Genomic DNA, 49,287 nt, shown 5'->3' on the forward strand with positions numbered 1-49,287 from the left:
CACCCCGGAATTGTCCAAAAGGCTTGAAGAATTGCGGGCATTGAAACTATTCAAGCCGATCTGGCAGATAGTCATTCAATCATGCAGTTTGCCGAGGCTTTGAAATCTCGTTGCCACACGGTTCGCGCGATTATTCACAATGCTTCCAGTTTTACCCCGACCTCGGATGATCTGGTTGAGGCTGCTCAGCAATATCACCAGTTTTTCTATGTGCACATGATGGCGCCGTTTATTGTCAATGAGGCGTTACGGGACCGCATGCGCGGAGAAAACGGTGCCCCGGCCGATATTGTGCACATCACCGATATCAACGTAGAAAATCCGACGCCACGATTTGATATTTACGGCACTACCAAAGCCGGTTTGCACAATCTGACGCTGGCGCAGGCGAAGAAATTTGCGCCGGATATTAAGGTGAATGCGGTGGCCCCAGGGCCGGTGTTGTTTACAGAAAGCCATTCACAAGAGGTTCGGCAACAGATGATGTCCGAAACGCCGCTGGCAGTTGAAGGTGGTGCTGAGCCGGTTTTTCTGGCGGTAAAGAGTTTGCTAACCAACCCGTTTCTGACCGGTGTTTCCATTGCGGTAGATGGTGGTCGGCGACTCTCCAAAAGATAGATCGTCTATCGTCAACTGACGGCTGAGAGGATGGCGATCTGAGGTGGCTGGATTGTCTGTTGAGAGATAGTTGATCAGCTGTTCAATCAACGGATAGAGAAAATATTCATCGGTAATGCTGGTGGGAGCCAGGCTGAGGTCTTCCGGCAAATTCATGGCCGCCAGAATATCGATATCCGCAGGACGATCCTTGATTTTGCTGTCGGGGTCATGACGTTGCCGGCCTAATTCAATTTCAATCTGGTTGGTCAGACTTTTAAGGCTGCCTGCATCCATTTCGGTTTCCAGAAAAGCGACGGCATTGAGAAAGTCCCGATGACTATTCATGCCTACCGGTGGAATCAGCACTACACTGCTCAGCGATAGCTGGTCAAAATGCTGTAACAGCGCCTTGACCATGTGGGCCATATTGGACTCTGGCGCGATATTACAACCGAGCCCCAATAGAAAGCCCTTTCTGGATTTACTCATCTGGCATGCCGGGTGATTTGAATTCTGGCAAAGTTTTGACCGTGCAGTTTGACCGGTTTGGTCAAAGACAGCGTGATAACGCCGATAGGAAAGCGCTCCAGCAACAAACGGCATACGGATCGGCGAGTGTCTCTATCAACTGATAACGACTCTCTTGAACAAAATTGACCAGCACTTCGGCAACCGCGCCGTAATCAAGTGTGTCTTTGATATCGTCGCTGGCAGCGGCCGTTTGAATATCCCAATCAAATTCCAGATCAAATTGCAGCGTCTGCAGGGTGTTTCGTTCCCATTCGTAAATGCCGATGATGGTGTCGACTTTTAAATCTGTGAGAAAAATTTTGTCCATAACCGCCTTTGGAACTGTTGGTCCTTCTGGGGCAGCGCTGTTGTGACAACTCAACGGTGACCAGAAAGATGGCAAGAGGCTGTTGGCCCCTTATAATGTCGCAAAAACAAAAGGTCATCATACCATGCCTGAAACTGCCGTTTTACCCTTGCTGCTAATGTTGGCGGCTTATCTGATTGGTTCATTATCCAGTGCGGTTGTACTGTGTAAGCTCGCCGGTTTACCGGATCCGCGCACACAAGGCTCCGGCAATCCCGGTGCGACCAATGTGCTGCGCATGGGCAGTCGCAAGTTGGCTGCCTTGGTACTAGTCATAGATGTGCTGAAAGGGGTGATCCCGGTTCTGATAGGGAGAGTTTTTGGGCTCGAGTTCAATGAGCTTGCCATCATTGCCTTGCTGGCATTTACCGGACATCTTTACCCGGTGTTTTTTCAGTTCAAGGGCGGCAAGGGGGTGGCTACGGCGCTGGGAGCGTTCTTGGCGCTTGCACCGATGCTGGCGCTATTGGCATTGCTGACCTGGGTCATCGTGTTTGCAATCAGCCGAATCTCTTCTTTGTCGGCGATCAGCGCTGCGATCATGGCACCGGTTTACAGTCTGTGGTTGTTGCCAGAAGCCTTGGCCCGATATGTGGTATTACTGATTGCCGTGATGTTGCTCTGGCGGCATAAAGCCAATATTCAGCGTCTGCTGGCCGGACAGGAGAAAAAAGCCGGTTAAGTCAGGCTTGCCGGTGTGTTGAGTTCATCCAGCGGCCAGCGCGAGCGCACATCAAATCCTGGAGCGGTTTTGAGTTTGAATTCCGCCTGACGCATCGCTCCGGCAAAGGCAATCATGGCGCCGTTATCGCTACAAAATGCCAGGCGTGGGTAATAAACCGTGATACCGGGCAAGTTATCCAGAGCTGCTCGCAGAGCGGTGTTGGCGCTGACACCACCGGCCACGACCAGTCGCTTATGCCCGGTTTGCTTCATGGCTCGCCGACATTTGATAAGCAGTGTATCAACCGCCGCTGTTTCAAAGGCAAGCGCAATATCTGCTCTGGCTTGGTCGCTTCGATCACTGTCATGCCAGGAATTTAAGGCAAAGGTTTTTAAACCACTGAAACTGAAATCAAGTCCGGGTCGGTTAGTCATCGGCCGTGGAAATACATACTGGTTGGCTCTACCCTGCTCGGCCAGCTTGGCAAGCGCAGGGCCGCCCGGATAGCCAAGACCAAGCATTTTGGCGGTTTTGTCAAAAGCTTCGCCAACCGCATCATCGATTGATTCACCCAATAATTGGTACTGCCCAACAGCCTGAACATCAACCAACAGCGTGTGCCCCCCCGAGACCAGCAGCGAAACAAATGGAAAATCAGGCGCATTGTCCTCAAGCAGAGGTGAAAGCAAATGGCCTTCCATGTGATTTATCGGAATCGCCGGAATATTAAGTGCCCATGCCAGACTTTGACCAATCGCCGCGCCAACCAGTAGCGCGCCAACCAAGCCGGGTCCTGCGGTGTAGGCTACGGCATCAAGGTCAGATTTTTGTAATCCGGCTTGTTGGAGCACGTCTTCAATCAGTGGCAGTGCTTTTCGGATGTGATCTCTGGAGGCCAGCTCCGGCACAACACCGCCGTACTCAGCATGCATTTCAATCTGACTGAATAAGGCATGTGCTAACAGTCCTTTGTCAGTGTCGTAGATGGCAATTCCGGTTTCGTCACAGGATGATTCGATGCCTAAAACACGCATTGATGAGCTTTTCTCCAGATTTTTGACTGATTATTATGCCTTTATCGCAACATAATGTAATTCTACTATTTGCTTTATCGTGGATATTTCGTACAATTAAGGGCTTTTCATTCACTTCTGAATTTAGGAAAACTTTAATGCCTGCTGTACGAGTAAAAGAAAACGAACCATTTGACGTGGCGCTGCGCCGCTTTAAACGTGCCTGTGAGAAAGCTGGAACCGTTGCTGAAGCACGTGCCCGTGAAGCTTACGAAAAACCAACTACTGTGCGCAAACGCGCTGCTGCAGCTGCAGTAAAACGTCATCAGAAGAAACTGGCTCGCGAAAACGCTAGCCGCGTTCGCCTCTACTAAGACACTAGCACTCCCCGCCTTCTCATGCCTCAAGAAGCTAGCCCGCTCAAAACTCGCATTCAGGACGATGTCAAGGATGCCATGCGCGCCAAAGCCAAGGACCGACTGGGTGCCTTGCGACAGATTACGGCCGCGATCAAGCAGGCAGAAGTGGATAATCGAGCTGATCTGTCCGATGACGACGTTATCGCCATCTTGACCAAGATGGGCAAACAGCGCAAAGAAGCGCTTGAGCAATATGAGAAGGCCGGCCGTGAAGACCTTGCGTCTATTGAACGTGCCGAGCTTGTTATTATTGAAGAATTTCTGCCTGCCCAGATGGACGAGGCAGAAATTCAGCAAGCGGTTCAAAATGCCATTGAGCAAGTCGGTGCCAGCAGCGTTCGTGATATGGGGGCTGTGATGAATATCCTTCGCCCGCAAATGCAAGGGCGAGCTGATATGAGCCTTGTCAGTAATCAGGTCAAGTCAGCGCTCAACGGTTGAAAACTGAATGCCTGCTTGGTTTGGCAACATTCAGTAGTTTCCTGCATCATTCATAGGCCATAATTGCGCTATGGCCGGTCATATTCCTCCACAGTTTATTGACGAGCTCCTGGCTCGAGTTGACATCGTTGATGTCATCGACGCGCGGGTACCGCTCAAAAAGGCCGGCAAAAACCTGCATGCCTGCTGCCCTTTTCACAACGAAAAAACCCCCTCCTTTACGGTAAGCCCTGACAAACAGTTTTATCACTGCTTTGGTTGTGGCGCCCACGGAACAGCGGTCGGCTTTCTAATGGAGTATGACCACCTGAGCTTTCCTGAAGCCGTTCAGGAACTTGCAGATATGGTCGGCATGCAAGTGCCCGCGAGTCAGCAGGTGAAACAGAATCCGGCGACTCAGAGTCTTTACGACCTGATGGAAAAAGTCAGTCAGTATTACAAGCATCAATTGCTTAATCACCCACAACGACAGGTTTTTGTTGATTACCTGAAGCAGCGTGGTCTCAGTTCACAGACTATCGATCAATTTGATATCGGTATGGCCCCTGACGGCTGGGATAATGTGTTGCGCACCTTTGGCGGCAATCAGCAGATGCAACAGCAGCTATTGCAGGGCGGGCTGCTGATTGATAATGAAAAAGGCCGTGTTTACGACCGTTTTCGTAAACGACTGATGTTTCCGATTCGCGATCATCGTGGCCGGGTGATTGGCTTTGGTGGCCGTGTCATTGATCCGGAAGATACACCCAAATACCTCAACTCGCCGGAAACACCGATATTTCACAAAGGCACCGAGCTTTACGGCTTGTTTCGTGCACGCAAAAGCAATCGTCGTTTGCAACGCGTGGTTATCGTTGAGGGCTATATGGATGTGGTTGCACTGGCCCAGCACGGCGTTAATAACGCGGTTGCCACATTGGGGACTGCGACTACCGCAGACCATCTCAGAAAATTGCTGAGAGCTGCACCTGAGGTTGTCTTTTGTTTTGATGGTGATCGCGCCGGTCGAGATGCCGCATGGCGGGCAGCCGAAAATGCCCTGCCTTTGCTGGGTGGAAACCATGAACTCAAGTTCTGTTTTTTGCCAGATGGCGAGGACCCGGATAGTCTCGTCAATTCGCAGGGGGCGGATGCTTTCAACCAACTGATTGAAAATGCACAGAGTTTTTCTGACTTTTTCTTTAATCAATTGCTGGCGCAGGTGGATGCCAACTCAATTGATGGTCGGGCCCGCATGATTGAGCTGGCAAAACCACACCTGAAACAAATTCCCGGCGGCGTCTACCGCGATATGATTGAGCAGCGCCTGGCTGAGCTGGCAAAAACAACGGTTGCCACCCTGAATAAGCACATAGATCCCGCCAGTCAGCCGCCTTCAGGCAGAAAAACAGTCTCAGCCAGCAAGAAAACCACAAGCTACTCACCGGTGCGAATGGCTGTGACGATTCTTTTGCAGTATCCCAAGCTGGCAGAACAAGCGAAAGACTTGTCTTCACTGAAGAATCTCGACATAGCGGGCGTCAATGTGCTGATAGCACTGCTTGAAACTTTACACGAGCACCCCCATCTAACAACTGCAGCGTTGATGGAACGCTGGCGAGATACCGAGCATGCCGCTCATCTGAGGCGATTGGCTGTAGAGCCATTGGCGTTGTCTGAGGATGCATTGCAACATGAGTTGAAAGGTATCCTTGAACGGCTGTCCAAGCAGGCCGCAGCAGAACGATTGAAATACCTGACCAGCAAACCTTTCAGTGAGTTAACAGACGCTGAAAAACAGGAAGTGAGGTCATTCAAGTAAATGTTTTACAGATAAAAATGATGCATTCAGACTAGTGCTTGGTTATAATACAATGTTACCGTCTGTTAGTCGTCATGACGTTTTAAAGGGCTCGAATGAAAGATCAACAATCACGCGTTAAAGAGCTAATTGCCTTAGGTAAAGAACGTGGTTACCTCACTTACGGCGAGATCAATGACCATCTTCCAGAAGATTTGGTGGATGCCGATCAGGTTGAAGATATCGTCAGTATGTTCAGCGATCTGGGCATCATGGTCCACGAAGATGGCATGGATACCGACGAAATGGAGCGACTGGCAGAAGCTGCCGCCTCCAATGACGAAGTTTCAGACGAAGAAGCCGCCGCTGTTCTGGCAAGTTCCGACGGTGAGTTCGGTCGTACCACTGACCCAGTGCGTATGTACATGCGCGAAATGGGCTCTGTCGAGCTATTGACTCGCGAAGGCGAGATTGTCATTGCAAAACGGATTGAAGCCGGTCTGCGCGAAAGCCTGCAGATGCTGTCTACCTATCCGCCTTGTATTAAAACCTTCCTGGAAATGTTTGATGCTGTTGAAGCCGAAGAGCTTCGCATCAATGAAGTTGTTCGTGGTTTTGTCATGCCCGAAGAACTGATCGCGGAATCTGACGACGATGAGCCTCAGGATGATAATGACGATGATGTCAGCGACGACGAAGATGATGACGATGATGACGTTGGCGGTGTCAGTGATGATGATGACTCAGGTGAAATCGATATCGAAGAGGCGCGAGTCCGCTTTGCAGCCCTGAATGAAGCATACAAAAACATCTTAAACAGCGATGGCGATGCCATGGTTGAAGCGCGTGAGCTGGCCAGTAACCTGTTCATGGAGTTCAAGCTGGCACCCAAAGCGCTGGCAACACTTAACGACCTGATGACAGATACAATCATGGATATCCGTCAGCAGGAAAAAATTATCATGGACATCGTGGTCGAACAGGCGGGTATGAACCGCCGCGATTTCATCGACTCATTCCAAGGTAATGAAAGCAATCTCGACTGGACCGACAAGCACGTTCGAGCCAAAAAGCACTATTCATCGACCATCAAAAAGCACCTTGATACCATCATCAATGCACAAACTCGTCTGGCAGAAATTGCTGATGAGCGCGGGCTGAGCATTGCTGAGATCAAGGAAATCAGCCGTCAGATGTCGATTGCCGAAGCCAAAGCTCGTCGCGCCAAAAAAGAAATGGTCGAGGCCAACTTGCGTCTGGTTATCTCGATTGCCAAAAAATACACCAACCGTGGTCTGCAATTCCTCGACCTGATTCAGGAAGGCAATATTGGCCTGATGAAAGCGGTTGATAAATTCGAATATCAGCGTGGTTACAAGTTCTCAACCTATGCGACATGGTGGATCCGACAAGCGATTACCCGTTCTATCGCTGACCAGGCGCGGACTATCCGTATTCCTGTCCACATGATTGAAACCATCAACAAACTCAATCGTGTCGCCAGACAAATGTTGCAGGAAATGGGTCGTGAACCGACACCAGAAGAACTGGCAGAACGTGTTGAAATGCCAGAAGACAAAGTTCGCAAAGTGCTGAAAATTTCCAAAGAGCCTATCTCAATGGAAACGCCTATCGGTGATGACGAAGATTCACATCTGGGCGACTTTGTTGAAGACGTCAACGTGATGTCGCCAGCAGATTCAGCCATCATCGAAGGGCTGCGTGAGGCAACACAAGGCGTACTGAATGGCCTGACCGAGCGTGAAGCCAAGGTGCTGCGTATGCGTTTTGGTATCGATATGAATACCGACCACACCCTTGAAGAAGTCGGTAAACAATTCGACGTCACCCGTGAACGGATTCGTCAGATTGAAGCAAAAGCGCTTCGTAAACTGCGTCATCCTTCACGCTCAGACCAATTAAGAAGCTTCCTCGATTCAGATAGCTGATCACAAATCGGGCCTATAGCTCAGTTGGTTAGAGCAGGGGACTCATAATCCCTTGGTCCCTGGTTCGAGTCCAGGTGGGCCCACCAATAAAATCAAAGCCTTAGCGTTTATTTTAGCGCTGAGGCTTTTTTGTTTTTGAGCTGTGTAGGCAATCTTTTCAAGTAAGACTGCATCGCTGTCCAGCCAAACACGACGAGTGATTTTTAATCTGATATTTCTGGTAATAAGAACGAACAGTCAGATGAGATTCATCAGCACTAGAAAAGATTTCCAATGCTAACCAGTTCAAGCGTCATTAGAAGTTCATTGTTTTTGCAATCTGCCGAGGGCGCTCAATCATAAAGTGCTCTGATGGGATGAAAAATCAGCAGATAGTCAGGCTATTATGTTCCACTGCCTGAGTCTGGAGCAGGCTTTCGTACGCAGACTGTATTACAATAACTGGAAAATCATTGTCTTACCGCCACTGATGGCGATTTATGATCATGGGAAGTTCCTGTTTAGGATCACCACAGAACATGCATGGGACCTTAGTTGTCAGAGGTTTGGAGCATGATAGGAAGCCCACCGGTTCAAAAGCAATTTTGAGCATGGGTGAATAACGTCATAAAGTCATGGCAAGCTAGCCTGACCGCTGTTATTGAAATCACATACATATGAACACTGTAGCTAATCAAAATTCAAACCCGTTACTCGACTTGTTGCTGAGTATTGTGCTGCCTTCAATTATCTTGATGAAGTTCAGTGGTGATCAGCATTTGGGCGCGGCCGGTGGCCTGGTAGTTGCGCTGGCTTTTCCGCTCGGCTGGGGCCTGTATGGGCTGGTCAAGTATAGAAAATTTAATTTTATCGCGCTGTTGGGGGTGGTGAGTATTCTGCTGACTGGTGGCATAGGCTTGCTTGAGCTCGATACAAAATGGCTGGCGATCAAAGAAGCGGCTATTCCCGGAATTATTGGTCTTGTCGTGCTGATCACCAGTTTCACGCCATATCCGCTGGTGAGAACCCTGCTTTTTAATCCTGCTGTTTTGGATGTTGAAAAAATTCAACAGAAGTTGGACGAAGCCAACAGCAGTCAGATGTTTGAAGCTCGTTTGATGAGAGCCAACTTTTTAGTTGCCGGCTCTTTCGCTTTTTCAGCGATGATGAATTACATACTCGCCACCTGGATAGTGACTAGCCCGGCGGGAACGAATGAATTTAATGAACAGCTAGGTCAATTGACTTTATATAGCTACCCTATGATCGCACTACCATCAATGATCATGACGCTGGGCATACTGTATTACCTGTGGCGTAGCATTCATGATCTGACTGGGCTTGGGCTAGAAGAGGTCATGGCGGTAAAGTCTGAAGAATAATAAAGCTGTCTGCGGCTTCATCGTAATAAAAATATTGCCGGAGAATCGCAATATCGCGATGCTCGAGTAATGCGCTCATGACCTCATAGTTGGGTTGACTATTTGGATATAGCCCCTTTATAAGCTCAGCAAATTTTAATGCGACAGGTGGAAGGCTGTTTCAGTAAAATATTCAAAAACTTCAGTCTGCAGAAGTATGACGCGCTCAGCGGCATCTAACCGTAGGCTGGTCAGCATAAACTCCGCTTCCTTACCTTGTTTCCAATCGATACCAGCAGACTTGCGCTGTTTGAACTCGATCCGATAGTGCCGATTCTTGCTACTGGGCTGTCTGGCCGCAGGTCTACAATCTATTTGCCTTAAATAAATATATTGGAGTTTATATGCGCATTCGTTTCCTGTTGCCGTTGGCTGTTGTTTTTTTCCCTGCAATGGCTGTGGCTGATAGCTGTGAGTTTACCATCGGCAGTGCTGATTCGATGTCTTTTGACACCCGCTCAATCGTGGTGCCGGCCAGCTGTGAGTCATTTACTGTGACTTTGCAACACAATGGTCGTTTGCCAAAAACCGGCATGGGTCACAACTGGGTGCTGACTCGTAATGCCGACACCACTGATGTGGCTAGAGCCGGTGCGTCGGCAGGTATTGCCAATGATTTCCTGCCACAGGATGACAGCCGTATCATCGCGGCGACACCAATCATTGGTGGAGGCGAATCGGCTTCGGTTACTTTTGAGACTGCGTTACTGAGCAAGGATGAGAGTTATACCTACTTCTGCTCATTCCCTGGCCATTCGGCCATGATGCGTGGCAGCCTGACACTGGCTGACTAGTTCGCTCAATAGGCCTCAAGGTTTGGCGGAGGGGATCGCCGTCAGGCCTTGGGCACTATGGTTTATCCCGCCGGCTGACCACCGGTATTCCCTTGAATTTCCTTGCTTCTCCCAAATCCAGTTGCATCGACAGTGCCCCCGTGGCGCATTGATCCAGACAGGCACCACAGCGGGTGCAGTCGCTGGCGGTCACGCGCTGTTGCTTGCCGGATACCACCGGTGCCAAGACATGAGGTTCAGGACAGACCTTGACGCAGGCAGAACAGCCCGCGCCTTTGCAGCTGTCAGCCTGTGTGGCCGTGACCCGCAGCCGTCCAAATTTACCCAGCACACCATAAAAAGCACCCACCGGGCACAGATGACCACACCAGCCTCTGCGTGATACCAGCAAATCAAACAGGAACAATGACAGCAACAGTGTTGTGCCAGCAGCCGAGCCCCAGATCAGCTCGCGTTGCAGCAGGGTGATGGGGTTGATAATTTCCCAGGCGAGGCTGCCGGTCAGCAGTGACAACAGCAACGCCAGCAGCAACACGGCTTTGCGCAGTTCGCGTGACAGGGTCATATTGCCTTTGATATTGAGCTTGTGTCGCAGCCAGTGTGCGGCGTCGGTCAACATATTGATCGGGCAAACCCAGCTACAGTAAATACGACCACCAAACAGCATATAAAAGCCGGCCACCAGCGCCGCACCAATCATGGCAGTCACGGCCGGTGATGAGCCGGCCAACAGTGATTGCAACACAATAAACGGATCGCTGAGCGGCAGTGTGTCAAACCACAGGCTCGATGCCAGGTTACCCTGAGCAATCTGGCCGATGGCGGGCAGTTGGTTGATAAACGCCAGCAGAATGAACAGCTGGACACTGCGCCGGCTCAGTAACCAGCGTCGCCGGTACAGGGCCAGGCCGGCTTGTCTGAATACTGCCGTCACAGTGCTTTGCGACCGACTGCGTTGGTGCCGGAGACGCCCAGCCCCAGATGCCGTGGCAACACCCGGATGGCCGCTTCCGACAACACACAATGTTTCTCACAGGTGCCGCAGCCGGTGCAACTGTCTGGCATGACCGTGGGAATTTGCAGCAGGCCGCGTTCACTGCGGATGGGTTTCAATGTGATGGCTTCTTCACGGATCGGACACACCCGGACACAGATGCTGCAGGTCATGCCTTTGTAATTCAGGCAGTTCTCATGATCTACCAGCACCGCCACACCCATATCAGCCTTGCGAATATCAGTCAGCAACGGACTGAGCGCCCCGGTTGGACAGGCGCGGGCACAGGGAATGTCGACACACATCCGGCAGGGTTCTTCTCGTGCAACAAAAAACGGTGTGCCGGTCGGGGCCGGATCGGCCCAGCTGGCCAGCTGCAGAATATCAAAGGGACAGTCCTCGACACATAAACCACAGCGGACGCAAGTGGCATCAAACCGGGCTTCTACCAGGGCGCCGGGTGGCCGGAGGATTTCTGCCGAACGCAGAGGCCGCGAGCGGATCAGCGCATGGCCAATGGCGCTGCCAACCAGTGCTACACCGGCATAACGAAACAGTTGCCGGAATAGTTGTCGGCGTTGTGGCTCAGGCGGTTCGACCGAGTTTGGCTGTGGTGATTTCATGGCTCATCTCCGGCCGGCCTTTGTGTCTGACAGCACGATAGGCTCGTCAACCACCAGCGTGGCGCTGATGATCGGGTGAATCCAGCAGCGCAGCACAAATTCACCAGCATAGGGCACTTGCCAGCTCAAGGTGGCACCGGGGATCTGCACATCAAGGTTAATGACCGTGCCATCGGGATAGGTAATGTAGATGGCATGGGAAATGTTCGATTTGTTGATGATGTCGATGCGATCCAGTGGCTGTGCACTGAACTCCCAGCGTTCGAAGTCATGCTCAAATAAAAAGATTTCATGAGCCCTTGGCTCGGATTCGTTGGCGGATACCGTTGACCAGCCGCTGACCGCAACAATGATCAGCAGGCTGGCCGCCCATAGCCACCAGCTGATGTTGATCGCATCCATGACCGGTCGTCTTTGGACGTTCACATTGGGCTTGCGGGATTTGTTGGAGGTCTGTTGGCGATACATGGCTACTCCGGTAAGTCAGGGGCTGTTATCGTTAAGGGGCCACCATCCAGGGTTTTCAGAAAGGCAATCAATGCTTTGCGTTCGGCCTCATTGAGCTCGAAGGCCTGCATTTCATGGGACAGGCTGGCCCGTTGCTGCCCGCCCTGTTCATAGTGCTCAATCACCTGTTCGAGGCTGTGCATCGAACCATTGTGCATAAACGGACCGTTTTCCGGCAGGTCGCGCAGTGTCGGTGTCTTGAAGGCATGCTGCATCAGGGTGACCACCGCGGGTACCCAGTTACCGCGCCCCAGATCCGGGCTGTCCAGACCGATGTCGTGGAAACTGTCATCGGTAAAGCGCCAGGAGGAATGACAGGCAATGCACTGCGCCTTGCCGGTGAAAATGCTAAAGCCACGCTGGGCTGCAAAGCTGATCGCTGTATCGTCGCCATCGACCCAGTCGTCGAACGGCGCTCGGGGCGAAATCAGCGTGCGTTGAAAGCTGGCCAATGCCTTGGCAATGCCGACTTTGCTGACTTGTTCATCGGCAAAGGCTTTCAGAAACAGTGAACGATAGCCGTCGATGCCATTGAGGCGTTCAACCAGCTCGTCCATATCAAAATTCATTTCATGTGGTGTGGTAATGGGCAGTGTCGCCTGTTGCTCCAACGAGCTGGCACGGCCATCCCACATCAGTGCGCTGAGCCAGGCACTGTTCATGACGGTTGGGGTTCGCCGGGCATTTTCAACCTGTTCCGAGCCCAGCGGAATGATACGGCCATCGCTCCAGCGATGGTCGGGTGCATGGCAGGTCGCACAGGACATGCTGCCATCCCGCGATAAGCGCGGGTCAAAGAACAGGGTTTTTCCGAGCGCCACCTTGTCCTCGGTCAGAGGATTGTCAGGTGGCGCCGGAATTGCCCCGGGACGCTGAAAATCAGCGCGGTTAGCTACCGTGTCAGCCTGGCTTGTGTGCAGGGGTATCAGAACACAAAAACCCAGTAACAAATTAACCAATCGCATCTGAAATCAGCCTCCCTGAAACGCCTTAGCTGGCTTTACCAACCACCGGCGAAATGGTGCAGTGATAGGTCATATCGTCGTTGTCTGCACCGAAACACCAGACGATGTCGTTTGAAAACTCTGGGCGATATACCGGCAGTTCGCCTTCGGTGTTCAAACAGCTACAACGGCCACAGGTTTGCTTGCCACAGCAGTCGCGATAAGCAATCAGGTAGGTTTGATCGTCACCCGGGTTGTAACAGCTGGCCACCCAGGAGCTGGGCGACAGGCTGGTGCCGGGAGGACATGAGGTCAAGGTACCGCCGCAGCAATCACAAAGGTTGCCGTCGATGGAACAATGACGCCAGTAGTCACAGGCTTGTGTATCGTGATCCTGAGGTTTGAATCCGCTTCTGTCCATGGTGCCAGTTGTCGCGGCATGGGCATCTTTCAGACGACCACGACGATCTACGGGTAATAATGGCAGTAGTGTCGCGCCGACAAGAAATCCACCGAGTTTGCCGATAAAGCCACGGCGGCCGGTTTTGTTCGCGGTAGTCCGTGCTATTTTTTCGATGGTTGAGTCAAATTTGTTTTGTTTGTTCATTTCCCTTCTCCGAATGATTCTTTTGATAGCTGCCGTGTCTTAGTGAACATGTTCACCGACGGTCACTTCCTTGGCGTTGGCTGTATTACTGCTCAGGTATTTCTGCAGTGATGGCTGACCAAGGCGAATGGTTTCAAACAGGCTTTCCACGTGTTCACGAGTATTACAAAGACCTTTGCCTTTGATGACACCATCGGCATCAAGGAGAACACCGTATGGCACTTTGGATACCTGGTAGCGCATGCCAATTTCTGGCGATACCACATAGCGTTCATCCTTCAGTGGGTGATCGCGCAGGAATTGACGGTGTTCAGCGGCCGTGCCATCACTAATCAGTACTACATCCGCTCCCTCTGCAGCAGCGACTGAACGAATGATCGGTAGCAGCTTGGCGCAAATTGGGCAGGATGGACCTGTAAACATCAACAGACTGGCACGACCAGGGGTGAGTGCGCGACCAATCAACAGCGGTTCATCATCTTGGAATGTCTTGGCATTGAATACCGGTGAGCGTTCACCGACATCCGGGCCTTTGTCCACCATCATGGCCCCCAGTGGAGCGGACCGTTCATGCAGCAGGCCAACTTGGCGAATCACGCCTAGCATTAATGCCGCTAGAGCCAGAAAAGCAGCCCATAGCAACACATTGGAGGCAATGATAAATTCAATAGTCATAGGATTTTCCTTTAATAAGTCTTAGTGTTTGTGAGCATGGCTATCTGGCAGGCCAACCATGATGTCAGCTGCGAGATAGAGCATGATCAACATCGTGGCTGAGGCAAGCCCCATGACCATGGCAGCAGCACTCAAGCTGGCTAGTGACATGGGTACCGATGCGGCATAGAGGCTGATACCGGCCAGTCCTAAAGCACGCAGTACATGGAACATGCCGATTCTGCTCATGCTGGTCGGACGTCGAACACAGCCACAGTCGATGTGAGTCCGACCCCGACCGACGTTGATAGCCAGTGCAGTTGCGAACATCACAAATAGACCCGCTGCCAACCAAGCTGCCGGTTCACGTGTCGCCGGTACCAGCAGTGCCACTGCACAGACCAGCTCCACAATCGGCAGCAGTCTGGCAAATGGCGCAACCAGGAACGATGGCAGCAACCGATAGTTGGCGATAACGCCGGTGAACTCATCCGGGCGACGCAGTTTAGGAATAGCTGCGGTTGCCAGAACCAGTGCCAGAAACAACGAGGCAAGCAACACAACCGCAGGATTAGTCATAAAAGTACCCATGACTCATTTACTCCCGTGGCAGGAACACCATTGATGGTGCACGGCCAAGTTCATCAATCGAACTCAGTTCTTTGCCCGTCACAGCATCAAAGGTGTAGAGAGTGGCATCATCTGCAGACACAGCAAACAAGTACGGTTTGTCATCCTGGCTCACACCGATACCGGTAATTTCGTGACCAAGCTCCAAGCGACGCAACTGTTTGCCCGATGCCGCGTCAATTACAAAAACATATCGGCTGGGCAGCTTGTGAGTCCATTCAGCTCGTTGATCTGCCAGCAGATAAATTTCATTGCGATCATCATGATATGCAACCGGTTGCCAGCCGCCTGGACGCCATTTGTCAGCTTTCTGCTGGTCGCTGAAGACTTCGATGGTTTTCAGGAACTCAGCGCCTGATTCAGACAGGTTCGCCTGAAAAATCTTGCCATTGGTTGATGGCCAGACAAGACGACCTGACTTGCGAGAGTAGGCTGGATTGTTGAATAGATAATCGTCTTCTGGATGGAAGACTTTGGTTGGTTTTTGTTGCGTATTGCCCTCATTGTCATAACTGATTTGCAACATTGAGCCATCACGGCAATGCATGAACACATTCTGGTTTGGCGCAGGGAAAAGGTGATAGCAATCTGGAATAGGCATCATTTTCACAAATTTCTGCTGCTCCAAATCCACCAGACCTATTGCCGGAGAGGGTGAGAACTGCTGGAATAACAGATGCTTGTCATCAGTGCTTAGCGTTGCCATATGCTCCATAACAGCTGTCAGGAAACGCCCCTCTGGGATGTCGATATCTGCAATAACATTCAATGTGCGTGTATCGAATACTTCGATATAGTCATCCCTTATGCCTCTTGCGATACGGTTATAAACAGTACTTGGCACTGCCATGAAATTACCATTGTCGCCGAGTAATACATGAGGCAGTTTGCCGGCATCGGTCATTCCCAGAAGTTCACTGTTATTACCATCAATAGTGAAGATTTGAGAGGTCATGTGAAATGCGCCGGGGTCCAGAACATACACTCGTTTGGCATCACTGGGTGGTGCGGTCAGAATTGTAGGTTCATCCATTAGCTGCACTGTAGCCTCAGAACCAAGCTGTGATGGAACAGCTCCTCCAGCGAGGACTGGTTGTGATGCAGCCAGTAATGTTGCGATAGCAATTTTTCCAGCGATTGCTGATCGACCGTTTCTAAAATAATGTTGGAATATTCTCATGTCTCCTCCAAACTTCTTGTCTATGAGTTGTTATTGATTTAATTGAAAAAATGGGTACGGTCGGGTGTTAAAGTGCCAACAGCACCAGTGCGGCGGAACCAAACGACAGCAACAGAAACCCATCTACTTCAACAGCGCGCTCCTGCCATTTAGCCAGCCAGCTTTGAACTGATTGATTGCTGATAGGCAAGAAGTTCACGGCAACTGGCAAGCAGCGACCGATGTTGAAGACGGCGATCACGGCAATGGCCGTGGTAATGTCGGCGCTGATCAATGCGACGCCAGTGACGATGTATAGGATCGGGGTTTGTACATAGGTCAGGTAGTTCATGCCCAGCGCATAGCCGTACAACAGACCGATCACCGATGAACGGAAACGGAAGCGGGCATCATGAGGCACCTGAGCCCGACGTTGCGGATAAGGCATTTTCAAAAAACCAAACTGATGAGCCCCATAACCGAGCGCAAGAACAGCTAGGCCAACGGCCATGTAATTAAAGTTGAAGCCGCTGAGCAGCATCCAACCTGCGATACCTAATACGCCACCGAGCACCACGGCACCTAGGGCGTAACCCAGTGCGTGTGTGATGAAAGTGGGGGTCCAGCGAGCAACTGAGCCAAAGGAATAACGTCCAGCTGGGCGCAACAAGCTCAGGCTGGAGTAGCCGCAAGGTGACCAAGTCGACAGAAAACCACCTGCCAGAGCAAAGACGATAAACATTGCTGTCAATGGGCTGCCAGTGGTGCTGGTCAGTGATAGCATGTTGCCACCAGCGATACCGAGAGCTAGTGCCGCGATCATCATGACTACGCGTGCACCAATTGAACGTGATTCAGAAAAGCTCAGGGCATCAGGCACGCAGGTAAACTGCGAACTATTGTTGGGCGCTTGGTGATAAGCGCCTGATCCAATCTCTACACTCATAATTTCTCCTTCCGGCCAGTTGGCCTATTGTTAGTTTTTGCTGTGGAAGCGATTACGAATATAAGTCGGGTCTTGTGTGCTGCAGTAGCAAGAATCGGCAGTGATGTCAGTTGCTTGGCAGATGTTGCCAATTTTTGCTATCGCCCGTTTTAGCGAGGGCTTGACTTGAGAAATAGTGAGTGCTTTGAGGAGGTACCGCCCTGCTGCTTATAGGGCGGCATTGGTAATCTAAAAGTTTTTACTGACGCTGAAGGTAAATCGGTTGTCGGCATAACGACTGTCGAAAAGCTTTTTGCCATCGCTGTCGGTGGTGGTCCAGTTCAGTGCCCAGTCAAGGCCAACAAATTCTTTGGAGACACCAATAAGGTAGTCCTTGTAACTGTTTGGCTCGCCTGGGCCGTTGACCTTGTTGTTGAAGCGTGAATAACCATAGGCAGCAGTGAAGGCAACGCCCATTGGCAGCTCATAGTCAAAGGCAAGGTTGTAATAGGTGCCACGCTCACCTGTGTTGAATATGTCATTAGAGTGAGCAACAGCGAATGTGAAAAAGCTGTAGCCGAGTGAGCCGTATAGTTCATTGAAATTGAGACTGCTCTCACCAGAGTAAATATAGCGTACAACGCCAAGGTCATAGCGAATGCCTGTGTTACCGAATTCATTGGCAAGCCCCCCATAGATGTTCATCTCAATGCTGGCATCATTTTCGTTACCAAAGTTGACATTAGAAGCCCATGTACCGACATAGAAGCCGGTGACATGTTCGTAGTCAACGCCACCTTGAATGGCGGGTTTGTTTTCAGTTTGTGATACACCACGAAATACATAGTCACTGCCTAGGAGGGCATTGGCCTTGACTGCATGCTGGCCATCTTCACTCTGCCAGGCGAGGGCAGCGTTGCTGGCCAGGGTGATGGCTGCGGCAAAACACAAGGCTGATAACTTTCTTAGTTGCATGAGTTGTTCTCCTGATGAGGTGGTGGCGGGTAGCCATTGTTGTGATTTAAATGGATCGAGATGAGTCGAACGGTATGTTGACGTTCTCAATATGTTCAGCATCAGGGACTATGATGAAGTCATCTAGTCACACTGAAATACAGACAGCTGCTATTGGTCTCGATACCGGCTAAACATAGAACAACGAGCATCAAAGCCAATAGCAATAATCGGCATGCATGGGCGGCGCATGGCAAGCAGCATAATGTTGCCGATTGTTGCTATCACTCAGGGGCAATTTTGATTATGGTTAGGGTGGAGCCTGGGGCTGAATGTCACTCTGTGCAGGCAGGGGACAAGTCGCTCTCAGGCGAGTTTTCGATAGCACACTATTAATGGTGTCAGGTCACTAGAACCTAAGAAAACTGTGAGAGGAGAGAGAAATGAGTTTTAGAGAACCCTTGTATGTGGGGCCTGTTCATAGCGAGCCTATACACGTAGTTCAGCTTACCTCAGATGATGTGTTGGCCCAGGCCGAAGCATTGCCATTTTGGTCTCAGGAGTACACACAGCTCGATAAAGGTGAATTTTCGGGTGCTGTGACCAGTGTCAGTTGCCACGGTGTGCAGTTGTTCCGTGAAACGATGAATCGTGCTGTTGATGAAATCGCAAGTGCACCTGCCAACAGTTATGTTGTTGGCTTGCCAACGATTATCGAAGGCACCGCCTCGTGGGGATTGCAGCCGCTGAGTCGAGATAGCCTGATCACGCTGGACAAAAATACCGAGCTGATGTTTCGGACGTCGCATTTGTCTGAAATAACGGCAACGGTCATTGCTGCGGATCGCTTGGAGGCTTATGCCGAAAAAGTTGAGCGAGTTGATCTCAGCAAGTTGATGAGCAAAGTCAAACCTGTAGAGACGATCAAACCAGAACTTGCTGATAGGTTGTGCAACATTTTGATTGGCGGTGCACAACACATCATGGATATCAACAGTTCTGAACAAGCATTGAAAATCTGGCGGCACCTTGAAGATGATTTGCTTGATGCAGTCATGCAATCACTCATGCAGGTCAGTGAAAATCCCATTCGAAACAATGAACACCGGATACACCGACATATTGTTAATCGAGTACGCGAGCTTACGTTGATGAACCAGGATCAGATGCTCTCGATAGGTGATCTATGCAGAGCGCTGAACATCAGCAGGCGTACTCTCAATCATGCGTTCACCCGGGTATTGGGGATTACTCCTGTCGCTTACATTCGAAATGTGCGCTTGCAGCGGATAAGAGAAGAGTTACAGTCCTCTGCATTTCAAGTCACAACCATTGCTGATGTTGCTGCTAAGTGGGGCTTCTGGCACATGAGCCTTTTTTCACGTTACTACCGGGAACTGTTTGGTGAGTGCCCCAATGAGACTTTACAGCGCTCACGCACAATAAATATCTGATCGAAAACCACGCTCAAAGCGTTGTTTAAATGTGATTTAAAACACTTGGAGAAATGAATAATGGGAGCAATGAGTCTCTGGCACTGGGTCATCGTTTTGGTTGTTGTGGCGTTGGTATTTGGCACAAAAAAATTGCGTAACCTGGGCGGTGATGCGGGCGTAGCGATCAAAAATTTCAAAGACGCAGTGAAAGATGATTCAGCCACTCCAGAATTGAGCCAGACTAAACATGCAGCATCGCAGACATCATCTGCAGAGCCGCGCGAACGTTAATTCATTCCAATGTTTAACATAGCGTTCCCAGAGTTGATGGTGATTTTTACCGTGGCACTCGTTGTCATCGGCCCTGACAAGCTTCCAAAAGTTGCTCGTGGAGCAGGATTGATGATGGGTCGAGTGCGACGATTCGCCAATGATATTAAGTCTGATATCGATGCGGAATTGCGAAGTGAAGACTTAAAACGTTTGCAGTTAGAGTTGCAACAGCAAGAGTTGCAACTGAATGATGAGTTACGTCGTGGAATGCAGCCGGTCGAGGAGGTGATTCGTCGGCCAGATCAAGCACTCATTGAGGCTGTCAAACAAGCATCCCCGGCGTCTCAGAGCCATGAGACTTTAAACGTTGAAGGGGTTAAAGATTGAGCTCTGAGAATAGTTTTTTGTCACATTTGTTGGAGCTGCGAGACAGGTTGCTGCGAAGTATCGTAGGCATGTTAGCACTGACAATCCTGCTTTTACCCTTTGCCAATGACATATACCGACTGTTGGCAGAGCCACTATTGCTGAGCCTGCCAGTCGGTGGACAGATGATTGCTACGGAAGTCACAACACCGTTTTTTATTCCGATGAAGGCGGTCTTGCTGGTGGCATTTTTGTTGTCATCACCTTACACCATTTATCAGCTTTGGGCATTTGTAGCGCCTGGCCTGCACGATAGCGAAAGGCGGCTGTTAATTCCACTTGTGCTGTCTAGCGTACTTCTCCTGTTTTGTGGGATAGCTTTTGCCTATTTCTTGGTGTTCCCAGTGGTGTTTGGTTTTATCAGCAGTACCACCCCGGAAGGCGTGGCGATGATGACAGACATTGGGCGATACCTTGATTTTGCACTGACGCTTTTTATTGCTTTCGGTCTGGCATTTGAAACCCCTGTTGTCGTAGTACTGCTGGTTAGACTTGGTGTGGTCAGTGTGAATGCTTTGCGTGAAGCTCGTGCCTATGTAATTGTTGGTGCTTTTGTTCTCGGTGCCATCGTCACGCCTCCAGACATAATGTCGCAGTTTTTGTTGGCGATACCCATGTGGATTCTTTATGAGATTGGAATCATGGTGGCTGGTCTCATAGAGCAGCGAAATCAGGCCTTTAGCAAGACCCCACAATCTGAGAATCATCGCTGATCTAATGGCGTGATGAAAAAATTTGGCCTGGACTTCTTGTCAACGAATACTCTGGGTAGCGAGGCTCTGATTCCCAGTTAAAATAACCATCTGACCATTCTCCGATTTATCTTGAGGTTGAATCCTCTCGTAGACTTGTTCTCAGGTTTGAGCATGCTTATGCGGTTGGCTATCCGAGGAGCTCAGTTAATTTGGCTGCCTTCATATCCATATTTACTAATAACACTGCTATAGTTAAGGTCGATTGATAGCCGACGATCATTTGGGGGGCATTGATGCGCAAATCCTATCCTTTTTTCAACAAAACGCAGCTATTTTTGCCGTTTTTGTTGTTTTTGGCGGCTTGTACGGATGATGCGGAGCTCGCTTCTGAAAACCTGACGATTCCGGGTAAGCATACGGTCGAAATCTTCAAAAGCACGGGAAGTGTGCAGTGCGAACCGGGTTCAGGTTATTCACTTGGTCAGATGCTGGCCGAATTAAACAATCAGGATATTGAAGTTTATACCGCGGCTTGCGGTGTGATGACCGGTATGCAGTTTATTGCGATGTGTGGTGCCGGTGATGGCAATATCAATGTGTTTGCGATTGATCAGGCTGATTTGGCGGTTGCGCTTGAGTTGGGCTTTGCCGTTACCGATGAATTGCCGGGAGATAATGACGGCCCGCTGTGGCAATTGAAAAAATGTGCGCCGATGACTGCAGATAGTTCAAGTGCTTTGCAGTGATTAAGCCGAGTATCTGGCACCAGTGGCTGACTAGCCAGTGAAGTTCATTGTCTCCTTATATCTGCTGTTTTTCAGCCAGCTTGCGGTTGCCATGCAGCCAGTGACTTTGCAGCTGCCTTGGAGTCATCAGTTTCAGTTTGCGGGTTACTATGCGGCTGAAATGCAGGGATATTTTGCCGATGAAGGCCTGGAAGTTGAGATCCTTCCAGGGCTTTTGCCTGGTGGCAACAGTGTCAATGTAGTCGGTGAGGTGGTATTTCAGCAGGCAGAGTTTGGCGTCACGCGAAGCGATCTGCTTGTGCATCGTGCAAGAGGTTTGCCGGTGGTGATGCTTGCCAGCATCATGCAACGCAGTCCGGCAGCATTTATCTCTCTGCAAGACTTTAATATTCAGGGGCTTGAAGATATTGGCGATGCGTCGGTGAGCTTACCGCTGATGCTTGATGAGCGAGGCGCTATTATCGATGTTGAGGTGATTGCGGCGTTGGAAAAAGCGGGTGTAGATATTTCGAGCCTGAATAACCAGACGCCCAGCTGGGATCTGCAGGATTTGCAGCAGGGAAAGACTCAGCTGATGCTGGGATTCACTACCGATGCTCCATACATTCTCGAGCGACGAGGCTATCAGCCACGGGTGATTTTACCGGAAGATTATGGCATTGATGTCTATGGTGACCTGTTGTTCACCAGTGAAGCAACCTTGCGTGAAGCCCCTCAGATGGTCGCGGGCTTTCGGCGTGCAGCGATACGTGGTTGGCAGTACGCATTTGAACATCCTGAGGTCATTGCAGATTACATTTTGCAACATTACCCGCCCTATGAAGCTGATTTTGATAGGGATTTTCTACTCAATGAAGCGATGCTCTTGCAACAGTACATTCAGCCGGATCTGATTGAAATTGGCTACACCAATATCGAGCGTTGGCAGCGGATCTTGAATATCTATCGCGAAATTGGTCTGACGGGTCCGGTTGAATTGGAGCAGTTTATCTATCAGGTACGCATTGCCGCGCCAAGCAAGTGGTACAAACCGACCATTGCGGTGCTGCTGATCCTGTTCTCATTGAGTTTGTTGCTGGTATTTCGTTTGTTTCAGAGTCGGCGGATGCTGGAGTTTCAGGTGCGTTATCGAGAGAAACGAGAGTCACAATTACAGCGCCAGGCCGAAACAGACCCTTTGACCGGCCTGGATAATCGCCGTCGCTTCAACCTTGAACTGGAAACACTTTTTTGGCGTGCTCAACGCCATCAACTCAAATTGGCAGTGATTCTGCTGGATATTGATCATTTCAAGAAGATTAATGACACTTTTGGGCATCCGGTGGGCGACAGAGTGCTGTGCAACTTGGCAGAACTGTGTCGGCAAGCGTTGCGTGAAAGTGATTTTGCCTGTCGTTACGGTGGCGAGGAATTTGCCTTTTTATTGCCTGACAGTGATCTGTCGGATGCTGTGGCAATCGCTGAACGTCTGGCACAGAGTATCGAGGATGCCGAGATTATTACCGGGGATCAGCGGGTCCGGTTTACGGTCAGTATGGGCGTTGCAGAGCTTGCCCCTACCGATGAGAATGCTGAACAGTTGATTCATCGGGCGGATGTGTTGATGTATCAGGCAAAACGGTCAGGGCGAAACTCGATTCAGTCAGTGTTATCAGCAGAGTGATCATTGGCAAGCCAGCCCATTTTCCAGAGTTTGGCGTTTCTGAGGTCGCCTATTTTTACATGGTAAGTATTGTGAGTGAGTACTGACTCTATTTTAAATATCTCGTCACCACGCTTTTTTGAGACAACCCCAACGATCAAAAAATGACGTTCACGGTTTTGAGGTGTGAGCGAGGTCCATTTGGAAAACATCAGCTTGGTCGGATTTATCTGATTTTTTGAGGTCATAGCTATCAAGTTAAACAGTTTCAGGCCTGAATGAGACAATTCGCGGTATAGATCTACTGAAACCATCCGACATGAAATAAACCACAGGATCCGTTGATGACGACAGATAAAAAGCTTGCAGACCTGCGTAAAAGCTATGAAAAGGGCAGTTTGCTTGAGCATGAGTTGGACTTGGAGCCCTTGCAGCAGTTTGATGCCTGGTTCCAGGAAGCACTCAAGCACGAGCAATACGAAGCCAACGCGATGACCGTCGCCACGGTAGACGAAAATGGTCGTCCTTCTTGTCGGCCAGTTCTGGTCAAGTCATATGATGAGCGCGGCCTGGTCTGGTACACCAATTACCTTAGCCGAAAATCGAAGGCGCTGGAATCAAACCCCTATGCGAGCTTGCAGTTTCACTGGCAAGCGCTGGAGCGTGTGGTGCGTATCGAGGGCAGGGTCTGCAAAGTCAGCGAACAGGAGTCCGACGAGTACTTTGCCAGTCGGCCATTATCACACCGGATTGGCGCTTGGGCTTCACCACAAAGCCAGGTGATTTCGGGGCGGGAAGAAATTGTCGCCAATGCGGCGAAGTATGGATTGGAGTTCGGCTTGAAACCACCAAGACCACCGCACTGGGGCGGCTTCAGGCTGGAGCCTGACTATTGGGAGTTTTGGCAGGGGCGAACCTCTCGTTTACATGACCGGATCGTCTATCAGCTTGATGGCGATGGACGCTGGTTAAAACAGCGCTTGGCACCTTGAATCAGCGATTGCTAATTTGACATTCAGTGGGTCGTGATGTGTCATGCCACTTCTTGATTGAATATGGAGAGCAACATGGCAACAGTGACATTAAAAGGTAATCCGTTTGAAACCGTGGGCGATCTGCCAGCAGTTGGCTCGGCCGCACCTGACTTTACACTGACAAAAGATGATCTTGCCGATCTGAAACGTAGCGATATCAATGGTCGGCTGGTATTGAATATTTTCCCTTCTATCGACACGCCCACCTGTGCCACTTCGGTGCGCGAGTTCAACAAACGTGCTGTGGCCAAGGCAGACACCACCGTGGTTTGTGTGTCGATGGACCTGCCGTTTGCACTGAGCCGTTTTTGCGGTGCCGAGGGTATCGACGGGGTATTGATTGGCTCTGCCTTCCGCTCTGACTTTGGCAGCAGCTATGGTGTTGCTTTCAAAAACGGCCCGCTCCAGGGCTTGTTGTCACGAGCGGTTGTGGTCGTTGATGCTGATGGCAAGGTGCTATACACCGAGCAAGTGGCGGAAACCGCAGATGAACCCAATTATGAAGCGGCGCTGGCAGTATTGAGCTAAATTGTTAGGCCGTTTTAATAAAAAAGCCCCGGTGCAAAACACCGGGGCTTTTGTTTATTGATTGGCTGCTATTTTATCAGCAGTTACCGGCCAAATTGGTGCCAGCAGATTGCGACTCAGGTGCAGGTTAAAACTGAACTTGTCGGCTGCTGGAATCGCGCCCTTGAAGTTGTGCACAATCAGCGGTACTTCCATTTCATGAGTGGATCCGTGGGTGCGGTAGTGGGCGGGCAAGTCTTCCATTTCCACTTCTTCCAGTTCACCAAACACCGTGTCTTTATCACCCAGAACCACCAAGTCACCAATGCGCTCAGCCAGCAGGTGAAACTGTTTTGCGGCTTCCTCCCGAGTTAACACCTGTTCCACACCTTCCAGTGACAGCAGCAAACGGCTGACTTCATCTGCATCTTCAGGATGATTCAGCCATATCCAGGCGGTGCCGCCAAAGGTACGGTGGTGCTTGATATAGCGATCCCGTTCTGCGGATAAAGCAAAGCGCAATGGCTGCTGGCGACGTTCACAGGCCTTGGCCAGATCCCAGCAGCGCTTTTTGTAATTCATGCCGTGGTCGGCCGTGATCATCAAAGCGGCATCAGGCGCAATGTCAGTCACCTGACCCAGCAAACGGTCCAGTTCGGCCTGATGAGCGCGTGACTCTTCAGCTTCGGGTGGCCACATATGCATGGGATAGTCGGTGGTATGCACATACAGGAAACCGATATCCGGACGATTTTGCAGAATATCCAGCGCCAGTTGCCATAACCAGTAGTTGATTTCCCGGCTGTAGATATCGGGTGCCGGGCCAAATTTTTCGATCATGTCTGCCGGGGCTTCTTCAGCTGAAATGGCAATTTCGGTATCAGCGCCAAGCAAGCGGATGGTTTTTTTCTTGCTGGTCAGCAGGGCACTTTTGACGCCGTGCATGCGCGCACGCTGAATCATGGTCGGCACCAGGATGGAGTTGCCATCTTCCATGTATTCCGGCTGATTCAGAGTTTCATCAAAATAGGAGTTGCCGGTGATGCCATGCTCATCAGGAAAGGCGCCGCAGCAGATAGAGGCATTATTGGCATTAGTCACTGTCGGCATTACGGCGCTAACCGTCTTATAGAAGCCATTATTGGCCATGGCTTTGATGCGAGGCATTTCAGAAGCTTCAAAATAGTCGGTGCCAAGGCCGTCAATCATGGCAATAACAATACGTTGTGAATTCATATGAATAGTCCTTGAGTAAAAAACAGGGCTTAGCCGATACGGCCTTGCAGAAAATCCTGACCGGCAACCGTTGTCGGGTTGGCAAACAATTGCGCTGCCGGTGCGTTTTCGATGACTCGACCTTCCATCATCAACAAGGCCTGATCCGCCAGTCGCCGACTCTGTGCAATGTTGTGGGTGACAATGACAATGGTGTAGTCATTTTTGAGTTGCTGAACCAGTTGCTCAATGCGTTCGGTCGAGGCCGGATCCAGCGATGAACAGGGTTCATCCATCAGAATGATTTGCGGCTGGTTGGCAAGCGTTCGTGCCAGACACAAGCGCTGTTGTTGTCCGCCCGATAATTGATGCGCTGACTGATGCAGTCGATCCTTCACCTCATCCCACAGTCCAGCCATGGTCAGGTAACGTTCAGCCAGCAGTTGCCGTTGGGAGCGTTTGAGCCGCTGATGAAAACGCACACCAAACAACACGTTTTCTTCAATAGACATCGGAAATGGCTGCGGTCGTTGATGAATAATGCCAATGACTTTGCGTACCGCACGGGCATCAACATCGCTTTGATAGATATCCAGTTCACCAAAATAGACACTGCCGCTGGTGACTTCAGCGCCGGGCGTCAGCTCCAAGGTTCGATTGAGTGACTTGAGCAATGTCGACTTGCCACAGCCGGACGGGCCCATGATCGCCGTCACTTGTCGTTCAGCAATGCTGATATTGATATCAAACAAGCGTTGTTCCAGCCCGTAGTGAATGTTCAGTTGTTGTGTCTGCAAAATGCCTGCGGATGGCGCGCTGGCTGCAGTCAGGATGGCCGGATGTAGTGCAGCTGCTGAGTTCAAATTGATAGCGGTTTGTAACATAAGCAAGTCCTCACTTTCTTAATCTGTGGCGCAGCATCATGGCGCAACTGTTGGCAAACAAAAGGCAGGCGATCAAAACAAAGGCAGTGCCATAAGCATGTTCAAACGACACTGCTTCGCTAACCAGGTTGTAGAGATGGGTGGGCAAGGTCATGACTGGGCTGTCCAATGACGGGCTGCTACGGGTCTGAACCACGCTGGCGGTGAACAATACCGGTGCCGCCGAGCCTACGGCATGGCCAGCCGCCAACACAGTCGCGGCAATAATGCCCGGTAAGGCTTTCGGCAACAGTGTTCGACGAATGACATAAGCGCGAGAAACGCCGAGTGACAACGCCGACTCTTTAAGTGGTCGCTCAACGGCATTAAACGCTGAGTAACTGCCGACCAGTATTACCGGATACATCAGCATGGCCAGTGTCAACCCACCTGAAAGCACCGAGATACCAAAACCGAATTGCACCACCAGAAAGGCATAGCCAAACACACCAAACAAGATGGCCGGAATGGCGGCGAGGCATTCAGTGAAAAAACGCATCACAGCGACAAAGCGTTGGCTCTGAGCGTATTCGGACAAATAGATGGCAGAGGCGAGTGCCGCAGGAAAGGCGACAGCCAAGCCTAATCCAGTCACGGCTAAGGATCCCTGAATGGCTGGCAGAATGCCGCCGGATACGCCTAGGGGATAACCGCGGGGGACTTCACTGATAAAGCTCCAGCTCAGAACCTGAAAACCATGGAACAGCAGATAGCCGATAATCGACAGTGGCAATAACAGGCCGATAGCGCCTGCAGTCCAGGCCAGTAGCCAAAACACCCGGTCATTGACTACGGCTCGTCGGTTGTTGAGTAGTAGTTGTTCAGCCTTGTGCATGACGCAGTAACCGGTTTTTGATGAGAAGAATGCCGCCATTAATCAGCAAAATGAGCAGCATCAATACGGCTGACGCAGCAAACAAGGCGGCGAATTTTTCGGTGCCAAGCGCCGCCTCACCCAGCTCGGTGGCGATCAGGCCGGTCAGTGTCTGGCCTCGATCCAGTAATTCTTTGGGTACAGCCAGTGAGTTGCCCGCCAGCATCAAGGCGGCCAGTGTTTCGCCAATGCCTCGGGCAAAAGCCAAGACGATGCCGGCGAAGATTCCGGGCAAGGCGCGTGGCAGAATAATGCGTCGAATTACATAAAACCGGGTCACGCCGAGACTCATACCGGTTTCCCGGAAACTGCGTGGCACTGCATCCAGTGCTTCGGTGGCAGTGCTGACAATAAACGGCATGACCATCACCGCAACAATCAGTCCGGCGGCCAGAATGCTGACGCCGGTGGTCATGTCAAAGATATGCTCAAACCAGACAACCAGCGTGACATACCCAAAAAAGCCGTACACCACGGATGGAATGCCTGCCAGTACTTCCAGACAGGGTTGCAACACGTTGCGAACAGCAGTCGGAGCGATTTCGGCAATAAACAAAGCCATGACAATGCCCAGTGGTACGGCGACCAGCAATGCAATGCCAGTCACGTAAACAGTGGATACCCAGGCATGCAGGATGCCTAGTCTGGGCGGTTCAGCCAGTGGCACCCACGGTTCAAATAACAGAAACTCGCTCAGGCTGACCGCGCCAAACACGCCCGCTGCCTGCCAGAGCACATAAACGACAATTAAAAAGAAGGTGCTGACGCCGATTACCAGAGCCAGCAGGGTCAGCATCCAGACCAGCGGATCCAGTGTCAGCCCGCCAAGACGGCGGGCTGGGTGACTGGCAACTTGAGTTGACATAAATAGCTCTGATTTGCCGGTTTACTGGTCAGCCTTGACCGGGATATAGCCCAGATCGGTGACTACTTTCTGACCATCATCACTGAGCAGGTAACGCATGAAGGCATCGAGATAGGCGTTATCGGCATCCTGATAGACAATTAATAGCGGCCGAGCCAGCGTGTAATCGCCGCTGACCACATTGCTTTGAGTCGGTGCCACCCCATTGAGGGCAAAGGCTTTTAACTCTTCATTAGCATTGACCAGACCGGCGGAAATGTAAGCAAAAGTGAACGGATTACCCAGTAATGTCCGCAATAGCTGGCCTTGTGAGCTCATTTGCAGGGCACGATCTGAAACCGGGGTTTCTCCGAGAATCTGTCTTTGCAGCATCACCGCTGAACCGGCACTGGAATCACGTACCAGCAAGACGACCTCCTGGTCAGCCAGATTATTATCAATTTGATTGTAACGACTTACTTCGCCTGAAAATATTGATTTCAGTGTGTCAGTGTCTAGATTATCGTGAATGCTGTGCAGTGGATTGTCATGGCGTGCCGCAATGGCAACCGCATCAATGCCGACCCGAACCACTTGATGATCCCCCATGGCTTCGACTTCCTGTGGCCGCAAGTCACGCGCCACCATGCCGGCATCGGCGACTTTATCAAGTACGGCGCGAACGCCCTGACCTGATCCGCCGCCACTGGTTTCAATGACGATAGCTTGTGATGGCAGCGTGGCGTCAAATTGGTCCCAGGTTTGGTATTGCTGGGTAAAAGCTTCGGCCGCGTTGCTGACAATCGGGATCAGCGTAGTCGAACCGGATAGAAATAATTTGCCATCATCTGCGAGGGCAGTTGAGGTGAATGAAACAGAGATCAGACTTGCAGCAAACAGTAATCGCATTGGAGTTCTCCTGGTTGTGAACATTTGTAATCAGGAAAACACATTTGTATTACAGAGATGTGACAGACAACTAAACTGTCATTGATTAAATTTGTAGCAATGCTTGTGCAGTGATTGTGTCGGTGATCAGGATATTACCCAGCCCTTGCAGCAGGCAGGCGTGAAGAATCGCTACTTTGTCTATGCCACCTGAAGCCAGAATGATCTTGGGAATCTGGCGAATACCGGCCAGTGGCGGCACTATCATGCGATGGGTGAGCGGGTGATCAATGGGTTGGCCTTTAGCATCGAGATAGATGCCGCAGGTATCGCCAACGGCACCTGCTGCCAGCAGTGAGTCGCGCAAGCTTGAATCAATGACCTGATACACCAGGTTTTTGGAATCCGGCCCGAGATCACTGGCACTAATCAAAGCAACATCAGCATTGGCTGCTTGAGTCAGTACTGACTTGACGGTGGGCTCGGCCAGTAGCAGATCGCGCACCGACTGGTCACTGACAAACATAGGGGCTGTCACGTAATAACTTTGAGCATCCAGCACACGGGCAAAGCGGGCCGTAGTGTCGTAAGGGTTGAGATGATGACCTGCCGGCAGGCCGCCATAAAGTGACACCACCGTATGTTGTTTGTCGCGACGTGGTGTTAACGCAGGCAAGGCGGCATCAACAGTGCGGCCCCAACCAATTGCAAGGCTGTCGCCCGGTTTGAGCAGACTGTCCAGATAACTGCCAGCCGCCTGACCAATCAGGTCATGTCGTGATTGACCGTCTATACCGGGAATGACCCGAACATCCAGCAAATCGTAATGTTGTTTCAGTGCCTGTTCTGCCTCAAGACAGTCAGCAAAACCGTAGTCGACTGAAATACGTACGATGCCCAGGTTACGGGCTTCATTCAGCATGCGAATCACTCGGGCCCGGGTCATGCCGAGCCGGCTGGCGATCGCATCCTGGGTCATGCCTTCCTGGTAATACAGCCAGGCGATGGATGCGATAAGTTGTTGTTCGTCGGTATAACCAGCTGCCATCGGTAAGTTCACTTAATCTCGGAGCAGCCATTCTGGCAGATGACACTATTGCCGTCATCCGGCTTTTGTGGTTTTGTGTAGGCATGGGCTGAGACATTGATTGCCGAACAATCACACTTAGCCACAAGTCAAAGATCATGCTGCATGACAGAGGGCTGGCCGAATGAATCAGAATTTGAGTCGGTTATTCGCTTCGGTGGTGGTGTTATCTGAGTTTCATCCTCAGGCGAGAGCCATACGATTTTGGCGCGCATCACAGCAAGATGCCCCCGAGGCGGCGGTGATTTTTCATCAACGTCCAACCCGCCAGCGTGAACAGCTTGAAGCCGATATCGCCGTGGTTGCAACGATGCTTGGGCCGGCGGCGATGCCTGATTATTACGCCTTTTGTCAGGATATTGAGTCGATATTCAATGGTGCAGGTCCTTCTGGACCTATCAGTCGCCTGCGCGATCTTGACTGGCATCGTTTTCGTCAAGTATCTGCCTATGCGCAACACTGGCGCTCACGAAATCCTGAAGAAGTAGTCAAGCTGTTGGCCTTTATGATGGCCATGCCGCTTTTCAGTCGAATTGCCGCTCAACTGATCGTTGAAAACAGCAGTGAAACCTTACTGGCGATAGAGCAGCAGATGCAGGAAAATCGCGGCGTTTATCTTCTGGGTGTCCGTCGATTTCACGAATTGTTTCGCAGTGAAATTGATGCGGCTTGCAGTGAGTCAAAGTTGCTGGTGGCCACTTATCGCGGCAGTAAAAAAGATAATAATGCCGCGCAGATCGTCAATAGAATGTTAGGCTCGATTGATTTCTCATAGTCCTCAGCATTGGGGTCATGAGAGATTCATAGCTGAGATCAGCTATCGTGCAGTTTGCATGAGCAAGTTTTTGTATTGAGAAGGTAAGTCGCATGGGAAAAAAACTGGCACGAACAGCACTCAAGCATCGCACCGAAACATTGCAGGCAGAGCGGCGTGAACGTAACAGTAAAGCCACATTGCTGCTGGAGCGCTGGGGACAAAGCCTGCGCGAGCAAGCTTCCGGCGTTTGGGTGGAAGGCAGCGAACCTGAAAATATTGAAGATCAGATGACTTCAGAAGTGATGAGCAGCCTGACGCCAGAGATACTGGAAATTGCCCGTTTGCACTGGTCAATGGGTAATGCTCCGGCGGAGATTGCCAGTAAAACGACCCGGTCGCGCACAGATATTCGTGAGCATCTGGCAGCTGTCAGAGAGCTGGTTGCCGATAAAGTGCTGATGTGATCAAATGCTCAGATGACTGCATAAAGTAATATTGTGCATTGATCGGCGCTCTACTATCGCCTTCTGATACTCATAAACCCTCAGGCACTGATGCCTGAAGACAAGCCTGCCATAGACTAACAGGTGATTTGTAATTTCGTTCAGCGCTGCGATGGCATCAACAGCCGCAGCCGTTTTGGAGCATGGAATGACTGAAAGCGCGATTGTTCTGATTTATCTACTGCTGGTGTTGATGATCGGTTTGCTGGCCGGTCGTAATATTCGGGACATGCAGGATTACGCACTGGCTGGAAAATCATTTGGCTTTCTGGTGATTTTTGCCACCTTGTCGGCATCGTTTATCGGCGGCGGCTTCTCCATGGGCAACGCAGAAAAGGTCTATCTGGTAGGTATCAGTAATATTGTTGCCCTGTGGGGCTTTAGCCTCAAAGAGTTGTGGGTGGCGCGCTATGTCGCACCACGCATGGCGCAATATCCCGATGCCATTTCCGTAGGCGATATCATGGAGCCACACTACGGCCGTGGCGCTCGCATCTTCAGCGGCATCTTTGCCATTGCGCTTTGCGCCGGTATTCTCGGTGCCCAGATCGGTGCCATGGGGTATGTCTTTCACATCTTCCTGGGTCTAGAGGCGATTTGGGGCATTCTGCTGGGCTGCGGCATTGTGATTGCCTATTCGACTGTTGGTGGTATGCGCTCTGTGGTCTGGACCGATGTGATTCAGTTTGTGGTACTGGCTGTCGGCATTCCGCTGACGTTGTATTTTGGCTTGCAACATATCGGTGGCTGGCAAGTACTGACAGAGACAGTGCCATCTACACATCTGAGCTTGCCTACTGAGCCGCTGATGCTGCTGGCATTGTTGTCATTGTTTCTGACGTTCATGCTCGGAGAAACGCTGGTTCCCCCGTATTTGCAGCGTTTGCTGATTGGTAGAGAAAATCGTGATGTGGTGAAAGGTTCACTGCTAAGTGGTCTGTTTTCAATACCGTTTTTTGCTGTTACCGGTCTGATCGGGCTGGTGGCATTGGTGATGCAGCCGGATCTCAACGCCAATTTGGCGATGCCGTTTGTGATTCAGGAAGCAGTGCCGCCGGTATTACAGGGTATTGTGGCTGCGGCGATTATTTCAATCATCATGTCTTCAGCCGATTCGTTTCTCAACGCGGCGTCGATTTCATTCAGTAATGATGTGTTGCGACCACTGCGTCATCAGCCGATATCTGACCGGGCCGAACTGCGTCTGGCCAGAGCGACCACGCTATTGATTGGTATTGCTGCGGTGATTTTTGCCATTTCCATCGACAGTGTGATTGATATTCTAATCATGGCCTATAACTTCTGGGCACCTACGGTACTGGTGCCTCTGACGATGGCAATCCTTGGCGTCTATGTCAGCAAAAAGCGTTTTGTATATGGTGCGGTCGCAGGTATCAGCGTTGCTTTGATCTGGAATGGTTTGTTGTCTGGTCCGTGGCAGATTGATGGGCTGGTGTTAGGCACACTGGCAAATCTGCTGGCGTTTATTGCGGTGGATCGGCAAGCCGCCAAGCTGCATGTTGCAAAACCTGTCTAGGGTTGGGAAACGTGAGTCAATCAGGAGCCGGGAAACGGTAATATCTGGTGTTGGTCGCTGCGGGTCAGCGCTTCATCAAGCACAGTTCTCAGTTCCAGCAATGCGATTGAAAGTAAAGCGGCAGCATTCGCGTGAAACAGTCGGATTTGGCATTGAACTGGCGTGTGCAATGCATTCATTGGGCCGCGGTCAAATTCTGTCCAGGCAATCACCGGCACATCACTCAGCGAGCAATCGACCACAATCCAGGCATCGGGCTGAATGATAATGTCGAGGTGTTTCAGTCGAGGCAGTGCCAGTCTCAATGACGGATTGGATCTGCGTTGAGCAACCCGCGCCCGATTAAAACTACGCGCGTCGAGTGTACCGTGGCGATATTCGAATACAGGCACTTCCAGGTGTCGCGTGTACATATTTTTATGCTCTCTAGAGACGGTGACTGATTTCAGCGCGCTGAATATGTTCGACAGTGAAAAGCCAGATTTTCTCCATCTATCATTTCATTTTTTGTCACAGGTTTTCAATCTCGGATTATCGGAAACTTTCAAAGCTTCAGAGTCTATGGATATATCAAGATTTCTTCATGGGCGCATCATAAAAACCTGTGGCCACGAACCTATACAGCATTTATAGATAATGACCTAATGCGAAGTGAGCGCTTGCTCTGATTTCTTTAACGCAAGGCGTGCGCAACTGCAGAATGTTTATATGATAGATAAAGCAAAGCCGGGCAAGTGCCCGGCTTTGTTTGGAAAAGCTGATAATTTACATCATGCTCTGGATGCGATCACGCAGTTGTGGGTCAGTCTGTAAGGCCAGCGCGATGTTGCTGTAAGTATCAACATCAAGACCTGCCTGTTCGACGGCTTGCACCATCAGCTGGCTGGCTTCTTGTTGCAGTTGGGCAGCTTCGTCAGGATTTTCGGTGCTTTCCAGACGTGCAGAATATTCGTTACGAATAACATCGAGATCGCTTTGAACGGCAGCAAAGCTCTGCAGCTCTGCATCATCAAAATCAGCTGCGGCAGGTGCTTGCTGAGGCATGACGCCTTGTTCGCCGTAAGCTTCGCCATAGCCGTCTTGCTGGGCATAGGCCGCTGTTGTCATGCCCATAGCCATCATCATACCGAGTAAGCTGGTTGATAATTTTTTCATTGCATTCTCCTCGTTTTGCAAAAGTGCACACACAACAGAGCGACAATCGTGCCAAAATTTTAAGCTATTGATTATATTGGCTTATGTGTATTTTCCGGCTGTTGGCTAAACTTGATTTGTGCCTAAATGTGTGTCACTTTGGCACATGTGTCATAAATATCGAGTGATTTGATGAAGCTATCAAAGATGTTAAGCAGCCTGCGCACCGTGCTGATGCTTCAGGTGGCCTTACCGGTGTTGGCAATGTTGGGATTGATACTGGCGATTGCGCTGACGCTGGTCGGAAATTTCATGGAAGAGCGAATGCAGCGTGATTTGCAGCTAGTGGCAAGAACCATACATTTGCCGGTATCACAGGCATTAGAACGTAAAGATCTGGAACAGCTGCAAAACAGCATGGCATCGGTATTCGGTATGACCGAAGTTTATGGTGCCTATCTGTTTGATGCCGAGGGTCAAAGGTTGAGTAGTTTTGGCGCAGTCAATCCGACCCAGCAACAAGCCAGTCGTGCCCTAGAGCTCATTTCAGAAGGCGAGTTTGCCCAGTACGAGCGGATTCGCGGTCGTAATGTTTATTCTTTTTTCATGCCCCTGTTTGATAACACAGGCCAACCCAGTGGTTTGCTACAAGTTACCCGCTTGCGCAGTGATATAGAAAAGGGTCTACAGCAGTTGAGATTGTGGGCATGGGGCGGTTTTTTGGTGATCGCTTGTTTGATCATGCTGGTGCTGATGCTGACACATCAAAGAGCTATCGGCCGACCTTTGAGTCGTCTGTTGAGCAGTATTCAACAAGTTCGCGAGGGTGACTGGCGACATCGCGCAGCTTTGCAGGGACCGAGTGAAGTGCGTGAACTGGCAACCGGGCTGAATGGCATGTTGGATGCAATTGCACTGGCAGAACAACGTGAAGCCGAACAGCGCAGTGCCCGCACTGAAATGGCTGAGCGGCTTCGGCAAACAGAAACACTGGCCGCGCTGGGCCAATTATCGGCAGGTGTTGCTCATGAGCTGGGCGCACCCTTGAGTGTTGTCGATGGTCGGGCAAGTCGTTTGCTCAGAGTGCATCAAGATTCCGCCAGTCAGCGAGAGTTGAATGAAATTCGTGCTCAATCATCAAGAATGACGGCGATTATCGAGCAGCTTTTGAGTTATGGCCGAAGTTCCAGAGCGCGAAAGCGGCAACTGCAGGTTGCTGCGTTAATTGCCAGAGCACAAGCCTTACTGCCTGAACATGCACAGTCCCTTGAACTGAGTCAGGGCGAAAATTGTGTGATTGAAGGCGACTCCCTGAGTCTGGAGCAAGCGCTGGTTAACCTGTTGCGTAATGCTTTTCAGGCCTGTCCTGATGGACCGGTTTCATTGGGTTGGCGAGTGGATCGACAACAAAAAAGCGTCACCATCCATGTTGATGATGGCGGTCCTGGCATCACTGAGGAAATGGCCGCTCAGGTGTTTGAACCTTTTGTTACCAGTAAAGCGCCGGGCGAGGGGAGCGGACTGGGTCTGGCGATTGTTCGAAGGGTGATGCGTGAACATGACGGAGAAGTCTGTCTTGCTGAAAGCCAGTTGGGCGGGGCGCGTTTTGAATTGATTTTGCCGCTGAAAGAGGTGCAGGAAAATGATTAAAAAAGCGGTTCCGATTCTGGTGGTTGAGGATGATGAGGCGTTGGCACGGCTGATCTCGGATGAACTTGAAGCCGAGGGCTGGCAGGTGACTTTGGTGACGAATCTTGAAGCTGCAAGGCAGGTGTTGTTTCAGGAGATGCCTGAAGTGATTGTGACAGACTTGCGCTTACCGGATGGTAACGGCATGCAACTGCTGGAGGAAGTGGTCCAGCATGCGCCTGAAGACAGCCGACCAGGCATGATTGTGATTACCGCCTTTGGCAGTGTTCGACAGGCGGTTGAAGCATTGCAGGCTGGAGCCGATGATTTTCTTACCAAGCCGCTGGATCTTGATCACTTCTTGCTGGCGGTGCGCCGTGTCTATGAGCACCGCTGTCTGAAAGATGAACTGCAGCAATTTCGCAGACTGAGTCAAGCTCAAGGCTTTCATGGCATTTACGGTCAAAGCCGCTTGATGCGTCAGTTGTTTGACCAAATCAAGGTGATTGCCAGGGCACAGGGTCCCGTGTTGATCAACGGTGAAAGCGGTACAGGCAAGGAATTGGTCGCCAAGGCGGTTCATGCCGAAAGTGAGCGAAATCAAGGGCCTTTTTTGGCGGTGAATTGTGCCGGTATTCCACAAGAGCTATTGGAAAGTGAGTTTTTTGGTCATGCCGCAGGCTCATTTACCGGTGCTCGCAAGGCGCGCAAGGGATTATTACAACAAGCCCACGGCGGCACCTTATTGCTGGATGAAATTGCTGAAATGCCGATGGCATTACAGGCCAAGCTGCTTCGAGCCTTACAGGATGGTTCTATCAGGCCGGTCGGGCAAGATACTGAAGAACAAGTCGATGTCAGGATCATTGCCGCAACCCATCGTGACTTGAAGCAAAAAGTTGCCGAAGGAAGTTTCCGCGAGGATCTGTTTTACCGGCTTGAGACCTTTACGCTGACAGTGCCTGCCTTGAGAGCACGTCAGGAAGACACCGAATTGCTGGCGCAGCAGTTCTTGCAGCAACTGGCAGTGGCACAAGGTAAGTCGATTAAAGGTTTCAGTGAGGCGGCGCTGGACGTGATTCGGGGCTATAGTTTTCCCGGTAATGTACGCGAATTGCAGAATATTGTTGAACGTGCGGTCACATTCTGTGAACAAGCCTGGGTACAGGTGTCACATTTGCCAGAACGATTGTCGAATGCCGCGATAAGTAACCCTGTCGAAACGATCAACGCAACAAGCTTTGATGAGCATGATCTGCTGGCAGGACCGGTGTTGCCAACGCTTGATGAGTTGCAGCGAAGATATGTCAATAAAGTGTTGGAAGAAGTGGGCGGAAATAAACGCCGTGCAGCGGCCTTGCTTGGGATCGGCCGACGTACTTTATATCGCTGGCTGGATGAAACACCATCTGAAGAATCCGCTTCTGTCAGCGAACCCTGATGCCCAAAAGCGATGGCAGCCTGTGAAAATGCTGAATATCAGGAATTTTGTCCCTTTGGCCTCGCTGGCATCTGCGACATAGTAAAAATCATCTCGAGGAGGTGATAGATGGAACGAGAGCGGGTTGAAGATACCTACCAGAAACTGATGGAGGTTGCCGAGGATATTTCCTTATGTTCACGCAACTATAATGATGAGTTGATAGGAATCGATTATTACAAACAGCTTGGTGTATTGAGCAATGAACAGCTCCAAACGCTGGTGAAGGCCTGGCATCATCGCTGGCAGACCTGCAAAAAAGAAAAGCTCGCATCGCAGTTCATGGTTGTTCAGGTGTTGGGCTTGATATCCTTTGCCATGTGGATTGCCTGGCTCAGCGGTGGATGGTTTGGCGCCATCGCCAGTATCGCCGGCGTCGTCGGCATGATGAAAATGATCGAAGATGATCGTGTCAGAAAAGCCAAACGTAATCTTGCTGATGCAGAACGTGTTTACCGCACGCTTGCCAGCCGTGCCAAGGCTAAACCGTCCAGCAACTGACCGGCACTCACTTCATTTTCACAACGGCACTGGAACAATCTGGCACAGACTGTTCCCGCATTCCAGCTCAAGCCGATGAAATCATATGCCAACTGTTCGACTTAAATCTTTGACCGCTGCTTTAGGCAGCCTGTTGCTGACGGCCTGTTCACCTATCAATGCGCTCAATGCAATGGTGCCCAGTCATCACTATAGCGTTCAGACAGATATTGCCTATGGCAAACATCATCGACAGCAACTGGATGTTTATCAGCCTGAGGCTGCCGCGAAAGCACTGCCTGTTGTGGTGTTTTTCTACGGAGGCAGCTGGTCTGCTGGCAACAGGCAGGATTACAAATTTGTCGCCGAGGCCCTGGTTTCAGAACAAATGCTGGTGGTAGTGCCAGACTACCGAGTCTATCCAGAGGTGGGGTTTCCGGTATTTGTTGAGGATGCCGCTGCTGCGGTCGCCTGGGTCATTAACAATATCGCTGACTTCGGTGGTGATGCTGATCAGGTCTTTGTGGCTGGACATTCTGCAGGGGCGCATATTGCAGCGCTAGTATCGCTGGACAATCGTTATCTGGCTCAACATCAACTCCAGCCCACGCAGCTCAGCGGCATGATCGGCCTTGCCGGGCCGTACGATTTTTTGCCATTGACCAGTGCCAAGCTCAAGCGGATCTTTGCTGATGAGCAGGATCAGTGGCAGAGCCAACCGATTAACTTTGTTGATGCCGGTCACCCGCCGATGCTACTGATGGTGGGGGGCAGAGACAGAACCGTCTTGCCGCGAAACAGCCACCGCCTAGCTGACAGAATTACACAGGGTGGTGGTGACGCAACCTTAATGGAGTTCGAGCGATATGGCCATGTGGCTATGGTGGCAAAGCTGGCCAAACCGTTTCGTGGCAGTGGCGAACTACTGCAGCCAATGGCGGACTTTGTTCATCAACGACCACTGACTTATCCTCGCAATGCCGATGCCAATCGATCGGCGCTGCCAAAGGCGGCTTCAACGCGGCCATGATGACACCAGTCTCCACAGGCTGCCAGTTGTAACTGTCGATCCAGATAGACGTTAGCCTGTGACTGCTTGCAGATATTGGCATAGCGCCAGCGATGCAGCTGCTGATGTTGGGCATGACTGACCGGTTGCCCGGTAACACGTTCAATTTCGGCCAGCATGTGCGACATCACTGCATCATCCGACCAGTCCATATGCTCGTTTGCCCATTGATTGGTGGCCTGCACCAGCAAGGTAAAGCGTTCGGGCCGGCCGGGTTTGCTGCTGTTCACCGACATCCAGCTGATATCAGCCTGCCTGACCAGAGCTGCATCGAAAGGCAGTGTTAGCGGCTCATCAAAACCGAGCATCAGGGCATAACAACCCAGCATTTCAATACTCGAAACAGCTGGGTGGTGGCAAAAATCTTTTGGCAATAGTGCCGCTGATTGTTGAGCAGGTAAACACACCAGCACCCAATCAAAGCTTCCGTAGCGCTGGTTCTTTTCGTCTTTTAAAAACCAGCCATCGGCGTGGCGCTGAAGAGACGTAATTTGGCACTCAGTGGTGATATTCAACCCTTTGGCCATTTCGGCTGCCAAAACATTCATGCCGGGTACCGCGACATAATGAGGAAACTCTGCATCCCATTGACGCTGATGCATGATCTGTGCGCCTTCATACTCAACAAAGCGAGCGTCCCAGCGTTGCAGGCAGGCATTATCGAGCAGGGGCTGAACAAAGGTTCTAAATCGATTGGTCCGAATAGTAAAAAACTGAGCGCCGTGATCAAAACTCATGTCTGGATGTTCGCGTGTCGCCAGTCGCCCTCCCGGACGCCACGACTTTTCAAACAGACTGATCTCAGCAAAGTCACAGAGCTGATGTGCCAGTGTCAGTCCACTGAGTCCGGCACCAATGATGGCAATTGAAGGCATGATTCCCTGGGTTCCATATCGATAACTTTGCAGTCTGACCGAATTTTTGCAGAGGGGTTGCCTGATGCAAAGCAAATGTGTGCAGGCTTAATGGGGCTTGTCTGTACTGGATTGTCGTTTATTGCGATACATGGCTTCATCAGCCACGGCATAGAGTTGCTGGAGCGAGTATTCACTGTCGGTTTCAGCGCTTGCTAGTCCATAACTGTATGATAGGTGAAGCTCTGGATTGACCTTGTCATTGTAGGCTTGAACAGTCGATTGAAGTCTCTGCATGATGGCGGGGATATCCGCTGCATCCTGATTGATTAACATTACAACAAATTCATCGCCGCCAATTCTAGCGATAAGGTCGCTGTCACGAAAAGTCATGCTCAGCGTTCTGGCAAACTGGATCAGCGCATCATCGCCTGCCTGATGGCCTTGACGATCATTGATTTGTTTGAAGTTATCCAGATCAATGTAAACCAGTGAAGTGACCATCTGCTGACGTTGGCACAGTTGAAGCACATGGCCCGCTCGTCCCTCAAAGCCACGACGATTGAGCAAACCGGTCAGGTGATCCTCACTGAGCAGCTGATTCGTAGCAATTTCTTCCTCAACCATAGTGGCCAGTTCTTGCAGCGTATCGGCTTCCCGCTGTGTGAATTTTCGGTTCACATGATCAATCAGGCACAAGGTACCGAGTTTTTCGCCGGTAGGCGCTGCCACGGGGTATCCGGCATAAAAACGGATAAACGGAGGGCCGGTCACCAATGGATTGTCGGCAAAGCGTGAATCGCGGGAAGCATCTTCGACCAGAAACAACCCATCCTGTTCGATGGCGTAGCTGCAGAATGCGACTTCACGTGAAGTTTCGCAGACGGTCAGTCCAGTTTTGGATTTGAACCATTGGCGGTTTTCATCCACCAGGCTTATTAGAGTGATTGGAACTTTAAACAAACGCTTTGCCAGACGAGTGATACGATCGAAGCGTTCTTCAGCTGGAGTATCGAGCAGTTTTGAGCCTTTAAGTGCCTGTAAGCGTTGTTTTTCAATCTCTTGATGACGCTGTTGCAACCAGTCAATAAAGGTATCGCCCTGGGCAGGTCGGCCAAGCATATAACCTTGCGCATGGTCACAGTTAAGCTCCTGAAGAAATTGCAGTGTCTGCATATCTTCGATGCCTTCAGCTGTTGCCTGAAGCCCAAGGCTGTGAGCAAGTTCAATAATAGCTTTGATGACCAGCCGCGATTCACGCGAGGTGTGCGCGGTCATCACAAATGATTTGTCTATTTTGACTTCCGAGAACGGCATTCGTACCAGTTGCACCATGGATGAAAAGCCGGTGCCAAAATCATCAATGGATAAGTGAAAACCTCTCATACGCAGGCGAGTCAGCATGTCCAGGGAAGCGACTGGGTCATCCATGGCACCGGTCTCAGTCAGTTCAAGCATGATTTGGTGACTATCAAGACCATTGTTGCTGCACAGTTCGTGGATATGTTCGAACAGTTCAGCGTTGAGCAATGATCGGGCAGAGATATTGACGGAAAGATGCAGATCATTGCTGGTGGGCAGATTGTGGTACCCAGCAATCTGCTGCAGGAATTGATTGAACCAGGGTAGCGCCTGCTCAAAGACCAGGATGGTTAATGAGTCAATGAGTCCCTGCGCTTCAGCCATACCAATAAACAGGTCGGGCGGGATCAAGCCCTTTTCCGGATGCTCCCAGCGAGCCAGCGCTTCAAAGCCTGTTAATTTACCGCCATGACACTCTATTTTGGGTTGATAAACGACACTGATATTGCCCTGGTGGATAGCCGTTCTCAAGTCATCCTCATTGACGCTACGTACGGCCCGTGGCTGTAGATCTGCGGAACGTGTATTTCTGAAAGCCGCCTTGAAGTCGATATTGACCAGCTCTCTAAAGCGTCGTGGATTAAAAGGTTTCGGCAGAGTTCCAAGAATATTTAAGCCATGCTCAGACGCTGACCGTGCTGCGGCTTCGAGTATGCGATGGCCGACGCCGCTGGTAATGATGACGCCTGCACTTGTCTTGCGATTTGCCAGCTCGACCAGGACTTCGACACCATCCATATCGGGCATGATCAGATCGACAGCAATGTGTGACGGCTGCCAGTGTTCTAGTTTTTGAAAAAAGTCTACTGAAGTCTGACAGATACAGGTTTTCATTCCGGCAAATTCAGCGATATTGCTGATGGTTTTGCCGGTGAGCTCATCATCATCAAGAATAAGTAACCGTTGTTCTGACATGCTCAGCCTTGGCTATCTGTTACTGAAGTAAGTAGCTCTGACACTGTACCTAGCAGAGTATCTCTTGAATAGGGTTTTTTGAGCATTCGATAGTGGCTGAAACTACTCAGTTCCGCTCCAACAGAAGTGTTGTTGAATCCGGTAGTCAGCAAAACCGGCAAGTCCGGTCTTGTTTGCTGGAGGGTTTGCACCAACTGTAAACCATTTATTTGGCCGGGCATTTGCAAGTCGGTGAACACCAGCTCAATATCTGAATGGCTCTTGAGCAGTTGCAGCGCCTCGGTGGCATCAGCCGTGCTAATGACCTTATGTCCAGCGGATTCCAGTTGGTGACTGGCAAAATTTCTGACCATCGAATCATCTTCTACTAACAAAATCACTGCTCTCGATGCATTAACCGTCATTTTGTCGCTGACAGCAGTAGTCGGCAGATACCTGGCACGGGGCAGATAAAGTTTGAAAACACTGCCTTGGCCGGGACTTGATTGCACACTGATATGACCACCGGATTGACGAACAAAGCCGTAAACCATGCTAAGCCCGAGTCCTGTTCCCTCACCCACAGCCTTGGTGGTGAAGAAAGGTTCAAAAATTTTATCGATATGTTTTTTATCTATGCCTTGTCCGGTATCTGATACCGAGAGACAGACATAATCTCCTGGAGTCAGAGCCGGTAAAGTGCGGTGGTTGTCTGAGTGCCGCTGGATGTTTTCGGTGGCAATTGACAGTTGCCCTCCCCCTGGCATAGCGGCCCGAGCATTCAGGCACAGATTGAGCAAGCTACTCTCGAGTTGTACCGGATCAATCATCACCGGCCAGGTCTGCTCAGGAAGTTCCAGTTTGAGTGAAACTGTCGAACCTATTGAGCTGCGGAGTAGATCGGCGCTGTGTTGAACCAGTTGTCTGATGTCGGTTGATTGGGGTGATAATGGTTGTTTACGGGCATAGGCAAGCAGGCTTTGCGTCAGTTTGGCACCACGGTCTGCGGCTTGGGCAATAAGTTTCACCATCTCATGCAATTGCGGCTGTTGGTCCAATAGCTCCAGCAACACCTCGCTATTACCGCTGACGACGGTCAGCAGATTGTTGAAATCGTGGGCAATGCCACCAGTGAGTTGGCCAATTGCTTCCATGCGCTGGCTTTGAAACAGTTGCTGTTGTAGCTGAACTTCCTCAGTAATATCCCGTTCCACTGAGACCCAATGAGTAGGCACGCCATCAGCATCAATGATTGGCACAATGTTCAGCTCAAGCATCAACTCGCGCTTGTCTTTGGTGTAATCGGTCAGGCGAGCGCGAACCGGCTGCCAGTTTTCCAGCGCATGGCGAATACGATCCAATTCAGCCCGCTCAGTTTTGGGGCCTTGCAGTAACCGAGGACTTTGACCTATGACCTCGCGATGGCTAAAACCTGTGATTCGTTCGAATGCTTCATTAACAAAAATAATTTCGGGGCCAGGAGGATCGATGGATGTGGCTTTGGTGATCATCACGATATCGTTGAGTTGAGAGATAGCGCTACGTAATAGCTTCAACTCTTCCTGTTCTTGTCGCTGCCGAGTGATATTTCGCAAGTAGACGGTCAGGCCTTCAGCAGAAGGATAGGTTTTGATGGCCAGCCATAGTTGGGCACTGGGGAGAAACGCTTCAAATTCTTCAACGCTTTGCTCAGCCAGTGTTCGATTGAACGCTGGCAGAAACGCCTCATCGTCAATCATACAGTCTTGCCAGCGAACATTTTTTAGCAAGGCTTTTTTGGGATGACCAAGCATGCTGGCGGCCTGCTCATTGACATAAGCGAACCTGAGCTCATGATCCAGACTGAAAAATCCATCTGTAATGCTCTCAAGTGTGTTTTGCAGTTGCCGTGCCAGTGCTTCGGAATGTTGCTGGAGTTTTTTGATGGCATCAATGTCCATCGCTGAACCAAACCACTTAACGATATTGCCATCACTGTCCCGCGACGGGTTAGCCTTGACCTGGTGCCAGATATAACGGCCGTCCTCGTTGCGCAGCCGAAATTCAGTGGCATAGGGGGTGCCGGTTGTCAGTGAATACTGCCAGCGCTCTGCTGTGGCTTGCTGGTCTTCCGGTGCGAGAAATGTCAGCCAGTTATCCAGAATGAACTCAGTATCCTTACCCGTCAGGCGTGACACGGTGTTTGAAACATAATCCAGTGAACCATCTGGTGTGGCGGTCCAGACAAATACCTGGAAGTTATCCAGCAGGTAATGCAGTCGATTTTCAGCTTCATCTGCAATAATTTCTGCAGTGCGTGATGAGCTGATATCCAGCAAGGTGCCGTGTACTGATCCTGATTCCGCTACATCAAGTTGAGCGGCAAGGCGCAGCCATTTGTTGGTACCGTCTTTGGTGGTCAGCAAAAGTTCCACATCAAAACGGTCTTGTTGTAAAAGGCAATCAGCAAGCGCTTGTTCGAGTCTGATCTGACTTTGATTGCAAAACAGTTGGGTGAAGTGTTTAAAACTGAGTTGAGGGCTGTCGCACTCCAGGATCGACATGGCCAGCGTGTTCAGTTCAAACATTTGATCTTGAGGGTTGAATTGCCAGTAACCCAGGTGGGCCAGTTCTTGTGCCTGCTGTAATTGCTGTTGTTGACGGAGCAACTGCTGACGTCGTTTCATGGCCTGACGGCACAGCATAAACACGGCAACCAGGGCGATTGAGGACAGGATACGATTGCCAATGATGTAGATCATCGAAGCGTTGGTTTGAGCATCCACTGGCAGCGCGACAAAGGCTGTCCATATCAACAACAGTGCACTGTAAAAGCAGATGTCGAGTTGCCAGAAATGTTGGCTTCGGGCTGCCAGCAGCAGTATTGGGCTGTACAAAATGCCATGTGCAAAGCCCAGTGGAGTCAGCATGTCTGTGACAAAAACGCCCAGCACCAGCAACATACTCAGCATCAGAAAGCTGTGTTCAGTACCTTGGAGAGCAGTCCTTCGTTGGATCATAGGCCATTTCCTGTTGCTCTGTCGGGCGCTGTGTTACTGACGAAAGTCTCGTAAACCGGCCTCGGTAATAATTATATCCAGCCGAATATCATGCGGCTGTGGGTGAATACTGTCCAGAAAACTACTTTCAATTCCCAGACCGATACTCAGCGGTTTGGGCTGACGACTTGCCAGTGTCCGATCATAAAATCCACCGCCATAACCCAGGCGATAGCCTGCGGCATCAAAGCCAACCAAGGGAATGAGCAGCACATCGGGTTCTATGATGTCGCCAGATTTCGGGATGGGAATATCCCACGGGCCATTTTCCATCGGGCTATCCGGTGTCCAGAGCCTGAATATCAGGGCTTGATGGGCGGTTTGAATCACCGGCAGTGCCGTTTTCCAGCCAAGTTCACTGCATTTGGCAACAAAATCACGGCAATCCGGCTCTGCACGAATGGGCCAGTAAAACCCCAGTGTGCTTACCGGCAAACCGGCAAACACGTCTGATAGTGTTTTGTGGCAGTTTCGTTGCCAGGCTTGTCGTTGTGGCAGGCTCAATTGCTGGCGGACACGAATCAGCTGTTCACGTTGTTGTTGCCGCCATGCTTTGACGAGCTCAAGGGTCATCAGCTGACCTTCATCAATTCCCGGAGCTTGTTTCTGTTGGTGACAAGATCGGTCAAATGATATTGATCCAGCACTTCAAGAAAAGCGGTTTGAGCCTTTCCCAGCGCGTGTTTAAGAACACAGGCGGGCGTAATCGGGCAACTGGCAGGTTCAGAAAAACAGCTCAGCAGTTGCAGGTTTTCAGTTTTACGGATCAGCGCACCGATATTGATCTCGTGACTGGGTTTAGCCAGGGACAGGCCGCCTCCTCTACCACGCTGACTTTTTACATACCCCTGCTGGACCAGCATTTGAACGACCTTGGCAAGGTGATTGGCTGAGATATTGTAGCGTTCAGCAGCCTCGTGAATCGTGGCTGTTTGTTCACCATCCTTGATTGCCAGATATACCAACAGACGCAACGCATAGTCAGTGTGTGTGGTTAGTTGCATAAAGATAGCCTGTGAATTGTATGGACATAGTATTCGCTTTTAATCGAACCTGTAAATCGTGTTGGTTCGGTTATCGCTATAGCGGGATCTGTGTCTTGATTGTCGGGAGATGCTCAACAGCGCTGTTGAGCCAGCCAGCAGAGATAACTGGATCAAACTTTAACCATGGTAACTTTCGTTTTACGGCCACAATGGACTGACCGCTTATGATGTCAGGAATTCCCATGATTCCTGACAATCGTCGAACGGCTTTTCCATCGCCTAGCGGCTGTATCGCTCCGGAAGTCTGACAATGACTTTCAAGCCCCCCATCGCTGAGGCATCAAACAGCAACACACCATCGTAACTATCTACTATGTCATAGACAATCGCCAGCCCCAAACCGCTGCCGGGGCGTGTTTCATCGGCCCTGAAGCCGCGACGAGTGATGGAATGAAGATGTTCAGCAGAGCATCCGGCGCCGTCGTCTTCAATAATGAACTGCACACCTTTGTCAGCGGTAATGGTTATTTTTACTTCTTGTTCACACCATTTGCAGGCGTTATCCAGAAGATTGCCCAGCATTTCCAGTAGATCTTCTCTGTCACCATAGAACTTTGCTTCGCTGGCAATCGTGATATGAAACTGAATGGCCTTTTCCAGATAGAGTTGACGCAATGTTTCGGTCAACTCTGTCAGCTCCTGCCTTAGTGCGACACGCTGTCCCGGTAATGGTGCCCCCAGCAGTCGCGCACGTTTTAATTCACGCTCGATAATTTGTCCAATCGCGCTACTGGCATTGTAGATGGTATCCTGCAGTTCCCGATTGACGCGTATTTCTGGGCGATCAGCGATTTGATTGATCAAGGCCAATCTGGTTTTAAGGGCATGAGCCAGATTGCCCAGTGCCTCGCGGGAGCGACGATTCTTGCGGGTCAGACTGTGCAAAAGCTGATTCAGCTCGCTGATCATTGGCTGAATTTCATCGGGAGCATCGGTACTGATCTGGTCGATTTCGCCTCGCTCAAGCCGAGTCAAATCTTCCTGAACGCTGCCAAGCGGTTGCAATGCATTACGCACCAACCACCATTGAATTAACAGTAAAAGTAACAACCCTACCGCAGACAATAATGAGAACTGGAGCTGAAACTGTGATAGTTGTGCTTGAAGAGCACTAGTATCTTCGGCGATGGCGATAGTCAATTGCTGACCTTGTTTGCGAAAGCCCATGGTTAGTGTCAGCAGTCTCTGTTCCTCCGGGCCAGTTGTGTAGTGGTTAATGCGCTCACCCGGTCTCAGCAGATTCAGACTGAAATTGTGGTCCCACAGAGAACGTGACTGCTGGCATTGAAGATTTGCGCAAACGGTGTAGTAATGACCGGAAAAAGGCGTCATGTAGACGCTACTCATACGCCGCGGATCCAGTTTCATTTCACCACTGGCATCAATTTCGATGCTGGCCAGAAGGCTTTCTGCTTCACGCTGCATTCGATCCAGCAACTGATCTTCATTCATCTGACCAACGAAGTAGCTGATCAGCGCCCATTGTATGAATAGTAAGACTGCAATGGTGGCAGTCAGACCGAAAGACAATCGATGCTTCAATGAAGTCACTCTATGTCCTCGACCAAAACATAGCCCTGACCTCGGCGTGTCTGTATAAGCGTCGCGCCAATTTTGTGGCGTAACCGGTTGATATAGACTTCAATCACGTTGCTGTCGCGATCAGCGTCGTACTCATAGACATGTTCTGTCAGGGTTTGTTTGGAAACAATCTGTCCTGGATGCATCATCAGATAGCGTAACAGTTTGAACTCGGTTGCGGTGAGTTCCTCTTCGCTTTGATCTGGCAGCGTAACGCGTTGGGTATCTTCATTGAGTAACAGGCCACTGCATTGCAGTGGACCAGTGTTGAGACCGACAGCACGTTTTAGCACTGCATTGATTCTTGCCAATAACTCTTCAATTTGAAAAGGTTTGGCGAGATAGTCATCTGCACCCGCTTTGAAGCCACTGACTTTTTCTTCCCAGCTGCTGCGAGCGGTCAGAATGATCACCGGCAGACGATTCCCCCGTTGCCGCCAGTTTCGCAGGACTTCAATACCAGCTCTTTCCGGCAGGCCCAAGTCCAGCACAGCAAGATCATAGGCTCAATATCGCCCAACGCTTCGGCATCGACTCCATCAGCGCTCAGGTCAACGGCGTAACCAGCTTCCGTAAGTGAAGTCTGCAGTGCAGGTCCGAGATGTGGATCATCTTCAACCAGCAGGATTCTCATAATCAGTCATCCAGTTCGATTTTGAGGATTTCAGCGGTGGCGGCATCCAGTTCAATTTCCCAGACCAGGCCGTCATCATCAAGTATTTCAACTTCATAGATGTAGCGGCCTTTCTCGAACTCCAGCTCGGTTTCAATGATGATGCCAGTTTTGACTTCACGTACGACTTCAATGATGCGTTCCAGTGGCAGAATTTTACCCGAGAGGCGGAGTTCGCGGGCGGCACGATGGTCGATATCGGCCAGTGCCAGTGTTCCAGGCATGGCCATCATTAATCCTGTGCTGAGCAGGATAATGCTCAAACATCGACCACATTTTAATTTTGACATGAGTGCCTCACGAAGCTCTGGTCAGGTCTTGACCACGCTATCAGTATACAAAGGCAAGCTTAACTGAAAATGAACTTTTTGCCGGTCAGGATTCTTGCTTGAAACGTTCGATCATGTCTGCCAATTGATGAGATTGTCTCGACAACGCCAGTGCCGCGTCATTGGCCTGACTTGCACCTGAGATGGCATGACCTGCTCGATCACTGATGTGAACAATATTTCTGTTGATGTCTTCACTGACTGCGCTCTGTTCCTCAACAGCGGTCGCAATTTGTGTGTTGAGATCATTAATGCCACTGATCTGTTCGGCGATATGTTGCAGCGCTTCAATGGCGGCGGAGACGTTATGCTGACTCTCGGTTGTGGTTGCTGACTTTGTTCCATCACTCTGACGGCGCTGGTGACTGCCTTGATTGAGATTTTCTATCAAGTGTTG

53 protein-coding genes, 1 tRNA gene and 1 pseudogene are annotated in these 49,287 nt (G+C 50.6%); 24 read left to right on the plus strand and 31 right to left on the minus strand.

Features of this window, described 5'->3' with window-relative positions; all coding sequences use genetic code 11:
- Window positions 1–48: 48 nt before the first annotated feature.
- Window positions 49–618 (plus strand): SDR family oxidoreductase, encoded by a 570-nt coding sequence (locus MPL1_RS01765; RefSeq protein WP_268743741.1) that lies wholly within the window; start codon window positions 49–51, stop codon window positions 616–618.
- On the opposite strand, the gene folK is transcribed toward MPL1_RS01765, so the two are convergent.
- Together folK and MPL1_RS01775 are read right to left on the minus strand one after the other, a co-directional pair.
- Complete coding sequence (gene folK, locus MPL1_RS01770; protein ID WP_051056964.1) at window positions 550–1,089, minus strand: 2-amino-4-hydroxy-6-hydroxymethyldihydropteridine diphosphokinase; 540 nt, start codon at window positions 1,087–1,089, stop codon at window positions 550–552. The genes MPL1_RS01765 and folK overlap by 69 nt on opposite strands.
- A gap of 61 nt (window positions 1,090–1,150) precedes the next feature.
- Window positions 1,151–1,438: a dihydroneopterin aldolase gene (locus MPL1_RS01775; protein WP_009725415.1), complete on the minus strand. Its 288-nt coding sequence runs from the start codon at window positions 1,436–1,438 to the stop codon at window positions 1,151–1,153.
- A gap of 124 nt (window positions 1,439–1,562) precedes the next feature.
- Between MPL1_RS01775 and plsY the strand changes: the two genes are divergently transcribed.
- Window positions 1,563–2,159, plus strand: a complete 597-nt coding sequence (gene plsY, locus MPL1_RS01780) for a glycerol-3-phosphate 1-O-acyltransferase PlsY (RefSeq protein WP_009725416.1) — start codon at window positions 1,563–1,565, stop codon at window positions 2,157–2,159.
- On the opposite strand, the gene tsaD is transcribed toward plsY, so the two are convergent.
- Window positions 2,156–3,175 carry a tRNA (adenosine(37)-N6)-threonylcarbamoyltransferase complex transferase subunit TsaD gene (gene tsaD, locus MPL1_RS01785; protein WP_009725417.1) on the minus strand — a complete coding sequence of 340 codons (1,020 nt, stop codon included), beginning with the start codon at window positions 3,173–3,175 and terminating at the stop codon, window positions 2,156–2,158. The two genes, plsY and tsaD, sit on opposite strands and share 4 nt — an antisense overlap.
- A 137-nt stretch (window positions 3,176–3,312) precedes the next feature.
- On the opposite strand from tsaD, the gene rpsU reads away from it, so the two are divergent.
- The 7 genes from rpsU to azu all read left to right on the plus strand — a co-directional run bounded on the left by rpsU (window position 3,313) and on the right by azu (window position 9,937).
- The gene (gene rpsU, locus MPL1_RS01790) at window positions 3,313–3,528 is read left to right on the plus strand and encodes a 30S ribosomal protein S21 (protein ID WP_009725418.1); all 216 of its coding nucleotides are present in this window, start codon (window positions 3,313–3,315) and stop codon (window positions 3,526–3,528) included.
- Window positions 3,529–3,552: 24 nt separating this feature from the next.
- A complete protein-coding gene (locus MPL1_RS01795; protein WP_009725419.1) occupies window positions 3,553–4,014 on the plus strand; it encodes a GatB/YqeY domain-containing protein in 462 nt (153 codons plus the stop codon).
- A 70-nt stretch (window positions 4,015–4,084) separates the two neighbouring features.
- Window positions 4,085–5,815 carry a DNA primase gene (gene dnaG, locus MPL1_RS01800; RefSeq protein ID WP_009725420.1) on the plus strand — a complete coding sequence of 577 codons (1,731 nt, stop codon included), beginning with the start codon at window positions 4,085–4,087 and terminating at the stop codon, window positions 5,813–5,815.
- Between the two features lie 95 nt (window positions 5,816–5,910).
- Window positions 5,911–7,743, plus strand: coding sequence for an RNA polymerase sigma factor RpoD (gene rpoD, locus MPL1_RS01805; protein ID WP_009725421.1), 1,833 nt, complete (start codon window positions 5,911–5,913; stop codon window positions 7,741–7,743).
- A 9-nt stretch (window positions 7,744–7,752) separates the two neighbouring features.
- Window positions 7,753–7,829 (plus strand) — tRNA-Ile (locus MPL1_RS01810).
- A 570-nt stretch (window positions 7,830–8,399) separates the two neighbouring features.
- The gene (locus tag MPL1_RS01815; RefSeq protein ID WP_009725422.1) at window positions 8,400–9,104 is read left to right on the plus strand and encodes a VC0807 family protein; all 705 of its coding nucleotides are present in this window, start codon (window positions 8,400–8,402) and stop codon (window positions 9,102–9,104) included.
- 383 nt (window positions 9,105–9,487) lie between these two features.
- The gene (gene azu / locus MPL1_RS01820; protein WP_009725423.1) at window positions 9,488–9,937 is read left to right on the plus strand and encodes an azurin; all 450 of its coding nucleotides are present in this window, start codon (window positions 9,488–9,490) and stop codon (window positions 9,935–9,937) included.
- Between the two features lie 55 nt (window positions 9,938–9,992).
- Here the strand turns inward: azu and napH are convergent, their stop codons facing one another.
- The 10 genes from napH to MPL1_RS01870 form a co-directional block, all read right to left on the minus strand.
- Window positions 9,993–10,871, minus strand: a complete 879-nt coding sequence (gene napH / locus MPL1_RS01825) for a quinol dehydrogenase ferredoxin subunit NapH (protein ID WP_009725424.1) — start codon at window positions 10,869–10,871, stop codon at window positions 9,993–9,995.
- Window positions 10,868–11,554, minus strand: a complete 687-nt coding sequence (napG, locus tag MPL1_RS01830; RefSeq protein ID WP_009725425.1) for a ferredoxin-type protein NapG — start codon at window positions 11,552–11,554, stop codon at window positions 10,868–10,870. Before napG ends, napH begins: the two co-directional genes overlap by 4 nt.
- A 3-nt stretch (window positions 11,555–11,557) precedes the next feature.
- The gene (locus tag MPL1_RS01835) at window positions 11,558–12,022 is read right to left on the minus strand and encodes a cupredoxin domain-containing protein (protein ID WP_009725426.1); all 465 of its coding nucleotides are present in this window, start codon (window positions 12,020–12,022) and stop codon (window positions 11,558–11,560) included.
- A gap of 2 nt (window positions 12,023–12,024) precedes the next feature.
- Window positions 12,025–13,026: a tryptophan tryptophylquinone biosynthesis enzyme MauG gene (gene mauG, locus MPL1_RS01840; RefSeq protein WP_009725427.1), complete on the minus strand. Its 1,002-nt coding sequence runs from the start codon at window positions 13,024–13,026 to the stop codon at window positions 12,025–12,027.
- Between the two features lie 25 nt (window positions 13,027–13,051).
- On the minus strand, window positions 13,052–13,612 hold the full coding sequence (gene mauA, locus MPL1_RS01845) for a methylamine dehydrogenase (amicyanin) small subunit (protein ID WP_009725428.1): 561 nt from the start codon (window positions 13,610–13,612) through the stop codon (window positions 13,052–13,054).
- 39 nt (window positions 13,613–13,651) lie between these two features.
- Entirely contained in the window at window positions 13,652–14,287 is a 636-nt protein-coding gene (gene mauD / locus MPL1_RS01850) for a methylamine dehydrogenase accessory protein MauD (RefSeq protein ID WP_009725429.1), read from the minus strand.
- Window positions 14,288–14,308: 21 nt separating this feature from the next.
- The gene (locus MPL1_RS01855) at window positions 14,309–14,845 is read right to left on the minus strand and encodes a MauE/DoxX family redox-associated membrane protein (RefSeq protein ID WP_235045502.1); all 537 of its coding nucleotides are present in this window, start codon (window positions 14,843–14,845) and stop codon (window positions 14,309–14,311) included.
- 19 nt (window positions 14,846–14,864) lie between these two features.
- Window positions 14,865–15,929: a methylamine dehydrogenase (amicyanin) large subunit gene (gene mauB / locus MPL1_RS01860; protein ID WP_235045503.1), complete on the minus strand. Its 1,065-nt coding sequence runs from the start codon at window positions 15,927–15,929 to the stop codon at window positions 14,865–14,867.
- A 214-nt stretch (window positions 15,930–16,143) separates the two neighbouring features.
- On the minus strand, window positions 16,144–17,001 hold the full coding sequence (locus MPL1_RS01865; RefSeq protein WP_009725432.1) for a hypothetical protein: 858 nt from the start codon (window positions 16,999–17,001) through the stop codon (window positions 16,144–16,146).
- A 228-nt stretch (window positions 17,002–17,229) separates the two neighbouring features.
- Window positions 17,230–17,955 carry a TorF family putative porin gene (locus MPL1_RS01870; protein ID WP_009725433.1) on the minus strand — a complete coding sequence of 242 codons (726 nt, stop codon included), beginning with the start codon at window positions 17,953–17,955 and terminating at the stop codon, window positions 17,230–17,232.
- A gap of 422 nt (window positions 17,956–18,377) precedes the next feature.
- Here MPL1_RS01870 and MPL1_RS01875 point away from each other — a divergent pair, with 422 nt between their 5' ends.
- The 6 genes from MPL1_RS01875 (at window position 18,378) to MPL1_RS01900 (ending at window position 23,173) form a co-directional block, all read left to right on the plus strand.
- Complete coding sequence (locus MPL1_RS01875; protein WP_009725434.1) at window positions 18,378–19,388, plus strand: helix-turn-helix domain-containing protein; 1,011 nt, start codon at window positions 18,378–18,380, stop codon at window positions 19,386–19,388.
- 60 nt (window positions 19,389–19,448) lie between these two features.
- On the plus strand, window positions 19,449–19,661 hold the full coding sequence (gene tatA / locus MPL1_RS01880) for a Sec-independent protein translocase subunit TatA (protein ID WP_009725435.1): 213 nt from the start codon (window positions 19,449–19,451) through the stop codon (window positions 19,659–19,661).
- Between the two features lie 9 nt (window positions 19,662–19,670).
- Window positions 19,671–20,030, plus strand: coding sequence for a Sec-independent protein translocase protein TatB (gene tatB, locus MPL1_RS01885; protein ID WP_083859189.1), 360 nt, complete (start codon window positions 19,671–19,673; stop codon window positions 20,028–20,030).
- Between the two features lie 17 nt (window positions 20,031–20,047).
- Window positions 20,048–20,782, plus strand: a complete 735-nt coding sequence (tatC, locus tag MPL1_RS01890; RefSeq protein ID WP_327036628.1) for a twin-arginine translocase subunit TatC — start codon at window positions 20,048–20,050, stop codon at window positions 20,780–20,782.
- A 275-nt stretch (window positions 20,783–21,057) separates the two neighbouring features.
- Window positions 21,058–21,510 carry a hypothetical protein gene (locus MPL1_RS13175; protein ID WP_009725438.1) on the plus strand — a complete coding sequence of 151 codons (453 nt, stop codon included), beginning with the start codon at window positions 21,058–21,060 and terminating at the stop codon, window positions 21,508–21,510.
- Between the two features lie 37 nt (window positions 21,511–21,547).
- Window positions 21,548–23,173, plus strand: coding sequence for a GGDEF domain-containing protein (locus MPL1_RS01900; RefSeq protein ID WP_009725439.1), 1,626 nt, complete (start codon window positions 21,548–21,550; stop codon window positions 23,171–23,173).
- On the opposite strand, the gene MPL1_RS14420 is transcribed toward MPL1_RS01900, so the two are convergent.
- Window positions 23,149–23,562, minus strand: coding sequence for a TIGR02450 family Trp-rich protein (locus MPL1_RS14420; RefSeq protein ID WP_083859190.1), 414 nt, complete (start codon window positions 23,560–23,562; stop codon window positions 23,149–23,151). The two genes, MPL1_RS01900 and MPL1_RS14420, sit on opposite strands and share 25 nt — an antisense overlap.
- Between MPL1_RS14420 and pdxH the strand changes: the two genes are divergently transcribed.
- Window positions 23,497–24,144 (plus strand): pyridoxamine 5'-phosphate oxidase, encoded by a 648-nt coding sequence (pdxH, locus tag MPL1_RS01910; RefSeq protein ID WP_009725441.1) that lies wholly within the window; start codon window positions 23,497–23,499, stop codon window positions 24,142–24,144. The two genes, MPL1_RS14420 and pdxH, sit on opposite strands and share 66 nt — an antisense overlap.
- A gap of 75 nt (window positions 24,145–24,219) precedes the next feature.
- Window positions 24,220–24,714, plus strand: coding sequence for a thiol peroxidase (gene tpx, locus MPL1_RS01915; RefSeq protein ID WP_009725442.1), 495 nt, complete (start codon window positions 24,220–24,222; stop codon window positions 24,712–24,714).
- A gap of 54 nt (window positions 24,715–24,768) precedes the next feature.
- Here the strand turns inward: tpx and MPL1_RS01920 are convergent, their stop codons facing one another.
- The 6 genes from MPL1_RS01920 to MPL1_RS01945 all read right to left on the minus strand — a co-directional run bounded on the left by MPL1_RS01920 (window position 24,769) and on the right by MPL1_RS01945 (window position 30,485).
- Entirely contained in the window at window positions 24,769–25,929 is a 1,161-nt protein-coding gene (locus MPL1_RS01920; protein ID WP_009725443.1) for an alkaline phosphatase family protein, read from the minus strand.
- A 29-nt stretch (window positions 25,930–25,958) separates the two neighbouring features.
- The gene (locus tag MPL1_RS01925; RefSeq protein ID WP_009725444.1) at window positions 25,959–26,792 is read right to left on the minus strand and encodes a phosphate ABC transporter ATP-binding protein; all 834 of its coding nucleotides are present in this window, start codon (window positions 26,790–26,792) and stop codon (window positions 25,959–25,961) included.
- A gap of 10 nt (window positions 26,793–26,802) precedes the next feature.
- A complete protein-coding gene (gene pstA, locus MPL1_RS01930; RefSeq protein ID WP_009725445.1) occupies window positions 26,803–27,666 on the minus strand; it encodes a phosphate ABC transporter permease PstA in 864 nt (287 codons plus the stop codon).
- A complete protein-coding gene (gene pstC, locus MPL1_RS01935) occupies window positions 27,653–28,570 on the minus strand; it encodes a phosphate ABC transporter permease subunit PstC (RefSeq protein WP_009725446.1) in 918 nt (305 codons plus the stop codon). The genes pstA and pstC overlap by 14 nt, the downstream gene beginning before the upstream one ends.
- 21 nt (window positions 28,571–28,591) lie before the next feature.
- On the minus strand, window positions 28,592–29,458 hold the full coding sequence (locus tag MPL1_RS01940; RefSeq protein WP_009725447.1) for a substrate-binding domain-containing protein: 867 nt from the start codon (window positions 29,456–29,458) through the stop codon (window positions 28,592–28,594).
- Between the two features lie 85 nt (window positions 29,459–29,543).
- Window positions 29,544–30,485 (minus strand): sugar-binding transcriptional regulator, encoded by a 942-nt coding sequence (locus MPL1_RS01945; protein WP_009725448.1) that lies wholly within the window; start codon window positions 30,483–30,485, stop codon window positions 29,544–29,546.
- Window positions 30,486–30,648: 163 nt separating this feature from the next.
- Here MPL1_RS01945 and MPL1_RS01950 point away from each other — a divergent pair, with 163 nt between their 5' ends.
- The 3 genes from MPL1_RS01950 to MPL1_RS01960 all read left to right on the plus strand — a co-directional run bounded on the left by MPL1_RS01950 (window position 30,649) and on the right by MPL1_RS01960 (window position 33,321).
- Window positions 30,649–31,299 carry a hypothetical protein gene (locus MPL1_RS01950; RefSeq protein WP_009725449.1) on the plus strand — a complete coding sequence of 217 codons (651 nt, stop codon included), beginning with the start codon at window positions 30,649–30,651 and terminating at the stop codon, window positions 31,297–31,299.
- A 92-nt stretch (window positions 31,300–31,391) separates the two neighbouring features.
- On the plus strand, window positions 31,392–31,745 hold the full coding sequence (locus tag MPL1_RS01955) for a hypothetical protein (protein WP_009725450.1): 354 nt from the start codon (window positions 31,392–31,394) through the stop codon (window positions 31,743–31,745).
- Window positions 31,746–31,932: 187 nt separating this feature from the next.
- On the plus strand, window positions 31,933–33,321 hold the full coding sequence (locus tag MPL1_RS01960; protein ID WP_009725451.1) for a sodium:solute symporter family protein: 1,389 nt from the start codon (window positions 31,933–31,935) through the stop codon (window positions 33,319–33,321).
- 20 nt (window positions 33,322–33,341) lie between these two features.
- On the opposite strand, the gene MPL1_RS01965 is transcribed toward MPL1_RS01960, so the two are convergent.
- Together MPL1_RS01965 and MPL1_RS01970 are read right to left on the minus strand one after the other, a co-directional pair.
- Window positions 33,342–33,734 carry a hypothetical protein gene (locus tag MPL1_RS01965; protein ID WP_009725452.1) on the minus strand — a complete coding sequence of 131 codons (393 nt, stop codon included), beginning with the start codon at window positions 33,732–33,734 and terminating at the stop codon, window positions 33,342–33,344.
- A gap of 352 nt (window positions 33,735–34,086) precedes the next feature.
- Window positions 34,087–34,476 carry a DUF4168 domain-containing protein gene (locus tag MPL1_RS01970; protein WP_009725453.1) on the minus strand — a complete coding sequence of 130 codons (390 nt, stop codon included), beginning with the start codon at window positions 34,474–34,476 and terminating at the stop codon, window positions 34,087–34,089.
- Between the two features lie 171 nt (window positions 34,477–34,647).
- On the opposite strand from MPL1_RS01970, the gene MPL1_RS01975 reads away from it, so the two are divergent.
- From MPL1_RS01975 to MPL1_RS01990, 4 genes are all read left to right on the plus strand, one after another.
- Entirely contained in the window at window positions 34,648–36,105 is a 1,458-nt protein-coding gene (locus MPL1_RS01975; RefSeq protein ID WP_040576768.1) for a sensor histidine kinase, read from the plus strand.
- Window positions 36,098–37,525, plus strand: a complete 1,428-nt coding sequence (locus tag MPL1_RS01980; protein ID WP_009725455.1) for a sigma-54-dependent transcriptional regulator — start codon at window positions 36,098–36,100, stop codon at window positions 37,523–37,525. The genes MPL1_RS01975 and MPL1_RS01980 overlap by 8 nt, the downstream gene beginning before the upstream one ends.
- A gap of 108 nt (window positions 37,526–37,633) precedes the next feature.
- Window positions 37,634–38,065: a hypothetical protein gene (locus tag MPL1_RS01985; RefSeq protein ID WP_009725456.1), complete on the plus strand. Its 432-nt coding sequence runs from the start codon at window positions 37,634–37,636 to the stop codon at window positions 38,063–38,065.
- Window positions 38,066–38,150: 85 nt separating this feature from the next.
- The gene (locus MPL1_RS01990) at window positions 38,151–39,074 is read left to right on the plus strand and encodes an alpha/beta hydrolase (protein WP_009725457.1); all 924 of its coding nucleotides are present in this window, start codon (window positions 38,151–38,153) and stop codon (window positions 39,072–39,074) included.
- Here MPL1_RS01990 and MPL1_RS01995 read toward each other — a convergent pair.
- From MPL1_RS01995 to MPL1_RS02035, 9 genes and pseudogenes are all read right to left on the minus strand, one after another.
- On the minus strand, window positions 39,011–39,988 hold the full coding sequence (locus MPL1_RS01995) for an NAD(P)/FAD-dependent oxidoreductase (RefSeq protein WP_009725458.1): 978 nt from the start codon (window positions 39,986–39,988) through the stop codon (window positions 39,011–39,013). The genes MPL1_RS01990 and MPL1_RS01995 overlap by 64 nt on opposite strands.
- Window positions 39,989–40,075: 87 nt before the next feature.
- Window positions 40,076–42,244, minus strand: a complete 2,169-nt coding sequence (locus MPL1_RS13180; protein ID WP_009725459.1) for an EAL domain-containing protein — start codon at window positions 42,242–42,244, stop codon at window positions 40,076–40,078.
- Between the two features lie 2 nt (window positions 42,245–42,246).
- A complete protein-coding gene (locus tag MPL1_RS02005) occupies window positions 42,247–45,222 on the minus strand; it encodes a hybrid sensor histidine kinase/response regulator (protein ID WP_009725460.1) in 2,976 nt (991 codons plus the stop codon).
- Window positions 45,223–45,255: 33 nt separating this feature from the next.
- On the minus strand, window positions 45,256–45,834 hold the full coding sequence (locus tag MPL1_RS02010; protein WP_009725461.1) for a 5-formyltetrahydrofolate cyclo-ligase: 579 nt from the start codon (window positions 45,832–45,834) through the stop codon (window positions 45,256–45,258).
- Complete coding sequence (locus MPL1_RS02015; RefSeq protein WP_009725462.1) at window positions 45,834–46,265, minus strand: RrF2 family transcriptional regulator; 432 nt, start codon at window positions 46,263–46,265, stop codon at window positions 45,834–45,836. The genes MPL1_RS02010 and MPL1_RS02015 overlap by 1 nt, the downstream gene beginning before the upstream one ends.
- Window positions 46,266–46,526: 261 nt before the next feature.
- Window positions 46,527–47,858 carry a sensor histidine kinase gene (locus MPL1_RS02020; RefSeq protein ID WP_009725463.1) on the minus strand — a complete coding sequence of 444 codons (1,332 nt, stop codon included), beginning with the start codon at window positions 47,856–47,858 and terminating at the stop codon, window positions 46,527–46,529.
- Window positions 47,855–48,379: a response regulator transcription factor gene (locus tag MPL1_RS02025; RefSeq protein ID WP_456085315.1), complete on the minus strand. Its 525-nt coding sequence runs from the start codon at window positions 48,377–48,379 to the stop codon at window positions 47,855–47,857. Before MPL1_RS02025 ends, MPL1_RS02020 begins: the two co-directional genes overlap by 4 nt.
- 145 nt (window positions 48,380–48,524) lie before the next feature.
- Window positions 48,525–48,851, minus strand: a complete 327-nt coding sequence (locus MPL1_RS02030; RefSeq protein ID WP_051056968.1) for a PepSY domain-containing protein — start codon at window positions 48,849–48,851, stop codon at window positions 48,525–48,527.
- Between the two features lie 85 nt (window positions 48,852–48,936).
- Window positions 48,937–49,287 (minus strand): annotated as a pseudogene (locus MPL1_RS02035) (hypothetical protein); the annotation flags it as partial.

Origin of the sequence: Methylophaga lonarensis MPL (assembly GCF_000349205.1) — a bacterium.
Taxonomy (GTDB): domain Bacteria; phylum Pseudomonadota; class Gammaproteobacteria; order Nitrosococcales; family Methylophagaceae; genus Methylophaga; species Methylophaga lonarensis.

Bases quoted from the DNA above. Each gene is read 5' to 3' on its own strand.
- folK (WP_051056964.1), bottom strand. From the start codon at position 1,089: ATGAGTAAATCCAGAAAGGGCTTTCTATTGGGGCTCGGTTGTAATATC.
- MPL1_RS01775 (WP_009725415.1), bottom strand. From the start codon at position 1,438: ATGGACAAAATTTTTCTCACAGATTTAAAAGTCGACACCATCATCGGC.
- plsY (WP_009725416.1), top strand. From the start codon at position 1,563: ATGCCTGAAACTGCCGTTTTACCCTTGCTGCTAATGTTGGCGGCTTAT.
- tsaD (WP_009725417.1), bottom strand. From the start codon at position 3,175: ATGCGTGTTTTAGGCATCGAATCATCCTGTGACGAAACCGGAATTGCC.
- rpsU (WP_009725418.1), top strand. From the start codon at position 3,313: ATGCCTGCTGTACGAGTAAAAGAAAACGAACCATTTGACGTGGCGCTG.
- MPL1_RS01795 (WP_009725419.1), top strand. From the start codon at position 3,553: ATGCCTCAAGAAGCTAGCCCGCTCAAAACTCGCATTCAGGACGATGTC.
- dnaG (WP_009725420.1), top strand. From the start codon at position 4,085: ATGGCCGGTCATATTCCTCCACAGTTTATTGACGAGCTCCTGGCTCGA.
- rpoD (WP_009725421.1), top strand. From the start codon at position 5,911: ATGAAAGATCAACAATCACGCGTTAAAGAGCTAATTGCCTTAGGTAAA.
- MPL1_RS01815 (WP_009725422.1), top strand. From the start codon at position 8,400: ATGAACACTGTAGCTAATCAAAATTCAAACCCGTTACTCGACTTGTTG.
- azu (WP_009725423.1), top strand. From the start codon at position 9,488: ATGCGCATTCGTTTCCTGTTGCCGTTGGCTGTTGTTTTTTTCCCTGCA.
- napG (WP_009725425.1), bottom strand. From the start codon at position 11,554: ATGAAATCACCACAGCCAAACTCGGTCGAACCGCCTGAGCCACAACGC.
- MPL1_RS01835 (WP_009725426.1), bottom strand. From the start codon at position 12,022: ATGTATCGCCAACAGACCTCCAACAAATCCCGCAAGCCCAATGTGAAC.
- mauG (WP_009725427.1), bottom strand. From the start codon at position 13,026: ATGCGATTGGTTAATTTGTTACTGGGTTTTTGTGTTCTGATACCCCTG.
- mauA (WP_009725428.1), bottom strand. From the start codon at position 13,612: ATGAACAAACAAAACAAATTTGACTCAACCATCGAAAAAATAGCACGG.
- mauD (WP_009725429.1), bottom strand. From the start codon at position 14,287: ATGACTATTGAATTTATCATTGCCTCCAATGTGTTGCTATGGGCTGCT.
- MPL1_RS01855 (WP_235045502.1), bottom strand. From the start codon at position 14,845: ATGACTAATCCTGCGGTTGTGTTGCTTGCCTCGTTGTTTCTGGCACTG.
- mauB (WP_235045503.1), bottom strand. From the start codon at position 15,929: ATGGATGAACCTACAATTCTGACCGCACCACCCAGTGATGCCAAACGA.
- MPL1_RS01865 (WP_009725432.1), bottom strand. From the start codon at position 17,001: ATGAGTGTAGAGATTGGATCAGGCGCTTATCACCAAGCGCCCAACAAT.
- MPL1_RS01870 (WP_009725433.1), bottom strand. From the start codon at position 17,955: ATGCAACTAAGAAAGTTATCAGCCTTGTGTTTTGCCGCAGCCATCACC.
- MPL1_RS01875 (WP_009725434.1), top strand. From the start codon at position 18,378: ATGAGTTTTAGAGAACCCTTGTATGTGGGGCCTGTTCATAGCGAGCCT.
- tatA (WP_009725435.1), top strand. From the start codon at position 19,449: ATGGGAGCAATGAGTCTCTGGCACTGGGTCATCGTTTTGGTTGTTGTG.
- tatB (WP_083859189.1), top strand. From the start codon at position 19,671: ATGTTTAACATAGCGTTCCCAGAGTTGATGGTGATTTTTACCGTGGCA.
- MPL1_RS13175 (WP_009725438.1), top strand. From the start codon at position 21,058: ATGCGCAAATCCTATCCTTTTTTCAACAAAACGCAGCTATTTTTGCCG.
- pdxH (WP_009725441.1), top strand. From the start codon at position 23,497: ATGACGACAGATAAAAAGCTTGCAGACCTGCGTAAAAGCTATGAAAAG.
- MPL1_RS14420 (WP_083859190.1), bottom strand. From the start codon at position 23,562: ATGCTCAAGCAAACTGCCCTTTTCATAGCTTTTACGCAGGTCTGCAAG.
- tpx (WP_009725442.1), top strand. From the start codon at position 24,220: ATGGCAACAGTGACATTAAAAGGTAATCCGTTTGAAACCGTGGGCGAT.
- MPL1_RS01920 (WP_009725443.1), bottom strand. From the start codon at position 25,929: ATGAATTCACAACGTATTGTTATTGCCATGATTGACGGCCTTGGCACC.
- MPL1_RS01925 (WP_009725444.1), bottom strand. From the start codon at position 26,792: ATGTTACAAACCGCTATCAATTTGAACTCAGCAGCTGCACTACATCCG.
- pstA (WP_009725445.1), bottom strand. From the start codon at position 27,666: ATGCACAAGGCTGAACAACTACTACTCAACAACCGACGAGCCGTAGTC.
- pstC (WP_009725446.1), bottom strand. From the start codon at position 28,570: ATGTCAACTCAAGTTGCCAGTCACCCAGCCCGCCGTCTTGGCGGGCTG.
- MPL1_RS01940 (WP_009725447.1), bottom strand. From the start codon at position 29,458: ATGCGATTACTGTTTGCTGCAAGTCTGATCTCTGTTTCATTCACCTCA.
- MPL1_RS01945 (WP_009725448.1), bottom strand. From the start codon at position 30,485: ATGGCAGCTGGTTATACCGACGAACAACAACTTATCGCATCCATCGCC.
- MPL1_RS01950 (WP_009725449.1), top strand. From the start codon at position 30,649: ATGAATCAGAATTTGAGTCGGTTATTCGCTTCGGTGGTGGTGTTATCT.
- MPL1_RS01955 (WP_009725450.1), top strand. From the start codon at position 31,392: ATGGGAAAAAAACTGGCACGAACAGCACTCAAGCATCGCACCGAAACA.
- MPL1_RS01960 (WP_009725451.1), top strand. From the start codon at position 31,933: ATGACTGAAAGCGCGATTGTTCTGATTTATCTACTGCTGGTGTTGATG.
- MPL1_RS01965 (WP_009725452.1), bottom strand. From the start codon at position 33,734: ATGTACACGCGACACCTGGAAGTGCCTGTATTCGAATATCGCCACGGT.
- MPL1_RS01970 (WP_009725453.1), bottom strand. From the start codon at position 34,476: ATGAAAAAATTATCAACCAGCTTACTCGGTATGATGATGGCTATGGGC.
- MPL1_RS01975 (WP_040576768.1), top strand. From the start codon at position 34,648: ATGAAGCTATCAAAGATGTTAAGCAGCCTGCGCACCGTGCTGATGCTT.
- MPL1_RS01980 (WP_009725455.1), top strand. From the start codon at position 36,098: ATGATTAAAAAAGCGGTTCCGATTCTGGTGGTTGAGGATGATGAGGCG.
- MPL1_RS01985 (WP_009725456.1), top strand. From the start codon at position 37,634: ATGGAACGAGAGCGGGTTGAAGATACCTACCAGAAACTGATGGAGGTT.
- MPL1_RS01990 (WP_009725457.1), top strand. From the start codon at position 38,151: ATGCCAACTGTTCGACTTAAATCTTTGACCGCTGCTTTAGGCAGCCTG.
- MPL1_RS01995 (WP_009725458.1), bottom strand. From the start codon at position 39,988: ATGCCTTCAATTGCCATCATTGGTGCCGGACTCAGTGGACTGACACTG.
- MPL1_RS13180 (WP_009725459.1), bottom strand. From the start codon at position 42,244: ATGTCAGAACAACGGTTACTTATTCTTGATGATGATGAGCTCACCGGC.
- MPL1_RS02005 (WP_009725460.1), bottom strand. From the start codon at position 45,222: ATGATCCAACGAAGGACTGCTCTCCAAGGTACTGAACACAGCTTTCTG.
- MPL1_RS02010 (WP_009725461.1), bottom strand. From the start codon at position 45,834: ATGACCCTTGAGCTCGTCAAAGCATGGCGGCAACAACAACGTGAACAG.
- MPL1_RS02015 (WP_009725462.1), bottom strand. From the start codon at position 46,265: ATGCAACTAACCACACACACTGACTATGCGTTGCGTCTGTTGGTATAT.
- MPL1_RS02030 (WP_051056968.1), bottom strand. From the start codon at position 48,851: ATGTCAAAATTAAAATGTGGTCGATGTTTGAGCATTATCCTGCTCAGC.